The sequence below is a fragment of the Rhizobium sp. NZLR8 genome (genome assembly GCF_019685025.1).
Lineage (GTDB): Bacteria > Pseudomonadota > Alphaproteobacteria > Rhizobiales > Rhizobiaceae > Rhizobium.
On the sequence record NZ_JABDVY010000005.1, the window covers coordinates 1 to 57458 of the forward strand.

53 protein-coding genes are annotated in these 57458 nt (G+C 61.2%); 28 read left to right on the forward strand and 25 right to left on the reverse strand.

Annotated elements, in window-relative coordinates:
* The first annotated feature begins 379 nt into the window (after positions 1 to 379).
* The 4 genes from HJB89_RS13080 to HJB89_RS13095 all read left to right on the forward strand — a co-directional run bounded on the left by HJB89_RS13080 (position 380) and on the right by HJB89_RS13095 (position 5788).
* Positions 380 to 1327, forward strand: coding sequence for an ornithine cyclodeaminase family protein (locus HJB89_RS13080; RefSeq protein WP_207582363.1), 948 nt, complete (start codon positions 380 to 382; stop codon positions 1325 to 1327).
* A complete protein-coding gene (hrpB, locus tag HJB89_RS13085; protein ID WP_221150023.1) occupies positions 1324 to 3789 on the forward strand; it encodes an ATP-dependent helicase HrpB in 2466 nt (821 codons plus the stop codon). Before HJB89_RS13080 ends, hrpB begins: the two co-directional genes overlap by 4 nt.
* A 23-nt stretch (positions 3790 to 3812) precedes the next feature.
* The gene (locus HJB89_RS13090; RefSeq protein ID WP_221150025.1) at positions 3813 to 5141 is read left to right on the forward strand and encodes an ActS/PrrB/RegB family redox-sensitive histidine kinase; all 1329 of its coding nucleotides are present in this window, start codon (positions 3813 to 3815) and stop codon (positions 5139 to 5141) included.
* Positions 5142 to 5209: 68 nt separating this feature from the next.
* Positions 5210 to 5788: an ActR/PrrA/RegA family redox response regulator transcription factor gene (locus HJB89_RS13095; protein ID WP_207582360.1), complete on the forward strand. Its 579-nt coding sequence runs from the start codon at positions 5210 to 5212 to the stop codon at positions 5786 to 5788.
* A gap of 12 nt (positions 5789 to 5800) precedes the next feature.
* Here HJB89_RS13095 and HJB89_RS13100 read toward each other — a convergent pair whose 3' ends face one another.
* The gene (locus HJB89_RS13100; protein WP_207582359.1) at positions 5801 to 6295 is read right to left on the reverse strand and encodes an MmcB family DNA repair protein; all 495 of its coding nucleotides are present in this window, start codon (positions 6293 to 6295) and stop codon (positions 5801 to 5803) included.
* Between the two features lie 179 nt (positions 6296 to 6474).
* Between HJB89_RS13100 and HJB89_RS13105 the strand changes: the two genes are divergently transcribed.
* Complete coding sequence (locus HJB89_RS13105) at positions 6475 to 7158, forward strand: L,D-transpeptidase (protein ID WP_207582358.1); 684 nt, start codon at positions 6475 to 6477, stop codon at positions 7156 to 7158.
* A 77-nt stretch (positions 7159 to 7235) separates the two neighbouring features.
* On the opposite strand, the gene HJB89_RS13110 is transcribed toward HJB89_RS13105, so the two are convergent.
* From HJB89_RS13110 to hslV, 5 genes are all read right to left on the reverse strand, one after another.
* On the reverse strand, positions 7236 to 9407 hold the full coding sequence (locus HJB89_RS13110) for a malate synthase G (protein WP_221131571.1): 2172 nt from the start codon (positions 9405 to 9407) through the stop codon (positions 7236 to 7238).
* An 84-nt stretch (positions 9408 to 9491) separates the two neighbouring features.
* On the reverse strand, positions 9492 to 10904 hold the full coding sequence (locus HJB89_RS13115) for a cytochrome P450 (protein ID WP_221115373.1): 1413 nt from the start codon (positions 10902 to 10904) through the stop codon (positions 9492 to 9494).
* A 47-nt stretch (positions 10905 to 10951) separates the two neighbouring features.
* Entirely contained in the window at positions 10952 to 11899 is a 948-nt protein-coding gene (locus HJB89_RS13120; protein WP_221150027.1) for a DUF1402 family protein, read from the reverse strand.
* A 189-nt stretch (positions 11900 to 12088) separates the two neighbouring features.
* Positions 12089 to 13396, reverse strand: coding sequence for an ATP-dependent protease ATPase subunit HslU (hslU, locus tag HJB89_RS13125; protein WP_007632042.1), 1308 nt, complete (start codon positions 13394 to 13396; stop codon positions 12089 to 12091).
* A 90-nt stretch (positions 13397 to 13486) separates the two neighbouring features.
* A complete protein-coding gene (gene hslV / locus HJB89_RS13130; RefSeq protein WP_164015464.1) occupies positions 13487 to 14014 on the reverse strand; it encodes an ATP-dependent protease subunit HslV in 528 nt (175 codons plus the stop codon).
* A gap of 176 nt (positions 14015 to 14190) precedes the next feature.
* On the opposite strand from hslV, the gene hisB reads away from it, so the two are divergent.
* From hisB to coaA, 9 genes are read left to right on the forward strand one after another with little or no spacing between them, the layout of a single operon-like run.
* Positions 14191 to 14799, forward strand: a complete 609-nt coding sequence (gene hisB / locus HJB89_RS13135) for an imidazoleglycerol-phosphate dehydratase HisB (protein WP_003583306.1) — start codon at positions 14191 to 14193, stop codon at positions 14797 to 14799.
* Positions 14800 to 14821: 22 nt separating this feature from the next.
* A complete protein-coding gene (locus tag HJB89_RS13140; protein WP_221150030.1) occupies positions 14822 to 15307 on the forward strand; it encodes a DUF2628 domain-containing protein in 486 nt (161 codons plus the stop codon).
* A gap of 2 nt (positions 15308 to 15309) precedes the next feature.
* Positions 15310 to 15960 carry an imidazole glycerol phosphate synthase subunit HisH gene (hisH, locus tag HJB89_RS13145; RefSeq protein ID WP_221141341.1) on the forward strand — a complete coding sequence of 217 codons (651 nt, stop codon included), beginning with the start codon at positions 15310 to 15312 and terminating at the stop codon, positions 15958 to 15960.
* Between the two features lie 52 nt (positions 15961 to 16012).
* The gene (locus HJB89_RS13150; protein WP_221131574.1) at positions 16013 to 16195 is read left to right on the forward strand and encodes a hypothetical protein; all 183 of its coding nucleotides are present in this window, start codon (positions 16013 to 16015) and stop codon (positions 16193 to 16195) included.
* Positions 16192 to 16749, forward strand: a complete 558-nt coding sequence (locus tag HJB89_RS13155; protein WP_221131575.1) for a hypothetical protein — start codon at positions 16192 to 16194, stop codon at positions 16747 to 16749. Before HJB89_RS13150 ends, HJB89_RS13155 begins: the two co-directional genes overlap by 4 nt.
* Positions 16750 to 16755: 6 nt before the next feature.
* Positions 16756 to 17502 carry a 1-(5-phosphoribosyl)-5-[(5-phosphoribosylamino)methylideneamino]imidazole-4-carboxamide isomerase gene (hisA, locus tag HJB89_RS13160; RefSeq protein WP_221131576.1) on the forward strand — a complete coding sequence of 249 codons (747 nt, stop codon included), beginning with the start codon at positions 16756 to 16758 and terminating at the stop codon, positions 17500 to 17502.
* Positions 17503 to 18291: an imidazole glycerol phosphate synthase subunit HisF gene (gene hisF / locus HJB89_RS13165; protein ID WP_207582350.1), complete on the forward strand. Its 789-nt coding sequence runs from the start codon at positions 17503 to 17505 to the stop codon at positions 18289 to 18291.
* A gap of 17 nt (positions 18292 to 18308) precedes the next feature.
* Positions 18309 to 18632, forward strand: a complete 324-nt coding sequence (locus HJB89_RS13170) for a phosphoribosyl-ATP diphosphatase (protein ID WP_003571373.1) — start codon at positions 18309 to 18311, stop codon at positions 18630 to 18632.
* Positions 18629 to 19624 carry a type I pantothenate kinase gene (gene coaA / locus HJB89_RS13175; RefSeq protein WP_207582349.1) on the forward strand — a complete coding sequence of 332 codons (996 nt, stop codon included), beginning with the start codon at positions 18629 to 18631 and terminating at the stop codon, positions 19622 to 19624. The genes HJB89_RS13170 and coaA overlap by 4 nt, the downstream gene beginning before the upstream one ends.
* 21 nt (positions 19625 to 19645) lie before the next feature.
* On the opposite strand, the gene HJB89_RS13180 is transcribed toward coaA, so the two are convergent.
* The 4 genes from HJB89_RS13180 to HJB89_RS13195 form a co-directional block, all read right to left on the reverse strand.
* Positions 19646 to 20263 (reverse strand): alpha-ketoglutarate-dependent dioxygenase AlkB, encoded by a 618-nt coding sequence (locus tag HJB89_RS13180; protein WP_221141345.1) that lies wholly within the window; start codon positions 20261 to 20263, stop codon positions 19646 to 19648.
* Between the two features lies 1 nt (position 20264).
* Entirely contained in the window at positions 20265 to 20708 is a 444-nt protein-coding gene (arfB, locus tag HJB89_RS13185) for an alternative ribosome rescue aminoacyl-tRNA hydrolase ArfB (protein WP_207582347.1), read from the reverse strand.
* Between the two features lie 111 nt (positions 20709 to 20819).
* The gene (locus HJB89_RS13190) at positions 20820 to 22430 is read right to left on the reverse strand and encodes a phosphoenolpyruvate carboxykinase (protein WP_221131578.1); all 1611 of its coding nucleotides are present in this window, start codon (positions 22428 to 22430) and stop codon (positions 20820 to 20822) included.
* 103 nt (positions 22431 to 22533) lie between these two features.
* Complete coding sequence (locus HJB89_RS13195; RefSeq protein ID WP_207582345.1) at positions 22534 to 22689, reverse strand: hypothetical protein; 156 nt, start codon at positions 22687 to 22689, stop codon at positions 22534 to 22536.
* Positions 22690 to 22765: 76 nt separating this feature from the next.
* Between HJB89_RS13195 and HJB89_RS13200 the strand changes: the two genes are divergently transcribed.
* The 12 genes from HJB89_RS13200 (at position 22766) to trxA (ending at position 40591) form a co-directional block, all read left to right on the forward strand.
* Entirely contained in the window at positions 22766 to 23500 is a 735-nt protein-coding gene (locus tag HJB89_RS13200) for a response regulator transcription factor (RefSeq protein ID WP_007632058.1), read from the forward strand.
* A gap of 164 nt (positions 23501 to 23664) precedes the next feature.
* The gene (locus HJB89_RS13205) at positions 23665 to 25455 is read left to right on the forward strand and encodes a sensor histidine kinase (protein WP_221150033.1); all 1791 of its coding nucleotides are present in this window, start codon (positions 23665 to 23667) and stop codon (positions 25453 to 25455) included.
* Entirely contained in the window at positions 25452 to 25901 is a 450-nt protein-coding gene (locus tag HJB89_RS13210) for an HPr kinase/phosphorylase (RefSeq protein ID WP_207582343.1), read from the forward strand. Before HJB89_RS13205 ends, HJB89_RS13210 begins: the two co-directional genes overlap by 4 nt.
* A gap of 150 nt (positions 25902 to 26051) precedes the next feature.
* Positions 26052 to 26453 carry a PTS sugar transporter subunit IIA gene (locus tag HJB89_RS13215; RefSeq protein ID WP_003544139.1) on the forward strand — a complete coding sequence of 134 codons (402 nt, stop codon included), beginning with the start codon at positions 26052 to 26054 and terminating at the stop codon, positions 26451 to 26453.
* A 9-nt stretch (positions 26454 to 26462) separates the two neighbouring features.
* The gene (locus HJB89_RS13220; RefSeq protein ID WP_164015495.1) at positions 26463 to 26738 is read left to right on the forward strand and encodes an HPr family phosphocarrier protein; all 276 of its coding nucleotides are present in this window, start codon (positions 26463 to 26465) and stop codon (positions 26736 to 26738) included.
* Positions 26739 to 27015: 277 nt separating this feature from the next.
* Positions 27016 to 28416, forward strand: coding sequence for an adenosylhomocysteinase (ahcY, locus tag HJB89_RS13225; protein WP_207582342.1), 1401 nt, complete (start codon positions 27016 to 27018; stop codon positions 28414 to 28416).
* A 203-nt stretch (positions 28417 to 28619) separates the two neighbouring features.
* Complete coding sequence (locus tag HJB89_RS13230) at positions 28620 to 31205, forward strand: PAS domain-containing sensor histidine kinase (protein ID WP_207582341.1); 2586 nt, start codon at positions 28620 to 28622, stop codon at positions 31203 to 31205.
* Positions 31202 to 32713 (forward strand): tRNA (adenosine(37)-N6)-threonylcarbamoyltransferase complex ATPase subunit type 1 TsaE, encoded by a 1512-nt coding sequence (gene tsaE / locus HJB89_RS13235; RefSeq protein WP_221150035.1) that lies wholly within the window; start codon positions 31202 to 31204, stop codon positions 32711 to 32713. Before HJB89_RS13230 ends, tsaE begins: the two co-directional genes overlap by 4 nt.
* Before the next feature lie 13 nt (positions 32714 to 32726).
* Positions 32727 to 33458, forward strand: a complete 732-nt coding sequence (locus HJB89_RS13240) for a nucleotidyltransferase family protein (RefSeq protein WP_221150037.1) — start codon at positions 32727 to 32729, stop codon at positions 33456 to 33458.
* 3 nt (positions 33459 to 33461) lie between these two features.
* Entirely contained in the window at positions 33462 to 36656 is a 3195-nt protein-coding gene (gene addB, locus HJB89_RS13245; RefSeq protein WP_221150039.1) for a double-strand break repair protein AddB, read from the forward strand.
* Complete coding sequence (gene addA / locus HJB89_RS13250; RefSeq protein WP_221150041.1) at positions 36649 to 40200, forward strand: double-strand break repair helicase AddA; 3552 nt, start codon at positions 36649 to 36651, stop codon at positions 40198 to 40200. Before addB ends, addA begins: the two co-directional genes overlap by 8 nt.
* A 70-nt stretch (positions 40201 to 40270) precedes the next feature.
* Positions 40271 to 40591: a thioredoxin gene (gene trxA / locus HJB89_RS13255; RefSeq protein ID WP_003544118.1), complete on the forward strand. Its 321-nt coding sequence runs from the start codon at positions 40271 to 40273 to the stop codon at positions 40589 to 40591.
* 69 nt (positions 40592 to 40660) lie between these two features.
* Here trxA and HJB89_RS13260 read toward each other — a convergent pair whose 3' ends face one another.
* The 10 genes from HJB89_RS13260 to HJB89_RS13305 form a co-directional block, all read right to left on the reverse strand.
* Positions 40661 to 42013: a folylpolyglutamate synthase/dihydrofolate synthase family protein gene (locus HJB89_RS13260; protein WP_221150042.1), complete on the reverse strand. Its 1353-nt coding sequence runs from the start codon at positions 42011 to 42013 to the stop codon at positions 40661 to 40663.
* A gap of 27 nt (positions 42014 to 42040) precedes the next feature.
* Positions 42041 to 42946, reverse strand: coding sequence for an acetyl-CoA carboxylase, carboxyltransferase subunit beta (gene accD, locus HJB89_RS13265; RefSeq protein ID WP_164015509.1), 906 nt, complete (start codon positions 42944 to 42946; stop codon positions 42041 to 42043).
* Positions 42947 to 43088: 142 nt separating this feature from the next.
* Positions 43089 to 43928, reverse strand: a complete 840-nt coding sequence (gene trpA / locus HJB89_RS13270) for a tryptophan synthase subunit alpha (RefSeq protein ID WP_207582335.1) — start codon at positions 43926 to 43928, stop codon at positions 43089 to 43091.
* A 3-nt stretch (positions 43929 to 43931) separates the two neighbouring features.
* The gene (trpB, locus tag HJB89_RS13275; RefSeq protein WP_207582334.1) at positions 43932 to 45152 is read right to left on the reverse strand and encodes a tryptophan synthase subunit beta; all 1221 of its coding nucleotides are present in this window, start codon (positions 45150 to 45152) and stop codon (positions 43932 to 43934) included.
* A 2-nt stretch (positions 45153 to 45154) separates the two neighbouring features.
* Positions 45155 to 45823 carry a phosphoribosylanthranilate isomerase gene (locus tag HJB89_RS13280; RefSeq protein ID WP_207582333.1) on the reverse strand — a complete coding sequence of 223 codons (669 nt, stop codon included), beginning with the start codon at positions 45821 to 45823 and terminating at the stop codon, positions 45155 to 45157.
* A 178-nt stretch (positions 45824 to 46001) separates the two neighbouring features.
* A complete protein-coding gene (locus tag HJB89_RS13285) occupies positions 46002 to 46760 on the reverse strand; it encodes a M48 family metallopeptidase (RefSeq protein ID WP_207582332.1) in 759 nt (252 codons plus the stop codon).
* An 87-nt stretch (positions 46761 to 46847) separates the two neighbouring features.
* A complete protein-coding gene (locus HJB89_RS13290; RefSeq protein WP_207582331.1) occupies positions 46848 to 47282 on the reverse strand; it encodes a DUF2852 domain-containing protein in 435 nt (144 codons plus the stop codon).
* Positions 47283 to 47427: 145 nt separating this feature from the next.
* Positions 47428 to 48705 carry a polyhydroxyalkanoate depolymerase gene (locus tag HJB89_RS13295; RefSeq protein ID WP_207582330.1) on the reverse strand — a complete coding sequence of 426 codons (1278 nt, stop codon included), beginning with the start codon at positions 48703 to 48705 and terminating at the stop codon, positions 47428 to 47430.
* A gap of 205 nt (positions 48706 to 48910) precedes the next feature.
* A complete protein-coding gene (locus HJB89_RS13300) occupies positions 48911 to 49753 on the reverse strand; it encodes a fumarylacetoacetate hydrolase family protein (protein ID WP_207582329.1) in 843 nt (280 codons plus the stop codon).
* 141 nt (positions 49754 to 49894) lie between these two features.
* A complete protein-coding gene (locus HJB89_RS13305) occupies positions 49895 to 50854 on the reverse strand; it encodes a glutathione S-transferase family protein (protein ID WP_221150044.1) in 960 nt (319 codons plus the stop codon).
* Between the two features lie 172 nt (positions 50855 to 51026).
* On the opposite strand from HJB89_RS13305, the gene HJB89_RS13310 reads away from it, so the two are divergent.
* Both HJB89_RS13310 and HJB89_RS13315 read left to right on the forward strand, forming a co-directional pair.
* Complete coding sequence (locus tag HJB89_RS13310; protein ID WP_207582328.1) at positions 51027 to 51311, forward strand: DUF2218 domain-containing protein; 285 nt, start codon at positions 51027 to 51029, stop codon at positions 51309 to 51311.
* Positions 51312 to 51355: 44 nt separating this feature from the next.
* Positions 51356 to 51955 carry a nitroreductase family protein gene (locus HJB89_RS13315; RefSeq protein ID WP_221115382.1) on the forward strand — a complete coding sequence of 200 codons (600 nt, stop codon included), beginning with the start codon at positions 51356 to 51358 and terminating at the stop codon, positions 51953 to 51955.
* 69 nt (positions 51956 to 52024) lie between these two features.
* On the opposite strand, the gene gyrB is transcribed toward HJB89_RS13315, so the two are convergent.
* The 5 genes from gyrB to HJB89_RS13340 form a co-directional block, all read right to left on the reverse strand.
* Positions 52025 to 54460, reverse strand: a complete 2436-nt coding sequence (gyrB, locus tag HJB89_RS13320) for a DNA topoisomerase (ATP-hydrolyzing) subunit B (protein WP_207582326.1) — start codon at positions 54458 to 54460, stop codon at positions 52025 to 52027.
* A gap of 135 nt (positions 54461 to 54595) precedes the next feature.
* Positions 54596 to 54973 carry a helix-turn-helix domain-containing protein gene (locus tag HJB89_RS13325; RefSeq protein ID WP_207582325.1) on the reverse strand — a complete coding sequence of 126 codons (378 nt, stop codon included), beginning with the start codon at positions 54971 to 54973 and terminating at the stop codon, positions 54596 to 54598.
* A complete protein-coding gene (locus HJB89_RS13330) occupies positions 54970 to 55536 on the reverse strand; it encodes a Smr/MutS family protein (protein ID WP_207582324.1) in 567 nt (188 codons plus the stop codon). Before HJB89_RS13330 ends, HJB89_RS13325 begins: the two co-directional genes overlap by 4 nt.
* Positions 55536 to 56687, reverse strand: coding sequence for a murein transglycosylase A (locus HJB89_RS13335; RefSeq protein ID WP_221150045.1), 1152 nt, complete (start codon positions 56685 to 56687; stop codon positions 55536 to 55538). Before HJB89_RS13335 ends, HJB89_RS13330 begins: the two co-directional genes overlap by 1 nt.
* Positions 56680 to 57384 carry a Tim44/TimA family putative adaptor protein gene (locus tag HJB89_RS13340; protein WP_207582322.1) on the reverse strand — a complete coding sequence of 235 codons (705 nt, stop codon included), beginning with the start codon at positions 57382 to 57384 and terminating at the stop codon, positions 56680 to 56682. The genes HJB89_RS13335 and HJB89_RS13340 overlap by 8 nt, the downstream gene beginning before the upstream one ends.
* Positions 57385 to 57458: the final 74 nt, after the last annotated feature.

Here is a 57458-nt window from a genome sequence, read left to right on the forward strand (position 1 = left end):
GAACACAAACCAGCAATCGCCAATCCGCTTGAGTTTCTTTAGAACGAAAGACTTCGTCGCCAGCAGCGCCGCCGCCCTCGTTCAGTGAGTGGGCTTATAGAACTAACCCTCCCAAACAGTCAACAGCCATGCCGAAAGTTTTTTGACAATTTTGTAACAGGCTGAAAATGAAGGGCTTTTAGCGACAGTCGCAAAAATAGACGAAATCCGCCGCCCCAATGGGTGGTTTTTGAGATTCGTTTTCGCCAAATCCTGAAGAACGGCTTCGGCGAGGGAGACAAGGTTGATATGGGAAGCCTGATGTTGAATTCCAGGTGCTTGCCTATAACGCGCCTCAGTCGCTAATTTGGCGGCGATAGACTATCCGGCGGAGTGAAGAATGCTTGTCCTCGATGAAGAACAGACGCGCGCGGCCCTGCCCTGGCCGGAACTGATCGAGGCGATTGCCCGCATGTTCCAGAGCGAATGCGTGATGCCGGTGCGCCACCACCATGAGATGGAGGTGCCGGGTGAAGAGAGCGCTACACTGCTTCTGATGCCGGCCTGGCTTCCCGGACATTATGCCGGGGTGAAGACCGTCTCGGTCTTTCCTGGCAACATGCGGCGCGGCCTGCCGGCGATCTTCGGAACCTATCTTCTTTCCTCCGGCGCTACCGGCGAGATGCTGTCTGCGATCGACGGTGGCGAACTGACTGCGCGGCGGACGGCGGCAGCATCGGCGCTGGCGGCCCGTTATCTCGCCCGTGCCGATGCGGAGGAGATGCTCGTCTGCGGGACCGGTCGACTGTCGCTCAACCTGATACTTGCTCACGGCACGACCCGGCCGATCAAGAAGTACCGCGTCTGGGGTCGCAACCGGCATGCCGCGGAAACGATCGCCGCCGAAGGGCGGGCGCTGGGGCTGGATGTCGAGGCGGTTGCAGATGTTGAAGCCGCGGCGCGAACCGCCGATATCATTTCCTGCGCCACGCTTTCCAGCGAGCCGTTGATATCGGGCGAATGGTTGAAGCCCGGCGCCCATCTCGATCTCGTCGGTGCCTTCAAGCCAAATATGCGCGAAAGCGACGACGAGGCCATCCGCCGTGCTTCGGTCTATGTCGATACCCGCGCCGGCGCCGTCAGCGAGGCAGGCGATATCGTCCAGCCGCTGAAAAGCGGCGTGCTTAGGGAAAGCGACATCAGAGCAGAGCTTGCGGAACTGGTCAGCGGTGCCCATGGCGGGCGAAGCCATGGTGAGGAAATCACGTTGTTCAAATCGGTCGGCGCCGCTTTGGAAGATCTCGCCGGAGCGATTCTTGCCTATGAGACAGTGACGGGCCGAAAGTGACGATCAGTGCATCATTGCCGGAACTTCCGGTTTCACATGTTCTGCCGGCCGTCGGCGCGGCGTTGGCCAATGAGGGACGCGCCGTCCTTTCCGCGCCGCCCGGCGCCGGCAAGACGACGCTGGTGCCGCTTTACCTGCTTGACCAGGCCTGGCGCGGCGACGGCAAGATCATCCTGCTGGAGCCCCGGCGGCTGGCGGCGCGGGCGGCGGCAAGCCGGATGGCGTCATTGCTCGGCGAGCAGGTTGGCAGCACGGTCGGCTACCGCATGCGCCTCGACAACAGGATATCGGCAGCGACACGGATCGAGGTCGTGACCGAGGGGGTTTTTGCCCGGATGATCCTCGACGATCCGGAATTGGCCGGTGTCTCTGTCGTCATCTTCGACGAATTCCACGAGCGTTCGCTGGATGCCGATTTCGGACTGGCGCTGGCGCTCGACGTCCAATCGGCCCTGCGCGAGGATTTGCGTATCTTGGTGATGTCGGCGACCCTTGACGTCGAACGTGTGGCGGCCCTGCTCGACCATCCGCCTGTCATCGAAAGCCTGGGGCGCAGCTTTCCGATCGATATCCGCTACCAGGATCGGCCGGGCGGCGAGCGCATCGAGGATGCGGTCACGCGGGCGATACTCGATGCCCATGCCGATCAGACCGGCTCGATCCTCGCTTTCCTGCCCGGCCAGGCGGAAATCACCCGAACGGTGGAACGGCTGCAGGGACGATTCGGAGCCGAGACACTGATTGCGCCGCTCTATGGCAATCTCAGCCAGAAGGAGCAGGATGCGGCAATCCGACCGGCATCCACGGGAACACGCAAGATCGTGCTTGCGACGTCGATCGCCGAAACCTCCATCACCATCGATGGCGTCAGGATCGTGATCGACAGCGGGCTGCAGCGTCTGCCAGTGTTCGAAGCACCGACCGGGATCACCCGGTTGGAGACGGTGCGCGTGTCGCGGGCTTCCGCCGATCAGCGGGCGGGCCGCGCCGGCCGAACGGAACCGGGTATCGCCGTCAGGCTGTGGCACCAGGGACAGACCGCGGCCCTGCCGGCCTTCACGCCGCCGCAGATCCTTTCCAGCGACCTTTCCGGACTGGTGCTCGATCTCGCCCATTGGGGCGTTCAGGATCCGGCGTCGCTTGCCTTTGTCGACCAGCCGCCGGAGACGACGCTCAGGGAAGCGCGGGTGCTGCTTGGCCAGCTCGGCGCGCTCGACAAGGGTGGGGCGCTGACAGTACGCGGCAAGGTGATGCGTGATCTCGCTTTGCCGCCGCGGCTTGCCGCCATGGTCATTTCTGCAGGCGAATCAGGGCACGCCCGCGATGCGGCAATGATCGCCGTGCTTCTCACCGAACAGGGGCTCGGCGGAACGAACATCGATATCGAGGAGCGGCTGCGACGCTTCAAGGCCGAGCGTGGCGAAAGAGTGGAGGCCTCGCGGCGGCTGGCGGCGCGGCTGGCGAGCGGCCTCGACACCGTTACCGCAACGGCGCCGGCACTTGCGGGCCAGCTCTTGCTGCATGCGTTCTCGGATCGGATCGCGCTTCAGCGCGGCGGGCGCGGCCGATTCGTGATGGCGAACGGGCGCGGCGCGGAGCTGCCGGAAACCGAGAGGCTGGCCGGCAGCCAGATGCTGGTTATCGCCGATCTCGCCGGGCGGGCGGCGCGGGCGCGAGTATTGGCGGCAGCCGAGGTAACGCGCGGCGATATCGACGCCGAGCTGCCCGGCGAAATCAAAACCGGCGATCAGATCTTTTTCGACCGGCAAAGCCGGCAGATACGAGCGCGGCGGGCAACCCGGCTCGGTGCGATCGTCTTCGAAGAGACGCCCTTGCCGCGGCCTTCCGGGGCCGCGGTCACCCAGGCACTGGTGGAGGGCGTGCGCGAGCTGGGGCTCGATCATCTCGCCTTCTCGAAGGAGGCCGTGCAACTTCGCGAGCGGATCGGATTCCTTCACAGGACGATCGGCGAGCCCTGGCCCGACGTCAGCGACGATGCCCTGCTTTCGCGGCTGGATGATTGGTTCGGCCCCTTTCAGACAGAGGCCCGCGGCCTTTCCGAGATTTCCGCCGCCGGGCTGTCGAACGGGCTGCTGTCGTTGGTGCCGCACGAGGTGCAACGCGACCTTAACCGACTTGCGCCGACGCATTTCGAAGCGCCGACCGGCCAAAGACATCCGATCCAATATGAGGGCGAGGAGCCGGTGTTGACGATCCGCGTGCAGGAGCTGTTCGGGCTGAAGCAGCACCCGGCCATTGCCGGCGGCCGTCTGCCGCTGCTGCTCGAACTGACCTCGCCGGCGCATCGGCCGATCCAGACGACCCGCGACCTGCCGGGCTTCTGGGCCGGCACGTGGAGAGACGTGCGTGCCGATATGCGCGGACGTTATCCCCGGCATTCCTGGCCAGAGCGGCCGGAAGACGCGTTGCCGACGACACGGGCAAAACCGCGTGGTACATGAGGGCCATCCAAGGAGCCCCCGGCATGATCGACACGCCTGGCATGATTGACAACACACAAAGCCTTACACTGGAGGACCGGTACAGCAGCCGCAGGCTGCGCCTGCAGACGCTGGTGCGGCTGCGCTGGCTTGCCGTTTGCGGCCAGGCGCTGACGGTGTTCATCGTGGCCTTCTGGTTGAAATTTTCCTTACCGCTGATTGCCAGCTCTTCGCTGATCGCTGCCCTTGCCTGGGTGAATTTCTACCTGACGATCCGCTATCCGCCGACCCACCGGCTGGGACCGCCGGCCGCCTTTGCGCTGCTCGGCTTCGATCTTCTGCAGCTCTGCGCGCTGCTCTTCATCACCGGCGGCCTTGCCAACCCTTTCGCAGCCCTCGTCTGCGTGCCCGTCATCATTTCGTTTGCCTCGCAGCCGATCCGTTACAGCACGGCGCTGATCGGCTTCGCGATGGTGTGCATCACGATGCTTGCCTTTTCGCCTTTTCCGCTGCCCTGGTTCGACGGTGTCGAGATCAACGTCCATAACGTCATGCAGTTCGGGGTCTGGTGCTCGATCGCCTCGACGATGGCCTTCGCCGCCTTCTATGCCTACCGTGTCTCGCTGGAAGCGAGCCAGCTTGCCGATGCGCTGGCTGCAACCGAACTGGTGCTGCAGCGGGAAAAACACCTTTCACAGCTCGATGGATTGGCGGCCGCCGCTGCCCACGAGCTCGGCACGCCGCTTGCGACGATCAGCGTCGTCGCCAAGGAAATGGAGCGGGAGCTCAAGGACGACGATCGTTTCCGCGAGGACGTGATGCTGCTGCGCAGCCAGAGCGAACGCTGCCGTGACATCCTGCGGCGGCTGACGACGCTTTCCTCCGAAGGCGAAGCGCATATGCGCCGCCTGCCGCTTTCCTCGATGATCGAGGAGGTCGTCGCGCCACACCGGGAATTCGGCATCATCTTGGAGCTGATCGAAAAGAGCCCGCGCAAGGACGAACCGGTGACCGACCGCAATGCCGGCATCATGTACGGGCTCGGCAACCTGATCGAAAACGCCGTCGATTATGCGCGGGAGAAAGTGATCGTCACCGTCGAGCATGATCACGACAAAGTGCTGATCGTCATCGAGGATGACGGCAACGGCTACGCTCCCGATATTCTGACGCGGATCGGCGAGCCTTACATGACCAAGCGGCAGAAAGAGGATACGGCGGGAGGGCTCGGCCTTGGGCTTTTCATCGCCAAGACGCTGCTGGAGCGCTCGGGGGCATCGCTGATTTTCGAGAATCGCGACCCGGAAAGTGCGGGCGCGCGTATCCGAATCGAATGGCCGCGCATGCTGATCGACGCAAATTCGACAAAATGACTTTGTCGGCATAAGTAGGATATAAACGGTTGACGCAGATCGGGCGTTCAAGCGCCAGGACCAAGACGATGACAGAACAAAATCACGAAAATTTCGCCGCGGCAGATGAAGACCATATCGGTCCTGACGCTAGCCTGCTGATCGTCGACGACGACGGGCCGTTCCTGCGCCGGCTGGCCCGGGCGATGGAGACGCGCGGTTTTCAGGTGGAGACGGCCGAATCAGTGGCGGAGGGCGTTGCGAAATCGAGAGGCAGGCCGCCGAAATATGCGGTGGTCGACCTTCGGCTCGGCGACGGCAATGGGCTCGACGTCATCGAAGCTATCCGCCAGCGGCGCGACGACACCAGGATCATCGTGCTGACCGGCTATGGCAATATCGCAACCGCGGTCACCGCCGTAAAACTCGGCGCCGTCGATTACCTGGCAAAGCCAGCGGATGCCGACGACGTCTTTTCAGCGTTGACGCAGCGGCCGGGCGAAAAGGCCGACCTTCCCGAGAACCCGATGTCGGCCGACCGGGTGCGCTGGGAGCACATCCAGCGGGTCTATGAAATGTGCGAGCGCAACGTGTCGGAAACCGCGCGCCGACTCAACATGCACCGGCGCACACTGCAGCGTATCCTTGCCAAACGGGCGCCGAAATAGACGAGACATCCGTCAAACATCATCGACGGTATACGGCTTTCCGTTGGCCCATTCGGCCATCATCAGCCTCTGCGCGGCGGCACGTGAGAAATTGAGCGTGACGGATTTTCGCGTGGCCGGGGCCAAACGATGTTCCGGCGCCTCGCGAATCATATGAGCGCCATAACCGTCCGACAGGAAAAGCCCGCACTCCTCGGGAAAGATGTCGAGCGGCACACCTTCGTGAGTCGCGAAGAACAACCGGTCGCAATGCAGCCTGTATTCCGGCCATTTGCGATCCACCCTGAAATCCTCGATCGACGTCTTGATTTCTATAATCCAGACCTCGCCCTTTTCCGAAACAGTGATCAAATCGGCACGGCGGCCGCTGGCGAGCGGCAGTTCGGGCAGCACGGCATGGCGCATTTCATGCAGCAAAATCTGCGTTCCGCGCCGCACCATCATGGCTCTGTCCGATTGCCGGCCATCGATTAACGGATTGTTATTGTAAACGCTCAAAATCGTCATGGATAACCCTAGCAGGGGCTGGCGTGTTGTTGCAAAAAAACCATGCGCTTCTAATTTGCGCCGCAGATGGATTTGTCGCGCAGCAGTAGCCTTGCAAAGCGCAAGTTAATCGAAAATAAACCATAATCAACGATGGTCGAAAGACTGTTCTCCTTGCCCCAAAACTTCAAGAGTCATCTATGCGCATCCGCAATGCATTCCCGGTATTTGGCCTGCTGACGACGCTGGCACTGGCCGGTTGCTCCTCGACATCAGACAGCGCATCCGTCGACGACAAGGGCGCAGGCCCGACGGTACAGACAGCCCAGATCTTCAATGACGCCTATGGCGTGACGAAGGATTCCGGATACTCTCTGCCGGCGATCCCGATCGACCGGGTCAAGCCGCAGTTCCGCCGCCAGGTCGTCAGCTACCAGACCACCGAGCGCCCCGGTACGATCATCGTCAACACTCGCGAGCGCTTCCTCTATTACATCCTGGCCAACGGCAAGGCGATGCGCTACGGCATCGGCGTCGGCAAGCAGGGCTTCGCATGGGCCGGCACCGCCTACGTCGCCTGGAAGCAGGAATGGCCGACCTGGCACCCGCCGAAGGAAATGGCCGTTCGCCGTCCTGACGTCGCCAAGTATGTCGAAGACGGCATGGGCCCGGGTCTCAGCAATCCGCTCGGCGCACGCGCCATGTATCTCTTCAACGATGACGGCAAGGACACGCTGTTCCGCCTGCACGGCACACCGGAATGGGCTTCGATCGGCACTGCCGCTTCCTCGGGCTGCATTCGCCTGATGAACCAGGACGTCATTGACCTCTATAGCCGCGTCCGTCCCGGCAAGGGCACGTCCAAGGTCGTCGTTATCCAGTAAGCTAGATACTGAATTCGGTATAAAAAAGGCCGCCGGGCTGTCGTTCCGGCGGCCTTTTCATATTCTCACCTATGCTCTCACCCTTCTTGCTTCGCCTTGAGTTCAAGGCGGCGGCGGTGAAGCACCGGCTCGGTATAGCCGTTCGGCTGCTCCCTGCCCTTCAGGACGAGATCGAGGGCGGCCTGAAAGGCGATCGAGCCGTCGAAATTGCCGGCCATCGGCCGATAAGCGGGGTCTTGCTCGTTCTGCCGGTCGACGACAGCGGCCATGCGCTGCATCGTTTCGGCGATCTGAGCCTCGGTGACGACCTTGTGGTGCAGCCAGTTCGCCATGTGCTGGGCCGAGATGCGCAATGTCGCACGATCCTCCATCAGGCCGACATTGTTGATGTCTGGCACCTTCGAGCAACCAACGCCCTGATCGACCCAGCGCACGACGTAGCCGAGGATGCCCTGGGCATTGTTGTCGAGTTCGCGCTGGATTTCCTCCGGCGTCCAGTTCGGCCGCACCGCAACCGGCACGGAGAGAATGTCGGAGAGCTTGGCGCGCGCACGGTCCTTCAGCCCCTGCTGAACCCTGGCGACATTCACCCGGTGATAATGGGTGGCATGCAGGGTGGCGGCCGTCGGCGACGGGACCCAGGCGGTGTTGGCGCCGGCCTTCGGATGGGCGATCTTCTGCTCCAGCATCGCCGCCATCAGATCCGGCATCGCCCACATGCCCTTGCCGATCTGCGCATGGCCGGCAAGACCGCATTCGAGCCCGATGTCGACGTTCCAGTTTTCATAGGCGGCGATCCAGGCCGCCTGGCGCATGTCGCCCTTGCGAATCATCGGGCCGGCTTCCATCGAGGTGTGGATCTCGTCGCCGGTGCGATCGAGGAAGCCGGTATTGATGAAGACGACGCGCTCGCGGGCAGCACGGATGCATTCCTTGAGATTGATCGTCGTGCGGCGCTCCTCATCCATGATGCCCATCTTGATGGTGTAGCGCGGCAGGCCAAGCGCGTCTTCGACCCGCGAGAAGATCTCGTCGGCGAAGGCCACCTCTTCCGGCCCATGCATTTTCGGCTTGACCACATACATCGAGCCGGTGCGGGAATTCTTCCTGCGGCCGGCCGGGCCGATGTCGTAAAGCGAGATCAGCCCGGTGATGACGGCATCCATGATGCCTTCCGGTACTTCGAGGCCGTCGCGGTCGAGGATCGCCGGATTGGTCATCAGGTGGCCGACATTGCGCACCAGCATCAGCGAGCGGCGATGCACCTCGAACGAAGCGCCGTCCGGGCCGGTATATTGCACATCCGGATTGAGCTTGCGGATGAAGCTCGTTCCGCCCTTTACCACCTCTTCCTGGAGATCGCCCCTCATCAGGCCGAGCCAGTTGCTGTAGACGACGACCTTGTCCTCGGCGTCGACGGCAGCGATCGAATCCTCGCAGTCCATAATTGTCGTAATCGCCGATTCCAGCCAGACATCGGAGATATGAGCCGGATCGGTCTTGCCGATCGCCGTCGTCACATCGATGACGATCTCGATATGGATGCCGTTGTTCTTCAGGAGAATATGCGTCGGTGCGGCGGCATCGCCGCGATAGCCGGCAAAATGCCCGTCATCCCTCAGCATTGCCTGCTCGCCATCGATCGATCTGATCGCGAGCGCTCCGTCCTTGACGGCGAAACTGCCGACATCCTTCCAGCTGCTATCCTGCAGCGGCACAGACATATCGAGAAAATCTCGCACCCAGGCGATGACCTTCTCGCCGCGCTTCGGATTGTAACCCTTGCCCTTTTCAGCGCCGTCGGTCTCGGGAATGGCGTCCGTGCCATAGAGCGCATCATAGAGCGAGCCCCAGCGGGCATTGGCGGCGTTGAGCGCATAACGGGCGTTCATGACGGGAACGACCAGCTGCGGGCCTGCAATCGAGGCGATCTCAGGATCGACGTTATCGGTCGACACTTGGAAGTCCGATCCCTCAGGCAAGAGATAGCCGATTTCGCGGAGGAAGGACTGGTATTCGTCCATATCCGCAGGCGAGCCATGCCGGCGATACCAGTCGTCGATCTTAACCTGCAGGTCGTCGCGTTTTGCCAGCAGCGCACGATTCCTAGGGGCGAGATCATGGACGATCGCCGAAAAATCGGCAAAGAACTTGTCCGCGTCGACCGCTAGCCCTGGCAGCACCTCCTTGACGAGGAAATCATGAAGGACGGCTTCGACGGCAAGACCGTTCTTATCAATGCGGTTCATGCGGCATTCTCCTTGGCACGACTTTGAATGCTGCCACTTTGCCCGGCTTTCATTCACAGTCAATTCGGCAATAATTCGAAAGATTTATGCTTTTGTGGAAATTATGCGCGGCGTTACGCACATCGGAAGCCCATTCTGCGGCTGCGTCGTTAATTTCTGCACCGGCCAGGGATTGGTCTGAGCGGTGGAATCGAAGCGATAGCGATGCATCAGAACAGCAAGGGCAATCACCGCCTCCTGAAGCGCAAAGGTTGCGCCGATACAGACACGCGGACCGGCGCCGAAAGGCAGGAACTGGAAGCGGCCGATGGAGCCGCGATTTTCCGGCAGGAAGCGTTCCGGCATATAGGCGCGCGGCCTGTCCCAATAGAGTTCGTGGCGATGCAACGTCCAGGGCATGATCAGCAACGTGACATCGGCATCGATCTCGACCCGCTCGCCCTTAGGGCTTGTCCAGGAATCAGCCGCTATGGCGGCGCGATTGATGGATGGTGCCGGCGGATAGAGGCGTAAAGCCTCCTCGAAGGCGGCGCGCGTCAGCGGCATTAGATCCAGCCATTCCACCGGTTCGGCGCCAGTGGCGAGCACTGCGTCGATTTCTACTTCCATCGCCTCACGGATGTGCGGGCTGTTCGATACGCAATACAGCGTCCAGGCCAATGCCCGCGCTGTGGTCTCATGCCCCGCGCCGATAAACGTCAGAATATTGTCTTCGATTTCTTCTTTCGTCAGCCCGTCAGGGCCGGCCTGCTCCAAGAGCAGGGTCAGGAAATCTTCGGGCGCGGTGGCGCGATTGGCCTTCATCTTTGCCAGTCGCGTATCCATCGTGTTGCGCACAATGGCGCGGAATTTCTCCAGCACTTTCTGACCGCCGATGCGTGTCACACGTGGAACCCAGGACGGGGCGCGCATCAGATCCATCGGATCGACGCGGCCCATGCGATTCAGGAGATCATTGACATCATCGGCGAAATTGCCGCTTGAGGTGACGATTTCACCGGAGAATAACGTGTCAGCGAGAATCGCGAAGGTCAGCTCGGTCATGTCGGTGCTGATATCGAAAATCGCTCCCGCCTCGCCTGCGCTCTCATATTTGCCGGCATAGTCTTCAGACTGGCGCAACATCTGCCCGGCGAAGCCTTGGGCATGGCGGGGCGTGAAAACCGGCGCCACCGCCTTGCGTGATCTTTTCCAGACGGGACCTTCGGCGGTCAGAAGACCGTCGCGTAGGATCGGACGCAGGACGAGCTGGCGCACATCCGACATGCGGTAATTATTGGCATTGTCGACCAGCACATGCTTGATCAGGCCGGGATCATTGACGATCAGCGTCCTCTGGCCAAAGAAATTGGTGTGGATCCAGGGCAGCGTGTAAGACGGCTCGCCCCAGAGTTCGAGCGGGTTGCGCAGGATGACGCGGATGATTTCCAGCCGGCTCGGCGGTACGGTGCGCGGCAGCGGTGCCGGCGGAACGAAGGGGTCCGGACGCATGTCCATCGGAAAAGCCTTTCGGGGAAAATCTACGCTTCCCGTCAGGCGTGAAGCTAGAGCAGGCCCTTGAGTTCGTCCAGCTTGTCGTTGATCAGCCAGCCGTAATAATTCTCCTCCGGCCAGACGGTCGCGCCGGCGGAGCGGTTTTTCGCGGCAAGGGCTGCGGCGCGCTGGCGCGAGTTGCCGACATTATAAAGCGTCGCGGTCAGGCCGGGATTGCCCGAGATGTCCATGCCGGCGATCTCCTTGTAATCGTCGATCGACCGGCGGATCGAGGCGGCGACAAAGGCGAGCGAGATATCGGGATCCATGATGGACTTGTAGACGGCGCCGGCATTCTTCTCCTTCAGCTTCGGATAACCGGAGACACGGGCCACGAGATCGGAGAGCATCAGCGCCGTCAACGGATTGACCTGGCCGAGGCCGAAGGTCTGACCGGCGTAGAAGGGCTGGAAGAAGACCGCGCTGAAGCGGTTGTCGGGAAAGCTCTTGCCACCCACGGTCTTGCCGCGAAAATCACTTTCCCAGACATCTTCGCGGCAGGACCACAGCGTGTAGGAATCGCTCTTGCCTTTGCACTCGGCAAATTGCGGCCGCACCACGAAGTCGTCGATGTTTTCGCCGTCATAAGCGAAGCGGAAGCTTTCTCCAGCGTAAGAAGCAGCCTTGACATAATAGGACTGCAGCCGGTCGTAGGCGTCGACATTATAAGTGTGTTCGCCAACGATCGCGCCGACGACATGGATGGGATTGATGCCGTAAGCGCTGGAGACCTTGCGGATCTTGCCCATCAGCTCGCGATCGGTGGCCAGGAGCTCGTGGACCTTTTCATACTTCAGATCGAAGCTGCTCTTGGTTCCCTTGGTGCGCCTGACGGACGCGCCCGGAATATCCGGCTGCTCGGCATGGCGGTTGCCGGCCGGCACCGTCTGCATTGCGAAGGCGGGCGCCGAATTCACCAGGGCAACGGCAATCAAAAGGCTTGTCAAAAGGCGTCGCACGATCCGCTATCCCGTCCGGTTCCATCGTCCTGTTTGCGATGCGGCTGACTGGACCAGAATCTTGGCCGAATAAAGCCGCAGCGGAAAACAAACGGGCCTTCACTAAAAAGTAAAAGGCCCGCTGTCGAGAGTGGAGTTCGTCACAATCCGGCATTCACATCGGGAAAGACATGGACCGGTGCGCCGATATCACAGAATGAAGCGCGAGAGATCGGTATTCTGCGCGAGATCGCCGACATGTTCGCGCACATAGGCGGCATCGATCGTCACGGCCGTTCCGCCCCGGTCCGGCGCGTTGTAGGAGATCTCGTCCAGCACCCGCTCCATCACCGTCTGCAGACGGCGGGCGCCGATGTTTTCGACGGAGGAGTTCAGATGCACGGCGACATCGGCAAGCGCATCGATCGCGTCATCAGTGAATTCGAGGCTCAGGCTTTCGGTTTCCATCAGCGCACGATACTGGCGGATGAGGCTTGCTTCCGTCTCGGTCAAGATTCGGCGGAAATCCTCCTTGTTCAAAGGACGCAATTCGACACGGATCGGCAAGCGACCCTGCAGTTCCGGCAAAAGATCCGAGGGTTTGGAGACATGGAAGGCGCCGGAGGCGATGAAGAGGATATGATCCGTCTTCACCGGCCCATATTTGGTCGAGACCGTCGTGCCTTCGACGAGCGGCAAGAGGTCGCGCTGAACGCCTTCGCGCGAAACGCCGGCGCCCATGCCGCCGTCACGGGCGGCGATCTTGTCGATTTCGTCGAGGAAGACGATACCGTCATTCTCGGTGGAGCGAACGGCCTCGCGCTGGATCACCTCATTGTCGATCAGCTTGTCGGATTCGTCGCGGATCAGGTCGCTGTAGGAGGCCTTGACCGTGGTGCGGACCTTCTTGGTGCGTCCGCCCATGGCTTTGCCGAACATTTCCGACAGGTTGAGCACGCCGATATTGGCGCCCGGCATGCCGGGTATTTCGAAGCCACCCATGCCGGAACCGGCATCGGCCACCTCGATATCGATTTCCTTGTCGTCGAGTTCGCCATCCCTCAGCTTCTTGCGGAAGTTTTCGCGGGTGGCGGGCGAGGCGGTGGTGCCGACCAGCGCATCGAGAACACGCTCCTCGGCGCTGACGTGGGCCTTGGCCTGGACCTCGGTCCGCTTCTTCTCGCGCACCAGGCCGATACCGACCTCGACAAGATCGCGGATGATCTGCTCGACATCGCGGCCGACATAACCGACTTCGGTGAATTTGGTGGCTTCCACCTTGATGAAGGGCGCGCCGGCGAGTTTTGCCAGGCGGCGGGAGATCTCGGTCTTGCCGACACCGGTCGGGCCGATCATCAGGATGTTCTTCGGCATGACTTCGTCGCGAAGGCTGGGGTCCAACTGCTGGCGACGCCAGCGGTTGCGAAGCGCAATCGCGACGGCGCGTTTGGCGTCATGCTGGCCGATAATGTAGCGGTCGAGTTCGGAAACGATCTCGCGGGGGGAAAAAGTCGTCATTGCGTGTCATTCTCCTGGCGGTCCGGGGCCATCAGCACCCGGCCGTAATTCGTCTTTGCTCGCCGCCGCAGCGGCCGCAAGGCCCGAGGTTCAGCCTTCGACATCCAGCGATTCGACCACGATATTGTGGTTGGTGTAGACGCAGATGTCGGCGGCGATTTCGAGAGCGCGGCGCGCGATCTCTTCGGCCGATTTGTCGGTATCCATCAGCGCGCGGGCGGCGGCTAAGGCAAAATTGCCGCCCGAGCCGATCGCCGTCGTGCCATGCTCGGGCTCGAGCACGTCGCCATTGCCGGTGATCGCCAGCGTGATCGACTTGTCGGCGACGAGCATCATGGCTTCGAGATTACGCAGGTATTTGTCGGTGCGCCAGTCTTTGGCAAGCTCGACGGCGGCACGCATCAGCTGACCGGGATATTGCTCCAGCTTCTTTTCAAGCCTTTCGAGCAGGGTAAAGGCATCGGCAGTGGCGCCGGCGAAACCGGCGACGACTTCACCCTTGCCGATGCGGCGCACCTTGCGGGCATTGCCCTTCATGACGGTCTGGCCGAGGCTCACCTGGCCGTCGCCGGCCATCACCACCTTGCCGCCTTTTCGAACTGTAATGATCGTTGTCATCAAACACCTGTCTGCCCACGACGCGGGCGTTTACGCGAGACCACACATTGGCCCTGTTGAGCCCTATGTAAGAGGGCCGGCGCCGTTTGCAAATGGGCCGGCTTTTCTCTTGCCCGGCTTCTGGATATTTGCCGATGCGCCTGATAAGGAACGGCCTTATTCCGATGGAGGGCCATATGGCCGAGACCGCAGCAAGCCGTACGGGCAGCGTTTCCCGCAAGACCAACGAAACCTCGATTTCCGTCTCCGTCAATCTCGACGGCACCGGCAAATCGAAGATTTCGACCGGCGTCGGCTTCTTCGACCATATGCTCGACCAGTTGTCGCGGCATTCCCTCATCGATATGGAGATCGAGGCCAAGGGCGACCTGCATATCGACGACCACCACACGGTCGAGGATACCGGCATCGCCATCGGCCAGGCGATCTCCAAGGCGCTCGGCGACAGGCGCGGCATCACGCGCTACGCTTCGATCGATCTCGCCATGGACGAGACGATGACCAAGGCCGCGGTCGATCTTTCCGGCCGGCCGTTCCTCGTCTGGAACGTTGCGTTCAGCGCGCCGAAGATCGGCACGTTCGACACCGAACTCGTTCGCGAATTCTTCCAGGCGCTTGCCCAGAATGCCGGCATCACCTTGCATATTCTCAATCATTATGGCGCCAACAACCACCATATTGCCGAGACATGCTTCAAGGCCGTTGCCCGCGCATTGCGCACGGCGACAGAGATCGATCCGAGACAGGCGGGCCGTGTTCCCTCGACCAAGGGCACGCTCGTCTGAGCCCTTCAAGGGAGCGGCGACAATGACATCAAGCTATATTTTCCTGACACCACCCGGCAGCACGAGCGCCGCGGTCAACGAGACGCGAACCATCCGCGACGGCTTCACGCTGCTCGGCTTTCTCTTTCCCTGGCTGTGGCTGCTGGCCCATCGGCTTTGGCTGCCTGCGGCCGCGGCCTTTCTGCTGCAGGGCCTCGGTGGTGCGCTGATGGAAGAGCCGGATCTCGGGCTGGCGGGAGCGGCCATCATGCTAGGTGTGAATGTGCTGGTCGGGCTCGAGGGCCAGAATTTGCGTATCCGCACCCTCGCCGCCAAAGGCTGGAACGAAGACGCACTCATAGCAGCCGATACGATCGGCATTGCCGAGCAGGTCTATTTTTCGGACAGGCCGGCCATCGCGAATAGCGATGACGCCGCGGCACCGGACTGGGACAACAAGACCCGGCCGAACCGCCCGCCTGGCCATGCCACATCGCTTGGCCTCTTTGGTTTTGATGGAGGACGCTGACGATGCGCGTCGCGATTATCGACTACGGCTCCGGTAACCTTCGCTCGGCGACCAAGGCTTTCGAGCGGGCCGCCCGCGAGGCAGGCATCGATGCGCATATCGATCTCACCGATAGGGCAGAGGATGTTGCCGCGGCCGATCGTATCGTGCTTCCCGGTGTCGGCGCTTATGCCGATTGCCGGCGCGGCCTCGATGCGGTGCCTGGAATGGCCGAGGTGTTGATCGAGGCTGTCGAGAAGAGGGCACGGCCGTTCCTCGGCATCTGCGTCGGCATGCAGCTGATGTCCTCGCGCGGCCTCGAGAAGACCGTGACGCATGGTTTTAACTGGATTGCCGGCGACGTCGTCGGGATGACGCCTGATGATCCTCAACTGAAGATCCCGCAGATCGGCTGGAACACGCTCGACCTGAAGCGCGACCATCCCCTCTTTGATGGTATCGCGACCGGCCCGGAGGGACTGCATGCCTATTTCGTGCACTCCTACCAGCTTGCCGCCGAAAACGACGACGACGTCATCGCGACCGTTGACTATGGTGGTGCAATGACCGCCGTCGTCGGGCGCGACAACATGGTGGGCGCCCAGTTTCACCCTGAAAAGAGCCAGAAGCTCGGGCTGGCGCTGATCACGAATTTCCTGCGCTGGAATCCGTGATACCTCCGCCTTATTTCCCCTTTAAGGAAACGGCGGGACAGGAGTGCGCTCGATGCCGGCGTCGCGGAAATCAGGCAAGGTAATCTACACGTTGCGGCCTTCCAGAGAGGGCCTGCCTGCCTTTTCTGATATCAAGCTTCCGGGCGGCACGATCATTCGCCGTGTCGATGAGGCCCTCCACAGGAAGGCGCTTTTCAATGCGACCAAGGCGCTGAAAGAAAGGCTGGACCGATGACCCACGAATTCCTTGCCGGCAACGAAAATTCGCAGCTGCGCGCCAACGGGATCAACGCCGGCGACGTCGCAGAGGCCGTGCTGGAATTCTATATCGAAGGCGAGGACGATCTGATCGGCTTGCTAGCCTACGCCCTCTACGAGCGACAGAAGCGTGATTTCGTTGTCAGCCATCGCAAGCGCAACGCCGGCCGTTCGCCCAATGAAGCCGAGCTTGCCGCCGTCACCAGCAATTATCTCTCGACCGACTTGCGCAATACGCTGCGCGACCGGGCCTCGCAGATCCTTTCGAGCTATGCCGAAACCTATGTGGAGGCGATGGAACCGGAGATCCGGCTGGCCGCCGTCAACAATGATGCGCTGCGAAAGATGCGTGACATCGAAAAATCGATGAAGCGGCGCCTCGGCTTCTGGCGCCAGGTCCGTGCCGGCTTTGTCGTCGCCCTGCTGCTGCTTCTGCTTTTCGGCGCGGCCACCTTTGCCGCTGTCTTTTTCCACTCGGATATCGTAGATGCGTGGAATGCGCTGATGGTACCGACCACTCTACGGACGTAAGACGACATGATCCTTTTTCCCGCGATCGACCTGAAGGGCGGCCAATGCGTCCGCCTGAAGCTCGGCGACATGCAGCAGGCGACGGTCTACAACACCGATCCGGCCGCCCAGGCGAGATCCTTCGAAGACCAGGGGTTCGAATGGTTGCACGTGGTCGATCTCGACGGCGCCTTTGCGGGGCATTCGGCCAATGGCGACGCCGTCGAGGCGATCCTGAAGGCGACGAAAAATCCGGTGCAGCTCGGCGGCGGCATCCGCACCCTCGATCATATCGAAGCGTGGCTGTCGCGCGGGCTGCGGCGCGTCATTCTCGGCACCGTCGCGGTCAGAAATCCTGATCTGGTCATCGAGGCCTGCCGGAAATTCCCGGGCCATGTCGCCGTCGGCATCGATGCCAAGGGCGGCAAGGTCGCCGTCGAGGGCTGGGCGGAGGCTTCCGAACTCGGGATCATCGAGCTCGCCAGGAAATTCGAGGGCGCCGGCGTCGCCGCGATCATCTACACCGATATCGACCGAGACGGCATCCTTGCCGGCATCAACTGGACCTCGACGCTGAAACTTGCCGACGCCGTCTCCATTCCCGTCATCGCCTCCGGCGGCCTTGCCTCTCTCGATGATGTCAGACGTATGTTGCAGCCCGATGCGCACAAGCTCGAGGGGGCGATTTCCGGCCGGGCGCTTTATGACGGCCGCATCGATCCCAAGGAAGCCCTGGCGCTGATCCGGGTGAACAGGGCAAAGGAGACCGCGTAAATGACCCTTAAAGCCCGTGTCATTCCCTGCCTCGACGTCAAGGACGGCCGCGTCGTCAAGGGCGTCAACTTTCTCAATCTCGTTGATGCCGGCGATCCGGTCGAAGCGGCGAAGGCCTATGATGCGGCCGGCGCCGATGAACTTTGCTTTCTCGACATCACTGCGTCCTCGGACAATCGCGAGACGATCTTCGATGTCGTGTCGCGCACAGCCGACCAATGCTTCATGCCGCTGACAGTCGGCGGCGGGGTGCGCACCATCGCTGATATCCGCAAGCTCTTGCTGTGCGGCGCCGACAAGGTCTCGATCAATTCGGCGGCGGTCAGCAATCCCGACTTCGTCGCTGAAGCGGCCGACAAGTTCGGCGACCAATGCATCGTCGTTTCGATCGACGCCAAGCGCAGGCGCACACGGGCGGTCGGCGGCGACAATCTCAGCGCCTGGGAGATCTATACGCATGGCGGCCGCAACGCGACGGGCCTCGACGCCGTCGAATTCGCCCAGAAGATGGTAGAGCGCGGCGCCGGCGAGCTGCTGGTCACCTCGATGGACCGCGACGGCACCAAGGTCGGCTACGATCTGGAACTGACGCGGGCGATCGCCGATGCGGTGCGTGTGCCGGTCATCGCGTCGGGCGGCGTCGGCGACCTCGACGATCTCGTCGCAGGGGTGAAGGAAGGCCATGCCAACGCGGTGCTCGCCGCCTCGATCTTCCACTTCGGTACCTATACCGTCGGCGAGGCGAAACACTATATGTCGAAGTGCGGCATCGACATGCGTCTGGACTGAACCTTGAAAGCGGACCTATGAGCGGATTTTCTCTTTCCGATCTCGAAAGCATCGTCGCAGAACGGTCGAAAGCCTCGCCAGAGCAATCCTGGACAGCGAAGCTCGTGGCCGCCGGTCAGCCGAAAGCGGCAAAGAAGCTCGGCGAGGAGGCGATCGAAGCCGTGATGGCGGCGGTGACCGGCGACCGCGATAATCTGACCTATGAAGCCGCCGATGTGCTCTATCACCTATTGGTCGTATTGAAGATTGCTGAAATACCGTTAGAGAATGTCATGGCCGAACTCGAGCGCCGAACCGCGCAGTCCGGCCTCAAGGAAAAGGCCGGCCGGCAGAGTTCATGAGTATCGCGACTGAGATCATCGGGGTGCCGGAAACGTTGGATCATTTCCAGTCGGACTCCTATTCGCCCTACCACTTCTTCTCTTCCGAACAATGGGCGAAATTCCGCGCCGATACGCCGCTGACGCTGACCAGCGACGAGGTCAAACGGCTGCGTTCGATGGGCGATCCGATCGATCTCGACGAGGTCCGGCGGATCTATCTGTCGCTGTCGCGGCTGCTGTCGGCGCATGTCGAATCTTCGCAGATGCTGTTCGAACAGCGCAACCGCTTCCTCAGCCTGTCCGATGTGACAAAGACGCCCTTTGTCATCGGCATCGCCGGCTCGGTCGCCGTGGGAAAATCGACCACGGCCCGTATCCTCAAGGAGCTCCTGGGGCGCTGGCCTTCCAGCCCCAAAGTCGATCTCGTTACTACCGACGGCTTCCTCCATCCGAACGCCGTGCTGCAGCGGAAAAAGCTGATGCAGCGCAAGGGTTTTCCGGAGAGTTACGACACGGCGGCGATCCTGCGCTTTCTCTCGGCGATCAAGGCCGGACAGCCGGATGTGAAGGCGCCTAGCTATTCGCACCTTGTCTACGACGTGCTGCCGGACGAATACAAAATTGTCGACCGGCCCGACATCCTGATCTTCGAGGGCATCAACGTGTTGCAATCGCGCGACCTGCCGGCCGGTGGCAAGATCGTGCCGATGGTCTCCGACTTCTTCGACTTCTCGATCTATATCGATGCCGCGGAAGACCAGATCCACAACTGGTACGTCGCACGTTTCATGCGGCTGCGCGAGACCGCCTTCCGCGATCCGAACTCCTATTTCCATCGCTACGCCTCGATCAGCGACGCGGAAGCGCTCGAAATCGCCGGGGATCTGTGGGCGAATATCAACCTGAAAAACCTGCGGCAGAACATCCTGCCGACGCGGCCGCGTGCCGATCTCATCCTGAAAAAGGGCAAGGATCATCTGATCGAGCAGGTCGCGCTGCGGAAACTATAGCAGGCGATCCTATGCTGATTGTCAGTTCGGGGGATTGACGCGGCGTAACGTCAGATTGATGCGCCCGCCATTCTTCAAGAGCGTCGAGGTCGCCGGATGAATGCGGTCGACGCCGTGGAAACAAAGTCTCCCCTCGCCGCCCAGAACGACCAGATCGCCGCTCGAAAGCTTGAAGGATAGCGTAGGATCGTTGCGGTTGAGGCCGCCGACGCGGAAGAGGCAGCTGTTGCCGAGCGAGATCGAGACAACCGGCGCCTGCAGATCCCTCTCGTCCTTATCCTGATGCAGGCCCATGCGCGCGTCGTCGGCGTAAAAATTCACCAGACAGGCTTCGGGCGGTTTGTCGTAGCCGGCAACATCATTCCAGATATCAAGCAATTCCCGCGGCATGTCAGGCCAGCGCCTGCCGGTTGCCGGATGCGTCGGCTGATAGCGATAGCCGCGCTCCTTGTCGGTCACCCAGCCGAGCGGCCCGCAATTGGTCATGCGCACCGACATCGGCTTGCCGGTGCCGGGCATGACGGGCACATAAAGCGGCGCCTCAGTGACAATAGTGCGGATTACCTCGACCAATGCCTCCTGACGCGCCCGGTTGAGGTAGCCGGGGAGATGGCGAATGCCGCTCAAGAGCTCCGGCATGTCATTCGCCTCCGCTGCCGCCAGGGCGGCCACGCATTTTCTTGACTTCAGAACGGCCGGATTTTTCCTTCAGGCGGCGCTCGACCGAACCCTTGGTCGGCCTGGTCTTCTTGCGTGGTGGCGGCGGCGGCTTGGCGGCCTCCAGTAACAATTCCTTCAGCCGGTCGCGCGCATCCTCGCGGTTGCGGTCCTGGCTGCGAAACCGGCTCGCCTCGATCATCAGCACGCCTTCCTTCGAAAGGCGGCGGCCGGCAAGCTTGACCGCATTGGTTTTGACACGATCATTGAGGGACGGCGAATTCGGGATATTGAAAAACAGCTGGACCGCGGTCGAGACCTTGTTGACATTTTGCCCGCCGGGACCGCCCGCCAGAACGAACTGTTCCGTCAGCTCCCATCCGGCGATGGTGATTCTGTCGTCGATATAAAGTGCGTCGCTGGCCATGCGGCGTTCTATCTCACATCGGCGGCGAATTGAAAATATCGGCTGCAATCAAAGAAAACCCGGCGATCCTGCGATACCGGGTTTCACGTGAGTCAGAGAATTTTGTTGTTCTTATTCGGCGGCGACCTTTACGCCGGGGGCCGCATCGCGGACGCCGCCGTCGACGTGACCCTCGAACTTGGCGAAGTTGGCGATGAACATCGAGACCAGCTTTTCGGCCTGCACGTCATAGGCCGATTTGTCGGTCCAGGTCGAGCGCGGATCGAGAATGCTGCCGTCGACGCCGTTGACGGAGACCGGCACAGCGAAGCCGAAGTTGGTATCCGCACGGAACTCCACCCGGCCGAGTTCGCCGGTGAGAGCCGCAGCGAGAAGGGCACGCGTCGCCTTGATCGGCATGCGCTTGCCAGTGCCGTAAGCGCCGCCGGTCCAGCCGGTATTGACCAGCCAGCACTGGACGCCATGGCGGCCGATCAGCTCCTTGAGCAGATTGCCATATTCGGCCGGATGCCGCGGCATGAACGGGGCGCCAAAGCAGGTGGAGAAGGTCGCTTCCGGCTCAACCACACCCTTTTCGGTGCCAGCCACCTTGGCGGTATAGCCGGAGAGGAAGTGATACATCGCCTGATCAGGCGTCAAGCGAGCGATCGGCGGCATGACGCCGAAGGCATCGGCGGTCAGCATGATGATCGTCTTCGGATGCCCGGCCCGGCCGGTTTCCGAGGCGTTCGGGATGAAATCCATCGGATAGGCGCAACGGGTGTTCTCGGTCAGCGAGCCGTCATTGAAATCCGGCTCGCGGCCTTCGTTCAGAACGACGTTTTCGAGCACGGTGCCGAAGCGCTGCGTCGTCGCATAGATTTCCGGCTCGGCCTCGGCCGACAGACGGATGGTTTTGGCGTAGCAGCCGCCTTCGAAGTTGAAGATGCCGTTTTCACTCCAGCCGTGTTCGTCATCACCGATCAATGTGCGGGCCGGATCGGCCGAAAGCGTCGTCTTGCCAGTGCCGGAAAGGCCGAAGAACACCGCGGCGTCACCGTTCGGACCGACATTGGCCGAGCAGTGCATCGGCATCACGCCCTTGGCCGGCAGCAGGTAGTTGAGCACGGTGAAGACCGATTTCTTCATTTCGCCGGCATAGGAGGTACCGCCGATCAGAACGAGACCGTTGGTCAGGTCGCAGGCAATCACCGTTTCCGAACGGCAGCCGTGGCGGGCCGGATCGGCCTTGAAGCTCGGCAGATCGATGATCGTCAGTTTCGGCGCGAAGCTGGGCAGCGCTGCGGCATCGGGGCGGATCAGCAGATTGCGGATGAACAGCGAATGCCAGGCAAACTCGGTGACGACCCTTGTCGGCAGAGCATGGCCTTCCTCGGCGCCGCCGACGAGATCCTGGACGAACAGGTCCCTACCCGCGGCGTGCGCCAGCATATCCTCGCGCAGCAGGGCGAAATGTTCCGGCGAGATCGGCTTATTGTTGTCCCACCAGATTTCGCTGTCGGTATTGCTGTCGCGAACGACGAACTTGTCGCGCGGCGAACGGCCGGTGTGCTGGCCGGTGATAGCCCGCAGCGCACCCTGAGCAGTCAGTTCGGCTTCGCCCCGGCGGATCGCTTCTTCATAGAGCGCGGCGGCAGAAAAGTTGTAGCGAACGCTGGCTGCGCCGCCCAATCCAACCGTTGCCAGCTCTGTTGCCGGGTTATGAACTCCGAACATTTCCATGGCTAATTCCCTTTGCTCAGGCTCGGTGCCGTTAAACTAAGCGCGAAAATACGGGCAGGATTTTTAAAACACAAGACGCTAAATTTGATAAAATGTAGTAATATCAGATATTTAATCGATTTAAATTTATTGCTTCTATTTTAAATCGTTTTAAAGACCGCGTTGAAACATTTTGCCGCACTACTCCAGATTGCTGGAGAATTTCACGACAATCTTTCCCTTTATCTTTGCCACAATTTGTTCCACCTTTATCCTCCATAAGCGCATCCGGTCACTGAGACCGCCTGGGGAGAGCAAATCCGGGAGATTGCGCACTGATGACGGAGACCAACACCATGCCGACAATCGCGCTCGTTGATGACGACCGCAACATCCTCACCTCGGTGTCGATCGCGCTGGAGGCCGAAGGATACAAGGTCGAGACTTATACGGATGGAGCTTCGGCGCTCGACGGCCTTCTGGCGCGGCCACCGCAGCTGGCGATCTTCGACATCAAGATGCCGCGCATGGACGGCATGGAATTGCTGCGCCGTCTGCGGCAGAAGTCGGATATTCCCGTCATCTTCCTCACCTCCAAGGATGAGGAGATCGATGAACTCTTCGGCCTGAAGATGGGCGCCGACGATTTCATCACCAAGCCTTTTTCGCAGCGCCTGCTGGTCGAGCGCGTCCGCGCCGTGTTGCGCCGCGCCTCAAGCCGTGAAGCCGCAGCCGCCGGCACCAGCCCCGCCGGCGCGCCGAAGAACGGCGCTGTGCAGCAGGCCCGATCGCTGGAGCGCGGGCAACTGGTCATGGACCAGGAACGCCATACCTGCACCTGGAAGGGTGAGGCCGTGACCCTGACGGTGACCGAATTTCTGATCCTGCATTCGCTGGCGCAGCGCCCCGGCGTCGTCAAAAGCCGCGACGCGCTGATGGACGCCGCCTATGACGAACAGGTCTATGTCGACGACCGGACCATCGACAGCCACATCAAGCGGCTGCGCAAGAAATTCAAGATGGTCGACAACGACTTTGATATGATTGAAACGCTCTACGGAGTGGGATACCGCTTCCGCGAAGCGGCCTGAGCCCACGCGGCGCAGGGCGACTGCATAATTCCCTAGACAGAGTTATGCAGCAGTTCAAAGTGTTACAGCCTCCTTTGCGCGTCTAAAAAGACGCGCGGCGCTGTCGGAATTGTTGAGGGCTGCGGGCCGATTTATCCGGCCCCGCCCTTCGAAAGGGCCTGTCGTTGGCACAGTTGGTGCAGGAAAGGGATCTCGACGATGCGGAGGGCGTGAGCGCCCTTCGCGTCAAGGGCCGCCGTTGGTCGCATCCCTTCACGCTGATCCGCCGTATCTTCGGCAATGCCGTGTTTTCGAGCCTGACGCGGCGCATCCTGTTCTTCAATCTCGTCGCGCTGGTAGTGCTTGTCTGCGGTATCCTCTACCTCAACCAATTTCGCGAGGGACTGATCGATGCCCGCGCCGAGAGCCTGTTGACGCAGGGCGAAATCATCGCCGGCGCTATTTCGGCTTCCGCATCGGTCGATACCAACTCGATCACCATCGATCCGCAAAAGCTGCTGGAGCTGCAGGCTGGACAGAGCATCACCCCGGTGCCGAACGACGAGGACCTCGAATTCCCGATCGATCCCGAGAAGGTCGCGCCGGTTCTGCGCCGGCTGATCTCTCCGACGCGCACACGCGCCCGCATCTTCGATGCCGATGCCAATCTGCTGCTCGATTCGCGCCATCTTTATTCGCGCGGCCAGGTGCTGCGTTTTGACCTGCCGCCGGTCGAAGAGGAGAAGCAGACCTGGAGCGAGTGGTTCGCGACCCTGTTCAACAAGGCGCTGCAGCCCGGCAACCTGCCGCTCTACAAGGAAGCGCCGGGCGGTGACGGCTCGATCTATCCAGAGGTGATGAATGCACTCACCGGCGTGCGCGGCGCCGTCGTGCGCACGACCGAAAAAGGCGAGCTCATCGTTTCCGTCGCCGTGCCGATCCAGCGTTTCCGCGCCGTGCTCGGGGTGCTGTTGCTGTCGACACAGGCTGGCGATATCGACAATATCGTGCATGCCGAGCGGCTTGCCATCATGCGCGTCTTCGGTGTCGCGACGCTCGTCAACGTGCTGCTTTCGCTGGTGCTCTCGTCGACGATCGCCAATCCGCTGCGCCGCCTTTCGGCCGCCGCCATCCGGGTGCGGCGCGGCGCCAAGGCGCGCGAGGAAATTCCTGACTTTTCTGCCCGTCAGGATGAAATCGGCAATCTTTCCATTGCATTGCGCCAGATGACGACAGCGCTCTACGACCGCATCGATGCGATCGAGAGTTTCGCGGCCGATGTCAGCCACGAGCTCAAGAATCCGCTGACTTCGCTACGCAGCGCCGTCGAAACGCTGCCGCTTGCCAAATCCGACGATTCCAAGAAGCGGTTGATGGACGTCATCCAGCACGATGTCCGCCGCCTCGACCGGCTGATCAGCGATATCTCCGACGCCTCCCGCCTCGATGCCGAACTCGCTCGTGTCGATGCCGGTTCCGTCGACATGGAAATGCTGTTGCGCGACCTCATCGAGGTTTCGCGCCAGGTCAGGAGCACCAAGAAGCAGGTAGAGATCGAATATGCGATCGAACGCAAGCCGAACGTCAAGACGCGCTTCGTCGTCAACGGCCACGATCTGCGCATCGGCCAGATCATCACCAACCTGATCGAGAACGCCCGCTCCTTCGTACCGGAAAAGGGTGGAAAGATTACCGTGCGGCTGGTGCGGACACGGTCGCGCTGCGTCACCACGATCGAAGACAACGGACCCGGCATCCAGGCCGAAAATATCGACCGCATCTTCGAGCGCTTCTATACGGATCGACCGGAATCGGAAGGTTTCGGCCAGAATTCGGGGCTCGGCCTGTCGATCAGCCGCCAGATCGCCGAAGCCCATGGCGGCTCGCTGAGAGCAGAGAACATCACCGATGCCGAAGGCGGACAGGTGCTCGGGGCCCGCTTTATCCTCGCTCTGCCTGTCGGCGCCGCCGCATGACGACGGCTCCGAACATCCATGCGACGGCGATCATCGTCGGCAGAACGGGGCTGCTGTTCAGCGGACCTTCCGGCTGGGGAAAATCAATGCTGGCCTTCACCTGCATGACCGAGGCACGCCGGCTCGGGCTGTTCACGGCGCTGGTCGCCGACGACCAAGTTCTTTTGTCTGAAGAGGCCGGCACGGTGATCGCGGCATGTCCGCCGTCGATCGCCGGGCTGATCGAACTTCGCGGCACCGGCATCGTCCGGCAAGATCATATTCCACGGGCGCCGATGCACTACGCCGTGCTTCCGGGCAGCGCCACTGGTGAGGAGCGCGTGCCCCCCGAAGGCGAAATCGTCAGCCTCGCAGCCGGTCTTTCGCTTCCCGCATTGCGGTTGCTCACTGGCGTTTCGTCACCCCTTGCAATCCTGATGGCGAAAGCACCCGATATCGGGCATTGAAGCCTTCCGGATTGATCAATCTGCCTTATATATTCGCATTTTTATCTTGCACTTCGGCTTTTCATGGCCAAGATGTGCCCCCACCGGTGGACGTAATTGCTGCATTGCGATATTGGGGCCACCGTTGGCGTATATGGGAGCAGTAATATCATGATCGGACTTGTGCTTGTCACTCATGGCAAGCTGGCTGAAGAGTTTCGTCATGCTGTCGAGCACGTCGTCGGTCCTCAGAAATTCATCGAGACGGTCTGTATTGGCCCCGAAGACGACATGGATCAAAGACGGCAGGACATTCTCGAAGCTGTTTCCGGTGCCGATGATGGCCATGGCGTCGTCATTCTGACCGACATGTTCGGCGGCACGCCGTCCAATCTTGCCATATCCGTCATGAGCAGCGGCCATACCGAGGTCATTGCCGGCGTCAACCTGCCGATGCTGATAAAGCTCGCCGGCGTGCGTGGCGAGAACAACATGGAGAAGGCGCTGGTGGAGGCTTCCGAAGCCGGGCGGAAATATATCAATGTCGCGAGCCGCGTGCTTAGCGGAAAATAACGGCCCTCCATGACATCGCTATCCCGAGAACTCCTGATTATCAACAAGCGCGGTCTCCACGCCCGCGCCTCGGCCAAATTCGTGCAAATGGTCGAGACCTTCGATGCCGCCATCACCGTTTCCAAGGACGGAATGACGGTCGGCGGCACCTCTATCATGGGCCTGATGATGCTTGCGGCCAGCCCCGGCTCGAGCGTCGTCGTCTCGGCAAGCGGCAGCCAGGCCGAGCAAGCGCTGGAGGCCCTGGACCAACTGATCCAGAACCGGTTCGGCGAAGAGATGTGATCGCCAACAGCGATCATATAAACATATAAAGACTTCTTTATATCCTTATTGCCTTCCCATTCGAAGCCTGCTAAACGGCGGATATGCCGTGCGCTAAAGTGCGATGCATCGAACTTGCTTCATGCGGACGCGCTTAGCTCTCTGTCCTTGTGCATGTCGTTATCCCGGAGCCACTGCACACGTCCGGGCGATATACATGAACACGCGGCCCATCCGTCGCGCGGCCATCTTCGCGCCTGCGCCAATTTTTGAGACGTTTTTCAGCCTGGAGACCCCTATGAGCACTGAAAAAGATTATGTCGTCGCCGATCTCGGGCTTGCGGATTTCGGCCGCAAGGAAATTACGATCGCCGAAACCGAAATGCCGGGGCTGATGTCCTGCCGCACCGAATTCGGCCAGGCAAAGCCGCTGAAGGGCGCGCGCATCACCGGCTCGCTGCACATGACCATCCAGACGGCCGTGCTCATCGAGACGCTGGTGGCGCTCGGTGCCGAAGTCCGCTGGGCCTCGTGCAACATCTTCTCGACGCAGGATCATGCCGCTGCCGCGATCGCCGCCGCCGGCGTGCCTGTCTTCGCCATCAAGGGCGAGTCACTTGAGGATTACTGGGTCTATACCGACAAGATCTTCCAGTGGGCCGATGGCGGCCTTTCCAACATGATCCTCGATGACGGCGGCGATGCAACCATGTACATCCTGCTCGGCGCCCGCGCCGAAGCCGGTGAAGATGTGCTGTCGCATCCGCATTCCGAGGAAGAGGAAATCCTCTTCGCACAGATCAAGAAGCGCCTTGCCGCCTCTCCGGGTTGGTTCACCAAGCAGCGCGACGCGATCAAGGGCGTCACCGAGGAAACGACGACAGGCGTCAACCGCCTCTATCAGCTCAGCCAGAAGGGCCTGCTGCCCTTCCCGGCGATCAACGTCAACGACTCGGTCACCAAGTCGAAGTTCGACAACAAGTACGGCTGCAAGGAATCGCTGGTCGACGGCATCCGCCGCGGCACCGACGTGATGATGGCCGGCAAGGTTGCCGTCGTCTGCGGCTACGGCGACGTCGGCAAGGGTTCTGCCGCTTCGCTTTCCGGCGCCGGCGCCCGCGTCAAGGTGACCGAAGCCGATCCGATCTGCGCATTGCAGGCTGCGATGGACGGCTATGAAGTCGTGCTGCTCGAGGACGTCGTTTCCTCTGCCGATCTCTTCATCACCACCACGGGCAACAAGGACGTCATCCGCATCGACCACATGCGTCAGATGAAGGACATGGCGATCGTCGGCAATATCGGCCACTTCGACAACGAAATCGAAGTCGCCGCGCTGCGCAATCTCAAGTGGACCAACGTCAAGCCGCAGGTCGACCTGATCGAATTCCCCAAGGGCAACCGCATCATCCTTCTTTCCGAAGGCCGTCTGCTCAACCTTGGCAACGCCACCGGCCACCCGTCCTTCGTGATGTCGGCTTCCTTCACCAACCAGACACTGGCGCAGATCGAGCTCTTCACCAAGCCCGACCAGTATTCCAACCAGGTCTATATCCTGCCGAAGCATCTCGATGAGAAGGTCGCACGCCTGCATCTCGACAAGCTCGGCGTGAAGCTGACTGAACTTTCCGAGGAGCAAGCTGCCTATATCGGCGTCTCGCCCAAGGGTCCGTTCAAGGCCGACCACTACAGATATTGATCTTACCGTTAATATCCACAAGATGTAGAAGCCGCGGCATTGACAACTGCCGCGGCTTATTTTTTGGGCGCTCCCTTCCCGCCGATTCCCATCCGAAGTATTGTTTTAAGACTTGATTCGTGGCGCCGGACCCTGTCCGACCGCTCCGAAAATGGGATGTCTTGTCGTAATGCGGCACATTGAAGGACGGAGACATACCGCGGATGTCGGAAATGAAAAGCAGCCTGCCCGGTCAGGCGGATGACGGCGTTCGCGCCGGCCGCCGCCCGCTGATGGCGGGCCAAGAGCACAAATCTGCAACGGCACACGAGGCCGCCAAGCAAGAGCATGGATCATTGGCGCGCTTTCTGAAAGCTTGTGCGGCCGGCACGGCGCTTGCGGCGCTGGCGCGGCCGGTTCTGGCACAGACAGAGCAACAGGCGGCAGCCTCGGCTCACCTCTTCACATCCTCGCAGGTCGTCGGCGTTTCCGTGGTCATCGGCGTCATATCGGCAGCACTGCTTTCGACGCTGTGGCTGGTGCGCCAGCGCGGCAATCTGGAAAGTGAGAGCCGGGAAATCCGCTCGGCGCTTTCCGATGCCCAGCAGCGCATTTCGCAATACCAGGCTTTGATCGCCGACAAGAACCGGCGGATCGTCATCTGGGACGGCAATGCGCGCCCCGAACTGCTCGGCCAGCTTCCGCCCGAAACCGGCGCACCGCAGGACGGCGAGTTCCTGGCCTTCGGCCTCTGGCTGAAGTCCCGCTCGGCCTCCGAGCTGGAAAAGGCGATCGACCGGCTGCGCGACGGAGCACAGAGTTTCGACATGGTGGTCGAAACCATCCGCGACGAAATCCTCGAGGCGCAGGGCCGGGTTTCCGGCGGGCGCGCCTTCGTCCGTTTCGTGGCGCTTAACAATCTGCGCGCCGAGCTGGCAGAGCTCAGGATCGAGCGCGACCGGCTGATGACGTCGATCTCGGCCTTCCAGACCATGCTTGACGCGATCGACATGCCGGCCTGGCAACGCGACCCGGCGGGTCTGCTGACCTGGGTCAACCAGGCTTATGGCGAGGCGGTCGAAGCGCGATCGCCGCAGCAGGCGATCAATGAAGGCCGCGAAATGCTGACGACCGTGGCGCGCGAACGTATTCGCGCGGCGACGACGCCGGAATCACCCTTCCACGACACGATCTCGACGGTCGTGCGCGGCAACCGCACATTCTTCGACGTCGTCGACGTCAGGCTGCCCAGCGGCTCGGCCGGTATTGCGATCGACGTGTCCGACATAGAGGCGGTGCGTGCCGAGCTGGAACGGACGCTCAAGAGCCACGCCGAAACCCTCGACCATCTCGCCACGCCCGTTGCCATCTTCGACGGCGACCGCCGCCTGCAATTCTATAACCAGGCTTTCGTCGCGCTCTGGGAGCTGGATATCGCCTTCCTCGAAGGCCGGCCGGACAATAGCGAGCTGCTCGAGCGGCTGCGGGCTGCCAAGAAGCTGCCGGACCAGCTCAACTGGAAAAGCTGGAAGGAAGCAGCCCTTTCCGTCTATCGCGCGCTCGACACGCAATCCGATCTCTGGCACCTGCCGAACGGGCAGACATTGCGCGTCTTCGCGACCGCCCATCCGCAGGGTGGGGCCACCTGGGTGTTCGAAAACCTGACCGAGCAGGTCGATCTCGAAACGCGCTACAACACACTGGTCAAGGTGCAGGGCGAAACGATCGACCATCTTTCCGAAGGTGTGGCGGTGTTCGGCCCGGATGGACGCATCCGCCTGTCGAACCCGGCCTTCCGCGCACTCTGGGGAATCACCGAAACCGAAGCCAAGCCCGGCACGCATATCCGCGGACTGGGCGAGGCCTGCGCGCCGTCCTATGACCGGCCGGACGGCTGGAAGGCGTTCGCGGAACTGATCACCAGCTTCGACGACGAACGCCGCTCGGGCCAGGGGACGCTGGAACTCTTCTCCGGCCTCGTGCTCGACTTTGCCGTCATCCCGCTGCCGAACGCGCAGACCATGCTGACCTTCGTCAATATGACGGACAGCGTGCGTGCCGAGCGGGCGCTAACCGAGAAGAACGAAGCGCTGCGCAAGGCCGACGAGCTGAAGAACGACTTCGTCCAGCATGTGTCTTACGAGCTGCGCTCGCCGCTGACCAATATCATCGGCTTCACCGATCTACTGCGGACGCAGGGCGTCGGGCCGCTGAACGAACGGCAGGCCGAATATATCGACCACATCTCGACCTCGTCCTCCGTTCTGCTGACGCTCGTCAACGATATCCTCGACCTTACGACCGTCGATGCCGGCATCATGCGCCTCAACTATGCGGATATCGATCTCAACGATCTGCTCGACGACGTCTCGATGCAGATCGCCGATCGCCTGCACGAAAGCGGCGTCGCGCTCGAAATCACCGCGCCGGCCTATCTCGGCTCGATCGTCGCCGATCCGCAGCGGCTGAAGCAGATCCTTCTGAAGCTGCTTTCCAACGCAGCGAATTTTTCGCCGGAAGGCACCTCGATCGCGCTGGAGTGCCATCGCGAAGGCACGGATTTCGTCTTCTCCGTCAGCGATCGCGGCCCCGGCATCTCGCCTGACATGATCGCTACCGTCTTCGACCGGTTTGCGACCGGTGCGAAAAGCGGCAAACGCGGCGGCGCCGGCCTCGGCCTTTCGATCGTCGACAGCTTCGTCACTCTGCATCATGGCGACGTGACGATCGACAGCGAGCCGGGCAAGGGCACCACCGTCGTCTGCCGTATCCCCTCGATCAATGTCCCGCATACCGCGGCTGCCGAATGACGACCAGCGATACGATCTCGCTTTTTCTGAAAGACGAGGCGGCTACATCTCGACTGGGTGAAGACCTGGCGCTGGCCTTGAAAGCCGGCGATTGCCTCGCCCTTTCCGGCGATCTCGGCGCGGGGAAATCCTCGCTGGCACGGGCGATCCTGCGCGCCATGGCCGATGACGAGGGGCTCGAGGTCCCGAGCCCGACCTTCACCCTGGTGCAATCCTACGATCTGCGCCTCCCGGTTTCGCACTTCGATCTCTACCGGCTCGGCAATCCCGCCGAATTGACCGAACTCGGCTTCGATGAAGCCCTGGAGAACGGGATCTGCCTCGTCGAATGGCCTGAGATGGCTGAGGGCGAACTACCGGCCGAGCACATCACGCTGAGGCTCGCACATGAAGGCAGCGGCCGCCGCGCAACAATCAAAGCCGCCGGCGCACACGCCTTCCGCATCCATCGTGTCCTGGCGATCCGCGATTTCCTCGACAAAGCCGGCTATCCCGAAGTCAAACGCCGCTTCCTGACCGGCGATGCGTCGTTGCGCGCCTATGAAGCGATCTATCCGAACGCTGCTCAACGAAAAATACTGATGGATTGGCGCCCGCATCCCGAGGGACCGCCCGTCTATGACGGCAAGCCGTATCCCAAGGTCGCGCATCTCGCACAGAATGCCTATCCTTTCGTCGCGATCGCCAATGTGTTGCGCGAGCGGGGATTTGCGACGCCGGAGATCTATCAGGTCGACTATGAACAGGGCATCCTGCTGATCGAGGATCTCGGCACCGAGGGCGTGCTCGATGACGACGGACGGCCGGTCACCGAACGTTACCGGCAAAGCGTCGCCTGCCTTGCCCATCTTCATTCCATGCAGATTCCGCAGGATATCCCGGTTTCCGCGATACATACGCATCACATTCCGGACTTCGATCGCACGGCAATGAAGATGGAAGTGCAGCTTGTGCTCGATTGGCATATTGCCTGGAAGCGCGGTACAGCACCCACGGATGCCGAACGTGCGGACTATCTGGCGATCTGGGACTCGCTGATCGACGAGCTCGCGGCGGCCGAGAAGAACCTGTTGCTGCGCGACTTCCATTCGCCTAATATCATCTGGCGCGAAGAGGAAAGCGGTATTGGCAAGGTGGGCCTTATCGATTTCCAGGACGCGATGATCGGCCCCACCGCCTATGATCTCGCCTCGATCGTTCAGGATGCGCGAGTGACAATCGAACCGGATCTCTTCCGGCAGCTGATGGACGATTATCTCGCCCTTCGCCGAGGCCAGGGCGGCTTCGACGAAGCCGGATTCATGAAGGCCTGGTCCATGATGTCGGCGCAACGTAATTGCAAGCTTGCCGGTCTCTGGGTGCGGCTGCTGCAGCGTGACGGCAAGCCCGGCTATCTCAAACATATGCCGCGAACGCTCACCTATCTGCAGGTCGCACTCGAGCATGAAGCGCTTGCCCCCTTGCGCGATTGGTGCGCAAGGGCTGGAATAGGCCAACGCGAATCATAAGTTCCGGATCAGCATGAGCATCAGACAAGCTATGGTACTGGCCGCGGGTCTCGGGACCCGCATGCGCCCGATCACCGAGACGATCCCGAAGCCGCTGGTGAAAATCGACGGCAAGCCGATGATCGACTACGCGCTGGATTCGCTGGTGGCGGCCGGCATCGAACGAGCCGCCGTCAACGTTCATCACCACGCCGACCAGATGCTCGATCATCTGAAGAATTATCCTGGCCTCGACATCGTGATTTCCGACGAGCGGGACGCGCTGATGAACTCCGGCGGCGGACTGGTGAAGGGGCTGAGGCTGCTGACCCGCGACGATATCTTCGTCATGAATGCCGACCTGTTCTGGATCGGCGAACAGCCGGGGCGGCCAACGAACCTGCAACGCTTAGCCGGATTCTTCGATGCCAGGCGCATGGACATGGCGCTGCTTTGTGTGATGATAGAGGATACGACGGGCCACAACGGCAAGAACGATTTCAGCCTCGCAGCCGATGGCCGGCTGACGCGTTATCGCGACGATCCGTCCAATCCCGTCGTTTACGCCGGAGCGATCGCCATGAACCCATCGCTGTTCGACAACGCGCCGCAGGATGCCTTCAACCTCAATATCTATTTCGACAAGGCAATCGCACGCGGCCGCCTTTTCGGCATGGTGCTCGACGGCCATTGGCTGACAGTGGGAACGCCGGAGGCGATCGGCGAGGCGGAGGAAACGATCCATCGGTTGCGGGCGTTTGCGTGAGCCATGGCGGAGCGGCATCAGCCACGCATTCTGACGATCCCGGCGGGCCTCTCCTTTCTGAAAACGCTGGCGACGACGCTTTGCGACGGCCGCCTGACGCCGCTCTTCCGGCATCAGGCCGATGATCCGCTGTCGCTCGCCAGGGTAACGATCTATCTGCCGACCCGGCGTGCCGTGCGTGTGCTGCGCTCGGAATTCGTCGACCTGCTCGGCGGCCGCTCGGCGATCCTGCCGGTCATCCGTCCTCTCGGCGAAACCGATGACGACAGCGGCTATTTCGACGAGGCGCTGCCGGCGACGATCGACCTCGCCCAACCGCTGTCGAATACCGCCCGTCTGTTGGAGCTTGCGCGGCTCATCCTCGCCTGGCGAAACAAACTGCCCGAAATCGTTCGCCACATTCATTCGGACTCACCGCTCGTTGCGCCGGCAAGCCCGGCAGATGCGATCTGGCTCGCCCGCAACCTTGCGGAACTGATCGATTCCATCGAAACCGAGGATCTCGACTGGTCTGAACTGTCGAAACTCGACACCGGCGACTATGCCGCCTGGTGGCAGCTGACGGCGGAGTTTCTGCAGATCGCCAGCGCCTTCTGGCCGGAGAGGCTTTCCGAACTCGGCAAATCCTCGCCGGCGCGGCACCGAAACGCCATCCTGCGGGCCGAAGCATCAAGGCTTTCCACGACGAAACCGACTGGGCCGATCATCATTGCCGGTTCGACGGGCTCGGTTCCCGCCACCGCCGATCTCATCGCCGCCGTCGCCAATCTGCCTGAGGGTGTGATCGTGCTTCCGGGGCTCGATCTCTCTATGCCCGAAAGGCACTGGCAGATGGTGGCGCCAGAACCGGCACCCGGCCAACATGCCAATCCTGCAAGCCGGAGCCATCCGCAATACGGCCTGTCGTTGCTGCTCAAGCGGCTGAAGCTCACGCGTGCCGACGTGACCCTTCTTGAACGGCCCGAGGCCGATCTTGAGCGGCGCGCCGAAATCCTGTCTCGGACGCTCGTCCCGGCGGAGGCGACCAGCGATTGGGGCGCTTGGAAGAGCGACCTGCCCGATGGCAGCCTGTCTTCCGCCTTTGCCGATGTTTCGCTGATCGAAGCCGCCAACGAACGCGAGGAAGCGACCGCGATTGCGATTGGGCTGCGGCTGGCGTTGGAAAAGCCGGGGCAGGACGGCGAAAGCCGGGCTGCCCTCATTACCCCGGACCGCAATCTCGCCCGACGGGTTATGGCGGAGCTTTCCCGCTTCGACATCCTCGCCGACGATTCGGCCGGCACACCGCTTGCAGCCATGCCGCAGGGCACGCTGCTGCAATTGCTGCTGGAAGCAGCGCTGCGCCCGGGCGATCCGGTGGCGATTATTTCGCTGCTCAAACATCCGCTGGCCCGTTTCGGCCTGGAACGCGACGCATTGATTTCCGCTACCGAGGCGCTCGAGCTGCTGGCCCTGCGCGGCGGCGTGGCGGAGGTGGATATCAGCAGGCTCGAGCCGCTGCTGACCCATCAGCTTGCCGAACAGGCCCAGGACAGGCACGCACCGCAATGGCGAAAGGCGCTTTCGGCTGACGCTGCCGATGCCGCGTACGATCTTGCCCGGCGGGTCACACAAGCGACCGAGCCGCTGGCTTCGACGCTGATCCGGCACCGGCCGGAAGATCGCGCAAGGACGGTAAGCTTGTCTTTGTCGGAATGGGCGGAGCGTAGCGGTCGTTCGCTCGAAGCAGTCGCGGCCGATCCGCACGGCAATCTCGCCGATCTCTGGTCTGGTGAAGCGGGAGATGCGCTCGCCGCCCTGCTCGGCGAGGTCATCGGCACGGACGGCCAGATGGAAGCCGACGGGCCGCAATGGATCGACATTATGGCAGCACTTGCTGCCGGCCATGTGGTGAAGCCACGGGCACTCAGTCATCCCCGCCTCTTCATTTTCGGCACGCTGGAAGCCCGCCTGCAGAGCGTCGATACGCTGATCCTCGGCGGCCTGAACGAGGGCACCTGGCCAGGGCAGACCGCCAACAATCCCTTCATTCCGCGCATGATGAAGACGGAGATCGGCCTCGAGCCGCCGGAACGGCGTATCGGCCAGCTGGCGCATGACTTCGAGATGGCGAATGGCACGCGCCATCTGATCTATTCGCGCGCGCTGCGCCAGGGCTCGACACCGACGGTCGCCTCCCGTTGGCTGCAGCGGCTGCTAGCGCTCGCCGGAGAGGCGTTCGAAGCGGAGTTGAAGGGACGCGGCAACCGGTTCCTCCAATGGGCCGGCCTGATCGACCGTGGAGAAGCCCAGGCACCGACGCAACGCCCCTCGCCTAAACCACCGTTGGCACTGCAGCCGAAATCCTACTCCTTCAGCGAAGTCGGCCGGCTGCGCCGGGACCCCTATGCCATCTATGCGCGCCGCATCCTGCGCCTCGATCCCGTCGATACATTCAACCGCGATCCAGGAGCGGCCGAACGCGGAACGCTCTATCATAAGATCATCGACCGGTTCATTCGCGAAGCCCATGTCGCCGGCACGCCGGATGCGGCAGCGGCGATGGAGCGCATCCTTTCCGAGCTTTTCGACATGGAGCAGCTGCCGGCGCATATCGATGCCGTGTGGCGGCCGCGCTTCCGCGCGGTTGCCCGCGCGTTTCTCGAATGGGAAACCGGACGGCGACCCGGCATCCGCAAAACACTGACGGAGGTGCGTGGCGGCTTCGAATTGGAGCCGATCAATATCCGGCTTAACGGAGTTGCGGACCGGATCGACATCACCGGACCGAACGCCGCCGATATCATCGATTACAAGACCGGCTACAATCCGTCGCCAGCGCAGGCCCGCGTGCTTCTCGATCCGCAGCTTGCGCTCGAAGCGGCGGCCTTGAGCGCCGGCGCCTTCCGTGATGCCGGTCGTCTTGTGCCGCAGGACCTGCTCTATGTGCGCCTGCGGCCGGGACGTCGTTTTCAGGTCGACACCGTCAACAACGAAAGCTCGGCACGCAGCGACAAGGCGAAATCGGCGATGGATCTCGCCGAGGAATCGATCGACCAGTTGGTCAAGTTCGTCGGATTGCTGCAGTCCGGCGAGAAGGGCTTCACCTCGCGGCTCATTCCGGCGCAGCAATTCGATTTCGGCGGCGACTATGATCACCTCGCCCGCGTCTCCGAATGGTCGACAGCCGAAACCGACGAAGGCGGCAGCGATGAGTGATGTAACGCCTCTTCCCAACGACGATGATCCTGGCGCCTGGATCGGCTGGACGACGATCCAGCAGGCGATTGCCTCCGATCCCTTGCGTTCGGCATGGGTCTCGGCCAATGCCGGCTCCGGCAAGACGCATGTGCTGACACAGCGCGTCATCCGTCTTCTGCTGGCCGGGGCGCGGCCTTCTGCCATTTTATGCCTCACCTATACCAAGGCTGCGGCCTCCGAAATGTCGAACCGCGTCTTCGAGCGGCTGGCGGACTGGGTGGTGCTTGACGATGAAGACCTGAGCCGGCGGATCACCCAGATCGAGGGGACGGCTCCCGATGGACTGAAGCTTGCCGAGGCCCGCCGGCTGTTCGCGAAGGCGCTGGAGACACCCGGCGGGCTGAAGATCCAGACGATCCATGCCTTTTGCGAGGCGCTGCTGCACCAGTTTCCACTGGAGGCCAACGTCGCCGGGCATTTCTCAGTTCTCGACGACCGCGCGGCGGTGGTGCTGCTTTCCGATGCGCGCCGGGCGCTGCTGACGGCAACCGCGCCGGAGGGAGACAGCGCGCTTGCCGAGGCGTTCGCCTATGTGCTCGATCTCGGCGACGAATCCGGACTGGAGAACCTGCTCGGCGACATCGTCGCCAATCGCAACGCAATCCGTCGTTTCACGGCAATCGCCGAACGGCAGGGCGGTGTGGAAAAGGTCCTGCGAGAAAGGCTTGGCCTTGCCGCCGGCGACACGGAAAGCCGGATCGCCGCGCAATATTGGCCTTTGCCGGAGCTTTCGGGCGGCATGCTGGAGCTTTATCTGTCGCTTGCCGACCAGAAGGGCGGCACGAAAGCGCAGGAGGTTGCCTACGGCCTCAGGCTTGCCGGGCGGGAACGCGATGACGCAAGGCGCGCTGAGTTTCTCGAGAAAATCTTTTTGACAGCCAAGGGCGAGCCGAAGGCGGACTCGCAATTCTCAGTCAAGGCGATGCTTGCCGACGCACCGCAGCTGGCGGGCGCCATTGCCGCTGCCCGCGCCCATGTCGCCGCAAGCCGCGACCGGCTGAAACTGATGCGGATGTACGGCGCCACACATGCAGCGCTCGTGCTCGCCGACCGGCTGAACCACGACTACGAAGAACTGAAGAAACAGCGCAGCCAGCTCGATTTCGAGGATCTGATCACCCGCACCGCCGACCTGCTGACGAAAAGCGGCGTCGGCCCCTGGATCCACTACAAGCTCGATCGCGGCATCGACCATATCCTCGTCGATGAAGCGCAGGATACCAGCCCGATCCAGTGGAGCGTCATCCAGTCGCTCGCCGAGGATTTCTTCTCCGGCGAAAGCGCCCGGCCGATCGTGCGCACGCTGTTTGCCGTCGGCGACGAGAAACAGTCGATCTATTCCTTTCAAGGAGCGCGGCCTGAGCGTTTTTCCGAGGAAAGCGACCGAACGCGGCGGCGGGTGTCCGACAGCGGGCAGAGCTTTTCCTCGGTCCGGCTGCCGCTTTCCTTCCGCTCGACCGCGGATGTGCTCGAGGCCGTCGACCATATTTTCAGGGAACCAAACAATGCGCGCGGCCTCAGCGCGCTCGGCGAACCGGTGGTGCATCGCTCCAGCCGCATCGGACATCCCGGCGCCGTCGATCTCTGGGAGATGGTCGCGCCGGAAGCGGTGATGAAGGAGGAGGATTGGACGGCGCCCTTCGACGCAACGCCGGAAAGCGCGCCAGCCGCAATCCTGGCGCGGCGGATCGCCCATTCGATCGGCACGCTGGTCGGGCGCGAGACGATCGTCGACAAGGGCAAGGAGCGTCTGATCGAAGCCGGCGACATCCTTGTGCTGGTGCGCAAACGCGACGCCTTCGTCAATGCGTTGACGCGCGCGTTGAAGCGCCGCGGCGACATTCCGGTCGCCGGCGCCGACAGACTGGTGCTGACCAGCCATATCGCCGTGCAGGATCTGCTGGCGCTCGGCCGTTTCCTGCTTCTGCCGGAAGACGACCTTTCGCTCGCCGCCGTGCTCAAGAGTCCGCTGTTTGATCTTTCCGAGGACGACATCTTTGCGATCGCCGCGCTACGCGGCGATAATGAGAGCGTCTGGCACCATCTCAAAAGTTTCGCCGCCGATGGCACCGAGCGTTTCCGCGCAGCCGTCGAGAGGCTTGAATTGTTCCTTCGCCAATCCAGGAGCCTGTCGGTCCACGATTTCTATGCGCGTGTGCTCGGCAGCCATGGCGGGCGGCGGCAATTCCTTGCCCGGCTCGGCACCGAGGTCAGCGATATCCTCGACGAATTCCTGACCTTCACGCTCGACCACGAGAGCTCCGGCCTCCCCGGGCTGCAGTCCTTCATCTCGACGCTGGAGCTCGAAGCGCCCGTGGTCAAGCGCGAGCAGGACAAGGGGCGCAATGAAGTGCGGATCATGACGGTGCATGCCTCCAAGGGTCTTGAGGCACCGATCGTTTTCCTCGTCGACGGCGGTTCGAAGGCTTTTACCCATACCCATCTGCCGAAGCTTCGCCTGATCGAGACCGACGCCGACGAGCCGCCGATGCCCGTCTGGGTTCCTGTCTCCGATCTCGCCAATTCGCTGACCCAGGACGATGCTGCGCGTATCCAGATGCTGGCGGAGGAAGAATATCGCCGATTGCTCTATGTCGCCATGACGCGAGCCGCCGACCGGCTGGTCGTCTGCGGCTATCGCGGCGTGCGTGTGAACAACGACACCTGGCATCTGATGATTTCGACGGCACTGCGCGACAATCATCCGCTGGTGGAGACGACCACATTCTCGAGTCCCGATGGGGAATGGCCGGGTATCAAATGGCGCGTGCCGCGGGTGGAACGACGCTTCGAACGCACCGACCGCAGCCAGGAGCGCGACAGCATGGACACCCTGCCGGACGGTCTGTTGCGGCCGTTGCCGCCGCAGGCCGGGCTGCCCCGGCCGCTCAGCCCCTCCGGCGCCGGGACGATCATCGATGAAGACGCGGGTGGCTTGCTCGTCGTTTCGCCGCTGTTTGGCGAGAAGCAGCGCAGCGATCGTTCGCTGGAGAAGGGCAGGCTGATCCACCGCATGCTGCAGGCGCTTCCCGAAATTCCGCTTGCCGAACGGCCTGATGCCGCAGGCCGCTATGCCGAACGAGCGGCTCGGTTCTGGCCGGAAGCCGAACGGCGCAAACTTGTTGATTCGGTTCTGAAACTATTGGACGAAGAGGGTCTGCAGTCCGTCCTCGGTGCGCAGGCCCAGCCCGAGGTCTCGATCATGGGAACGTTGACGCTCGAAGACAGGCGCTATGCCGTCTCCGGCCGCATCGACCGGCTTGCCGTCCTTGCCGATCGCGTCGTCATTCTCGACTACAAGACCAATCGGGTGCCGCCGGCGACAGAGGAGGCTATCCCCTTCGCGCACCGGGCGCAGCTGGCGATCTATCGCGAGATCCTGACGCCGCTCTATCCTGATAAGCGTATCGATTGCATGCTTGTCTATACCGAGAACGCCTCGCTCTACACGCTGAGCGAAAAGGCGCTCGGTTTGGCGCTTGCAGCAGTCAAGACAAAGTGAAATACCGGACATTGAAAATTCGGCACTGCAGCATCACATGTGGTTCAACACCGAGACAAAGGAGCAGCCCATGGCTACCGTGAAAGTCGATATCAACAACTTCCAGTCGGAAGTTCTGGAATCCGCAGAACCCGTCGTCGTCGATTTCTGGGCTGAATGGTGCGGCCCGTGCAAGATGATTGCGCCGAGCCTCGAAGAAATCGCCGTTGAGATGGAAGGCAAGGTCAAGGTGGCCAAGCTGAATATCGATGAGAACCCGGAACTCGCCGCACAGTTTGGTGTGCGCTCTATTCCGACCCTGGCGATTTTCAAGGGCGGCGAAGTCGCCGATATCTCCGTGGGCGCCAAGCCGAAGACCGCGCTTTCGAACTGGATTTCGAGCGCCGCCTGACTGATATCGCTTAAATTAAATCGCATTGGCGAAAAAGCCCGGCATCGACCGGGCTTTTTCAATTTGCCTTCATTTCGGCGGCGTGCCGTTGTCGGAAAGCACATCGCCGACGAGATAGAGAGAGCCGCCGATGAGGATGCGCGGGGGTAAACCCTCCGGATCGACGACGGCTTTTATGGCTTCCAGCGCATCGCCGACCGTCGACATCGGTTCGGCAACCAAGCCGGCATCATAAGCGGCATTCGACAATATCACCGGGTCGATTATCGCGTCGCTGCCACGGATCGGCACACAGAAAACCTTCTCGACCAAGCCGGCGAAGGTCTTGAAATAGCCGATTGGATCCTTGGTATTAATCATGCCGGTAATGAGGAAAAGCGGCCGAGACTGGCGTTCCTCGAAATTGGCCATGGCTTCGGCGATCACTTCGCCTGCCCCGGGATTATGCCCGCCGTCGATCCAGATCTCGGCGCCGGCGGGTGCATGCGGCAGCAACCGGCCTTCGTTCAGACGCTGCAGCCGGCCCGGCCATTCCACAGAACTCATCGCCTTTTCCATCATCGCCTCGGTGACGGTGAAACCCGCCGCCTTGACGGCGCGAATGGCGGCGGCGGCATTGGCATATTGGTGGCGGCCGGGAAGCCGCGGCAGCGGCAGGTCGGCAAGACCGAATTCATCCTGATAGACGAGCCGGCCATATTCCTCATGCGCCATGAAATCCTGGCCGAAGACGGCGCTGGGACAATGCAGCCGTTCGGCCGTCGCCATCAGCACGTGGAGCGCCGCGTCATATTCCTGATGACCGATGACAACCGGAAATCCCGGCTTCATGATGCCGGCCTTTTCGGCGGCGATCAGCTCGACCCTGTCCCCGAGATAGGGCTGGTGATCGAGTGAGATCGGCATGATCACCGAGACGGCCGGATCGGAAATGACATTGGTGGCGTCGAAGCGGCCGCCGAGACCGACTTCGATGATCGCGGCATCGGCCGGCTGTTCGGAAAACAGGATGAAGGTGACCGCCGTCAGGATTTCGAAGACGGTGATGTGCTGTCCGGCATTGGCATCGGCCACACGACGCAGGGCCTTGGCAAAGACGGCGTCATCGACAAGCTGCCCGCGCCCGCCCTTGACGCCGATGCGGTAACGCTCGTGCCAATTGACGAGATGCGGCGAGGTGTGAACATGAGCGCTGTAGCCGCCGGCTTCGAGCAGAGCGCGGCAGAAGGCGGTGACCGACCCCTTGCCGTTGGTGCCGGCGACATGGATCACCGGCGGCAGATTCCGGTGCGGATTGCCGAGCACATCGAGAAGACGGGTGATGCGATCGAGAGACAGATCAAAACCCTTGGGATGTAACCCCATGAGCTTGTCGATCTCCTGTGCTGCCTCGCTCACCGCGGTTTGGCCTCTGGGTATCAATTCGGCACCCCGCTTGCTTGTCGGTTTTCAGGCGCTCGCCGCCAGAGCGATCGCACCGCTATTCATGTCGTTCGCCGCCGAAACCGGCTTCTTCGTCAGGATCTTCAGGACGCGCGCCAGCGTTTCCGGGATATCGTGACGTTTGACGACCATATCGACCATACCATGCTCCAGCAGGTATTCGGAGGTCTGGAAGCCTTCGGGCAGTTTTTCGCGCAGCGTCTGCTCGATGACGCGCTTGCCGGCAAAGCCGATTTCGGCGCCGGGCTCGGCCAGATGAATATCGCCCAGCATGGCATAGGAGGCCGTGACGCCGCCGGTGGTCGGGTTGGTCAGCACGACGATATAGGGTTGGCCGGATTCCTTGAGCAGGTCGAGGGCAACGGTCGTGCGCGGCAGCTGCATCAGCGACAGGATGCCTTCCTGCATGCGCGCGCCGCCGGAAGCGGGGAACATCACCAGCGGGCACTTTTCAGACGTCGCACGTTCGAAAGCCTTAACGATCGCCTCGCCGGCAGCCATGCCGAGCGAACCGCCGATGAAGTTGAATTCGTGCACCACCGCCACGAGTTTCAATCCCTGCACCTTTCCGACGCCGGCGAGGATGGTATCCTCCTGCTCAGTCTTCAGGCGGCTGTCGCGCAGGCGATCGCTATATTTCTTAGAATCGCGGAACTTCAGAGGGTCCTGGGCGACCTTCGGCTGCGGCAGCGATTCGAACTCGCCGTTGTCGAACAGATCGATCAGGCGGGCCTTGGCCGGCATCTTCATGTGATAGCCGGAGGCTGGAATGACCCATTTGTTGCCTTCCAGATCCTTGTGGAAGACCATCTCGCCGGTTTCCGGGCACTTGATCCAGAGGTTCTCCGGCACTTCGCGACGGCCCAGCATGGAATTGATCCGCGGGCGAACGTAGTTGGTGATCCAGTTCAACTCGAATACTCCTGATTGACGAAAGCGCGTCGCGATCTTTCAGATCGTTTGCCACACTTTGAGGTCTTCGGTTTCCCGCATGTCGTTGCCGCAAGACCGCTGCACATTTTGCGCGACATTGCTTTGCTCCAATGTGGGCAAACTATTCGGCAGCAACAAGGCGCGCCGAACGTGTTCCCGTGGAAAGTCCGCGGACCAGTGTGGCAACGGCCTGAACGGTATCGGCCGTTGCCTTGCCGTCGCCCGTCAGACTGGTCGCGACCTGATTGACGATGGCGGTGCCGACCACGACGCCGTCGGCCGAACCGCCGATGACCTTTGCATGTTCCGCCGTCTTGACGCCGAAGCCGACGCAGACGGGTAGCTTGGTGTGCTGCTTGATGCGTTCGACCGCGCCCGACACCAGCGACGGATCCGGCAGCGCCGAACCGGTGATGCCGTTCATCGAGACGTAATAGACGAAGCCGGAGGTGTTCTTCAAAACCTTCGGCAGGCGCTTCTCATCCGTCGTCGGCGTCGCCAGGCGGATGAAATTGATGCCTTTGCGGATCGCCGGAATGCAGAGTTCGTCATCCATCTCAGGCGGCAGATCGACAACGATCAGACCGTCGATGCCGGCAGCAATCGCGTCGTCGAGGAATTTTTCGACGCCATAAATATAGATCGGGTTGTAGTAGCCCATCATCACGATCGGCGTCGCATCATCGGTTTTGCGGAAATCGGCCGCCAGCTGCAACGTCTTCTTCAGCGTCTGGCCGCCTTTCAGCGCACGCTGACCGGCGAGCTGGATTGCCGGGCCATCGGCCATCGGATCGGAAAAGGGCATGCCGAGCTCGATGATGTCGGAGCCCGCCTCCGGCAGCGCCTTCATGATGCCGAGCGAGGTATCGTAATCAGGATCGCCGCCCATGAAATAGGTCACAAGCGCCGGACGGCCCTCGGCCTTCAGCTCGGCAAAGCGTTTGTCCATGCGTGCGGTCATGTCTTACAGTCCCATTCCCAGAATCTTGCCGACGGTGAAGATATCTTTGTCGCCGCGGCCGGAGAGGTTCATCAGGATGATCTCGTCCTTGCCCATCTTCGGTGCGCGCTTGATCACCTCGGCAATCGCATGCGACGGCTCGAGCGCCGGGATGATGCCTTCGAGGCGGGTCAGGGTCTGGAAGGCCTCGAGCGCTTCGTGATCCATGATCGGCACATAGTCGACGCGGCCGGTATCGTTCAGCCAGGAATGTTCGGGGCCGATGCCGGGATAATCGAGACCGGCTGAAATCGAATGGCCTTCCTTGATCTGGCCGTCGCCATCCTGCAGCAGATAGGTGCGGTTGCCATGCAGCACGCCCGGCGAACCGGCGGTGATCGACGCGCAATGGTCATCGCCCTGCAGGCCCTTGCCGCCCGCTTCGACGCCGACCATCTTGACGGTGGGATCATCGAGGAAAGGATGGAAAATGCCGATCGCGTTCGAACCGCCGCCGACGGCAGCGACGACGAGATCCGGCAGGCGGCCTTCGGCTGCCAACATCTGCTCTTTCGCTTCGGTGCCAATCACCGACTGGAAATCGCGGACCATCTCCGGATAGGGATGCGGACCGGCCGCCGTTCCGATCAGGTAATAGGTATCCTCGACATTGGTGACCCAGTCGCGAAGCGCCTCGTTCATGGCGTCCTTCAGTGTGCCGCTGCCTGCCGTGACCGGTTTGACCTCGGCGCCGAGCAGTTTCATGCGGAAAACGTTCGGTGCCTGACGCTCGACGTCGGTGGCGCCCATATAGACGACGCAAGGAAGGCCAAAGCGGGCGGCAACGGTGGCGGAGGCAACGCCGTGCTGGCCGGCGCCGGTTTCGGCGATAATGCGGGTCTTGCCCATGCGCTTGGCGAGCAGGATCTGGCCGATGCAGTTGTTGATCTTGTGCGAACCGGTGTGGTTCAGCTCCTCACGTTTGAAATAGATCTTCGCGCCGCCGAGTTCGGCCGTTAGCCGCTCGGCGAAATAGAGCGGGCTCGGGCGACCGATATAATGGGCGCCGAGATGCTTCAATTCGGCCTGGAATGCCGGATCGTTCTTCGCCCTGTCCCACTCATCCTGCAGATCGAGGATCAGCGGCATCAACGTTTCGGCAACGAAACGACCGCCATAAATGCCGAAACGGCCATCTTCATCGGGGCCAGAGCGGAAGGAATTCGGTTTAGGCGTCTCGTTCACTCTCAACTCCCTGAGGCCATGACAGGCGCATCCGCCTCTTCGACCGCATCGAAAAATTCATCGATCATTGCGACGCTCTTCACGCCAGGTGCGGTTTCGACACCCGAGGAGACGTCGATACCACGTGCCTTGGTGTTCGCCAGCGCATCCGCGACATTGTTCTTGTTCAGCCCGCCGGACAGCATGTAGTCGATGCTGCCGTCGAGCCAGCTAAGAAGGCTCCAGTCGAAGGAAACGCCATTACCACCCGGCAATTCGGAACCCTTCGGCGCTTTTGCATCGAAGAGGAAACGATCGGCGATGCCGATATAGGCCTCGACGCGCTTCAGATCATCGGCCGTGCGCACCGAAAATACCTTCATGACAGGCAGACCATAGAGCGCCTTTATGGTCAGCACATGTTCGGGGCTCTCGTTGCCATGCAGCTGCAGAATATCCGGCTTCAACAGCGAGACAATCTCGTCCAGATCGTCATTGGTGGGATCGACGACGACGGCGACGATCTTCGCCTTGCCGCGCGCGGGTTCGGCAAGCTTTGCCGCCAGGTCCGGCTCGATATAACGTGGGCTCTTTTCGAAGAAAATAAAACCGATATGGGTCGCGCCGCGCTTCAGTGCGCGATCAACAGCATCAGGCGTCGTCAAGCCGCAAATTTTGATATCCGGTTTCATGGCAGCGAAGTGACACGAAATGCGTCAGGAGTCGAGCCAATTTGCATGGAAAGCTGCATTTAGAGCGGCTTTCGGCTAAAGCGCGTCGCGTTCTTTCAGATTCGCTCCTCGCGCTTTAGCCCTTTATTTTACGCATGTCGTTAGCGCCAAACCGCTGCACACTTTTGCGCGACATGCTCTAGTCGAAATCGATGGCATGCAACTGGCTGCCGTGCCGTTTCAGCCAGGATTTTGCCTCCTCCATGCCCGGGCAAAGCTTACGGCAGAGCGCCCAGAAGTGCGGGCCATGATTCATTTCCTTGAGGTGGGCGACCTCATGGGCGGCGAGATAATCGATCACCGAAGGCGGCGCCATGACGACGCGCCAGGAAAAGCTCAGATTTCCCTCCGACGAGCACGAGCCCCAGCGGCTGCGGGTATCCTTCATCGAGATTGAGCGGATCGGCGCCCGGATCGTTCCGGCATGCATCGTCGCCAGTCTTACGAGGTCGGCGCGCGCCTCTTTCTTGAGAAAGGCCGCGATGCGCCGTCCAACATGTTCCGCCATTCCGCTGACGCGCAACACCGGTCTGCCATCTATCAAAACCGCTTCCGTCAGGCCACGCAAGCTGCCGGTATGCTGGATGCGATGGGACACGCCGCGAAAGAGAATTTCGCCGCCGTCGCGCAGGCCGGCATCGGTCGAAAACTTGGCAAGTTTGGTGAGCAGCCACCCCTGGTGCCGATCGAGAAATGCATTGACCTCGCGCGCCGCAAGGCCTTTCGGCACCGTCATCTTCAAGGCCCGGCCGCCCGGCTCTATGCGCAAGGTGATGCGCGTCGCACGGTCGTGCTGCTTGATGGTCAGCGGCATGAGCCGGCCGGCCACATCAAGCGTCCGCGTTTCGGGCGGAGCCGGTTTCCGGACTTTCGGCCTTGTCTTCAGAAGCGAGAACATGGTTGTTTTCTATCCGATTCGCCGGGGGAGCGGACATAGAAAAACCGGCATCGCAAGATGCCGGTCATCAATTCAGCGTTCAGGCCTTCATGGCGTCTGGTATTCGGCAACCGGGCCGTTGTCGTCACGCTTGGCGTTCCTGCGGTCACGCATGAAGCGATCGAACTCTTCCTGGTCCTTGGCGCGGCGAAGTTCGCGCATGTAGGCGTCGAATTCCTCGCGCATTTCGTCGAGCTTGCGGCGCTCTTCTTCGATCCGGTCGATCTCGGCCTTGCGCCAGTCGTCGAAGGCGACATTGCCGGTCGAGAAGTGCGGGCGGTGACGGCCGTTCGGACGGCGGCAGGAGGCAAAAAAGCCATCGGTCGCTTGGTTGACGTCACGCTTGAAGCCGCGCAGACGGTCGCCGAAGATGATGTAGGCAAGCATGGCAAGACCCAGAGGCCAGAAAACCATGAAGCCGAGAATCATCAGGGCAATGGTAGCCGGAGTCCAATCCGGTCGAAGCAATGCTGACTGGTTCATCGTGCGGGTATCCCTCGCTTTCCGCGCCCGGCAGGATGCCGAGTGCTGAAATCGATGTGGTTACCGCAACAATGGCCTTCAAGACGATTGCCCGCGAAATCGGACAAAGCCTTGAATCCATTTTACTAATTCAGCTGTCGCTGATTCAGGCGATGCGGCCGCCCTTGATCACCCGCGGGACCCGAGGCTTGACGACGGAACGGGAATGCTCTCGGACAAAATTGATGATGCGCGGCGCGATCTCGCGGCGGAACCGCGAGCCGTTGAAAACACCATAGTGGCCGACATCCGGCTGCAGATAATGCATGCGCATCTCTTCAGGAATGTTCACGCAGATCGTCTGCGCCGCCTTTGTCTGGCCGACCCCTGAGATATCGTCGTTCTCACCTTCGACGGTCAAAAGCGCAACGTTGCGAATTGCCGCCGGATCGACGCGTTTGCCGCGATGCATCAGTTCGCCCTTCGGCAGGGAATGCTTGATGAAGACCTGCTCGACCGTCTGCAGGTAGAATTCGGCGGTCAGATCCATGACGGCGAGATATTCGTCGTAGAATTCCCTATGTCTTTCCGGTTCGCCGTCGTTCTTCACGAGATGCATGAAGAATTCCTTGTGGGCGACGAGATGACGGTCGAGGTTCATCGACATAAAGCCCGAAAGCTGCAGAAATCCTGGATAGACCGGGCGCATGAAGCCTGGCTGCGGCCAGGGCACGTTCATGATGACATTGTCGGAGAACCACTGCAGCGACCGCTCCTGGGCGAGCTTGTTGACCGCCGTCGGGTTGATGCGCGTGTCGATCGGGCCGCCCATCAGCGTCATCGACGCTGGTGAAAGCGGATCGTTGGCTTCCTCCATCACCGCAGCGGCGGCCAGCACCGGAACTGAAGGCTGACAGACGGCGATGACATGCGTGTCGTCACCGAGGAAATGCAGCATCTCGATGACATAGTCGACATAATCGTCGAAATCGAACGTGCCTTCGGTCATCGGCACCATGCGAGCGTCGATCCAGTCGGTGATGTAGACATCGGCGCTCGGCAGCAGTGCCTCCACCGTGCCGCGCAGCAGCGTGGCATAGTGGCCGGACATCGGCGCGACGATCAGGATGCGCGGATCATTGCCGCGAGCACGCGGATCGTTGCGGGCGAAATGCAGGAGATTGCAGAAGGGCCGCGACCAGACGATCTCTTCGCGGACGGAAACCGTTCGTTCACCAATCGTCGTCTGCTTCAGTCCGAATTCCGGTTTGCCATAGCGGCGCGTCGTGCGTTCGAACATTTCGAGACTTGCCGCCATCGTGCGGCCAAACGGCGTGTGGGAAAACGGATTCAACGGATTGGCATAGGCAAACCGCATGATATCGGCCGCGGCGCGAAACGGCGCCATGGCGGCATGGTTCAATTCATAAAGCTGATAAAACATTGGAAGGCGCCACCTTTCTCTATCGAAAAGATGACGCCGATTGAGGGGCTTCGGATCTTTCCGTTACGCGGGCACGTAACGCAGACTAACAGTTTTTTGTTGCACAGCAACATGGACGAACCAGACCCGCACAAGAAATGCCGGAGAATTGATCCCCGGCATGATAATCGACCTGAAAACTTAAGTTTCTCAACACGAAGCGTCGTTAACGATCCGCTATAAAGGTCTGCTTCTGCGTGCCGAGACCTTCGATGCCGAGTTCGACCACGTCGCCCGCCTTGAGATAACGCGGCGGCTTGAGGCCCATGCCGACGCCGGGAGGCGTGCCGGTCGAGATCACGTCACCGGGATGCAACGACATGAACTGGCTGAGGTAGGAGACGAGGAAAGCAACGCCGTACACCATCGTCTTCGATGAGCCGTTCTGCATCTTCTGGCCGTTGACCGTCAGCCACATGCCGAGGTTCTGCGGCTGCGGAATTTCGTCCTTGGTGACGAGCCATGGGCCGATTGGGCCAAACGTGTCGCAGGATTTGCCCTTCGTCCATTGTCCGGATCGCTCGGTCTGGAAAGCGCGCTCGGACACGTCATTGGAGACGCAATAACCGGCGACGTAATCCAGCGCTTCGGCTTCCGTTACATATTTGGCAGTCTTGCCGATGACGACGCCCAGCTCGACTTCCCAATCGGTCTTTTCCGAACCGCGGGGAATGATGACATCCTCGTTCGGTCCGACGATTGCCGAGGTTGCTTTCATGAAGATGATCGGCTCGGGCGGAACGGTGGCGCCGGTTTCGGCAGCATGATCCGAATAATTCAAGCCGATGCAGATGAATTTGCCGGTGCCGGCGACGCAGGCGCCGATGCGGCCGGGGGCAAGTTCCGGAAGGCTCTTCGGATCGATCGCCGCTATCCTTGCCAGGCCTGCCGGCGTGATCACCTCGCCGCCGATATCGGCGACGTGACCGGACAGATCGCGGATCTTGCCATCGGCATCGAGAAGCGCGGGTTTTTCATTGCCAGCTTCGCCAACACGCATCAGCTTCATGGGAATTCCTCCTCATCGAAAAACGAATTGCAGCCACCTATGAACGAATTATTCACCGGTGTCATTACGGCTTTGCCGCGAAGCGGTACGGCTTTCCTTGAATTCGGATCGATTTCGGCCCAAACCGCATGAATCGCGGCCCTATGCTTTGAAAATTTCTGCAAGGTCGGGACCGACGGGAACGATCTTTGTCGGGTTAAGATTTTCGATCGAGTAGTAGCCGCGCTTGATGTGGTCGAGGTTGACTGTTTCCGCGATGCCCGGCCAATCCAGCATGAGGCGGCAAAAAACGCGCAGGTTGGCATAGTCGGAAAGCCGGCGCAGATTGCATTTGAAGATACCGTGATAAGCGACGTCGAAGCGCACAAGGGTGACGAAGAGCCGGATATCGCTTTCGGTCGGATGCCCGGCGAAAAGAAAAGACCGATCCTGGAACTGCGGCTCGACCCAGTCGAGGCAGGCAAAGACCTCGGCGAAGGCTTCTTCATAGGCAGGCTGCGTGGTGGCGAAACCAGCGCGATAGACGCCGTTGTTCAGGGCCGGATAGATGCGGTCGTTGAAAGCATCGATCGCGCTGCGTCTTTCGGCTGGATACAGATCGATCGGATTTTTCGCTAGGTCGCCGAAGCCGCTGTTCAGCATCCGCAGGATATCGGCGGATTCATTGTTGACGATGGTCTTTCTCTGCTTGTCCCAGAGAACCGGCACGGTGGCCCGCCCGGTGAAATCCGGCGCCGTCCGCGTATAGATTTCGTGCATATAGGTCGCGCCGTTGACATGATCCTCCGTCGCACCGGGATAATCGCCGAAGCGCCAGCCCTGTTTTGTCAGCATCGGCTCGACGACGGAAACGGAAATGGCGTCTTCCAGCCCCTTGAGCGTACGGCCGATCAGGGTGCGCGAGGCCCAGGGACAGATATAGGCGACATAGAGATGGTAACGGCCGGCACCTGCTTTGAAGCCGCTCTTGCCCGTCGGCCCGGCGGCGCCATCCGGCGTCACCCAGTTGCGGAAACTCGAGGTCTGCCTGACGAAACCGCCCTTCTCGTCCTTTGCCTGAACGGGCTGCCAGTCCTCCGTCCATTTTCCCTTTACCAGCATGCGCAACTCTCCGATCGATTGACTGAAGGGTTCCTTATCCTGCTTCGCCGACGGCGTGAGGCCGCTTTTATGAAGACAGTCTGTACACCCCGACTGCGACGACGATGCGCTTGCCAAGCCTGTGATGCAGGAAATATGACTGGCTGCAGTCCAAGATGAGATGGAGTTCGACATGCACCTCTCCCAGGCCGTCGTGCGCACCGAACATGCAAGCCGCTATCTGCAGCAGCTCTGCAAACACTGGAGCCATAAATTCAGCGTCGATTTCGACCCGCACAGGGGCCGGGTGCCGTTCAGCGAGACGGCCGAGGTAACGTTCACCGCCGACGATGCGGCGCTGACCATAATACTTTCCGTCGCCGATCCCGCACAGCAGGCAAGGATGCAGGGCGTCATCGACGATCATCTGAAGCGCTTCGCCTTCCGAGAGGAACTCGACATCGTCTGGACGGACTGATCCAAGCCCCGATCCGAATTCTGCCTGCAACTCCCGGAACCAGCATGACAAAAAGCAACAGCCGCGAATCCCAATATCCAATCGATCCGATGTTTCTCGACCGCTGGTCGCCCCGCGCCTTCACCGGCGAAATCATCGAGGAGGCGCAGCTGCTGAACCTGCTCGACGCCGCCCATTGGGCGCCCTCCTCGTCCAATCACCAACCCTGGCGCTTCATCTATGCGCTTAAGGGTTCTGAGCATTGGGAGAAATTCGTGGCATTGCTCGTCGATGCCAATCAGGAATGGGCGAAGAATGCGTCGGTGCTGATCTTCGTCGTGTCGCGCAGCTTCACCGGCGCGGCCGGCTCTGCTGAGGAAAAGCCGAGCTATACCCATTCCTTCGACGCCGGTACTGCCTGGGGATATTTGGCGCTTCAGGCTCGTCTCTCCGGATTCTATGCCCATGGCATGGGCGGCATCAAACACGAGGAAATCAGCAAGACGTTTGGCATTCCCGAGGGCTACCGGGTCGAGGCCGGCGTTGCCGTCGGCCGCCTGGCCGACAAGAGCGTTCTTTCTGAGCGCAATCAAGCGCGCGAATTCCCCAGCCAGCGTAAACCGCTGTCCGAAGTTGCCTTCAACGGCCATTTCATCGCAAGCTGAGCTAAGCACCAACAAGCAAAAACCCCGCCATCTCGGGACGGCGGGGTTTTTGCTTGTAAAAAATAACAATCAGATATCGAGGTTTGCGACGCTTAGCGCGTTTTCCTGGATGAATTCGCGCCGCGGCTCGACTTCGTCACCCATCAAACGGGCGAAGAGGCCGTCGGCATCAGTTGCGTCGGGGACCTTGACCTGCAGAAGGGAACGGACGTTCGGGTCGAGCGTCGTTTCCCAGAGCTGTTCGGCATTCATCTCGCCCAGACCCTTGTATCGCTGCATGGTGAGGCCCTTGCGGCCGGTGGCGAAGATTGCGTCGAGCAGGGCCCGCGGGCCCGAGATCTCAATGTCGCCTTCGCGGCGGTGCAGCGACGGCGGCGTCTGATAGATTTCCTTGAGACGTGACGTCAACTGGTCGATGTGTCGGGCATCCGAGGAACCGATCAGCGCCATATCGAGCACGACGATTTCCCTGACGCCGCGGACCATGCGTTCGAGCCGCAGACCGCCATCGCTGGCCAGATCGCCATGCCAGCCGCGTTCGGTTTCCTCGGCGATAATGTCGAGACGGCTTGCGACCTCGCTCGTCAATGCCTGTGCTCTTGCGCGGTCGCTGACGAGTTCCGCATTGAGGGCACCGGCGATTGCCGCCTGTTCGACGACGGCGCGATTGTAACGCGAGTGGAGATTGTCGAGCAAAGCGCGCATGCGTAACGCGTCGAGGATGACCTCGCGCAGGTCCTGGCCGGTGCGGACCTCACCGCTGCCAAGTTTCAGCGCGGCGTCTTCCAGGCCCTGGCTGATGAGATATTCCTCCAGCGCCTTTTCGTCCTTCAGATACTGCACCGACTTGCCGCGCGAGACCTTATAGAGCGGCGGCTGGGCAATATAGAGATGGCCGCGCTCGATCAGTTCCGGCATCTGGCGGAAAAAGAAGGTCAGCAGCAGGGTGCGGATGTGGGCGCCGTCGACGTCAGCATCCGTCATGATGATGATCTTGTGATAGCGCAGCTTTTCGACGTTGAATTCGTCCTTGCCGATGCCGGTGCCGAGCGCGGTGATCAGCGTGCCGATTTCCTGGCTCGACAGCATCTTGTCGAAACGCGCACGCTCGACATTCAGGATCTTGCCGCGAAGCGGCAGGATCGCCTGGTTTTCACGCGAGCGGCCCTGCTTGGCTGAGCCGCCAGCGGAATCGCCCTCGACGAGGAAGACTTCGGATTTTGTCGGATCACGCTCTGAGCAGTCGGCGAGCTTGCCGGGCAGCGAAGCGATGTCGAGGGCGCCCTTTCGGCGGGTCAATTCGCGGGCCTTGCGGGCCGCTTCGCGTGCGGCGGCCGCCTCGACGACCTTGCCGACGAGAATCTTGGCTTCGCTCGGATGCTCCTCGAACCAGGTGTTCAGCGCTTCGTTGACGAGACTTTCGACAACAGGGCGGACTTCCGAGGAAACCAGCTTATCCTTGGTCTGCGACGAGAATTTCGGATCAGGCACCTTGACCGACAGGACCGCCGTCAGCCCTTCGCGGCAATCCTCGCCCTGCAGCGTCACCTTTTCCCTTTTGGTGATGCCGGAACTGTCGGCATAGGATACGACTTGGCGCGTCAACGCCGCGCGGAAACCGGCCATATGCGTGCCGCCGTCGCGCTGCGGAATGTTGTTGGTGAAGCAGAGCACGTTCTCGTGATAGCTGTCGTTCCACCACATCGCCACTTCGACGGTGATGCCGTCCTTTTCGCCATGGATGGCAACCGGTTTATCGACCAGCGACTTCTTGGCGCGGTCGAGATAGGCAACAAAAGCCTCGAGGCCGCCGTCATAACGCAGTTCTTCCTGCTTGATATCGGAATGGCGCTTGTCGGTCAGCAGGATACGCACGCCTGAGTTCAGGAAGGCGAGCTCGCGAAGACGATGTTCCAGCGTGCCGTAGTCGAACTCCGTCATCGTGAAGGTGCCGGTGCTCGGCATGAAGCTCACTTCCGTGCCGGTCTCATTGGGGGCTTCGCCCGTGACCTTCAGCGGAGCATCGGCCACGCCGTGGGTGAAGCTCATTTCATGGATCTTGTCGTGGCGGCGGATCTTCAGCTTCAGCCAGACGGACAGCGCGTTGACGACCGAGACGCCGACGCCGTGCAGGCCGCCGGAGACCTTGTAGGAATTCTGGTCGAACTTGCCGCCGGCATGGAGCTGCGTCATGATGACTTCGGCCGCCGACACGCCTTCGCCGGTATGAATGTCCGTCGGGATGCCGCGTCCGTTATCGGTGACCGTCACTGAACCATCCGGATTGAGGGTGACGGTGACAATGTCGGCATGACCGGCAAGCGCTTCGTCGATCGCGTTGTCGACGACTTCATAGACCATGTGATGAAGGCCCGAGCCATCGTCGGTGTCGCCGATATACATGCCGGGACGTTTGCGCACGGCATCGAGGCCCTTCAGAACCTTGATGGAATCTGCGCCATATTCGGTGCTTACGCCGTTTTCCGTCGCGGATGTATCGCTCATTCTGTCGAGATTTTCCCTGTTGTCGTAAAGCTGCGGCGCGCCTTGCGAATCACCGGCTTTCTTCACTCTCGTATATAGGTTTTTTGAACCAACTTCCCAATGGCAGGCCCCCGAAACATGGCATAAAGCAGGGGATTATGACGCTTTTCCGTCGCCTTTGCCGTCATTTTCGAGAAGAGCCGATAACCGGCCTATCTTTGCACTGTCAAGGTTGCGAATCCGCCGCGCCAGCCGGTTGGCAAATTCGGTATATTCCGGAGGCAGGCCGGAGGTGTCGATCACGACGCGCGGGTCGGACGAGCGGGCGAGCAGAAACAGTTCCTCGGCTTCATCCCAGATGATGTTGAAATAGCCGGCGATGCGCTGCAGCAGATCGAATGTCGGCAAACCGCGCTTTCCATGTTCGAGCGCCGAGAGATAGGCGGGAGAGACATTCAACGCTTCCGCCATTTCCTTCTGCGAGACACCCTTGCGCGCTCTCAGCCGGCGAACCGCCTCTCCAAAGGGAGTCATGGTCTTTCCCCGTGCCGCCGCGACAGGCGAATGTAGAGCGCGCCCTCCCCGCCATGATGCTGTGCGGCCGACTCATAGGACGAGATCAGGTAGCGGAATTCCGGCTTCGAGAACCAGAGGGGAACGGCCCGCTTGAGCGCGCCGGCGCTGCCCATGGAGCTGCCTTTACCGGTGATGACCAAGACATGACGCATGCCGCGCTCGTGGGCGCGGATCAGGAAATCGAGAAGGATGACATGAGCTTCGCTCTGCACCAGCCCATGCAGGTCAATCCGCGCTTCGAGCGCCAGCCGGCCCTTGGCGATCTTGCGCTTGACCGGCTTTTCCAGCGGATGATGTACCCCGGCCGGCGGTTTCGATGTCGATGGTACGGTCGGCTGCGGCGGCATGGCCGGGGTGAGTGTCTGTTTTTGCTGTTCCCGTTCGGACGCCGCTTCGGCTTCGGCAAGAAACGCATCGAGCTCGGTCAAATCACCCGCCTTGCCGGGCATCGGTCGCGTGCTGCGGGCAACCTTGCCCCAGAGGATCCTCTCATCCGCACTGAGTTTGCGATCCTTGGCCATCAGGCGAATCTTCCGGCGGCGGCTTTGGGAATAAGGATGGTGAAATCGGCGTCGTTGCGGACGGTGCCGGCCCTTTCTCCCGCCATATCCCCCGAGCCGGTGAAGATATCGCCGCGTACCGGCCCGACGATTGCCGAGCCGGTATCGAGCGCCAGCATCAGCCGGCGGAAGGGCCGACCCTGGTCGAGATGGGTGTCGAGATGGGTCAGGCTTTCGGCGCGGATGAAAAAGGGAAAACCGAACGTATGGATCATCCGATCGACGGCAAGCGACCGCCCGGCGAGAAGCGGCACCTTGGCGGCTGCGATCGGACCTGCCTCAGGATCGGCGGTTCGCAGGCTGATGACCCGCGAGGGCGTCTCGCGAAAGAAGATATAAGAGCGATTATGCCACAGCACTTCGTCGACCTGCTCGGGATTGCGCGCCAGCCAGGCACGGATCGTCTGCATCGAGATGTCGGCGCGAGCAATCTCGCCTCGGTCGATCAGCAGCTTGCCGACCGCCGAGAACGGATGGCCAGCCTTCGCCGCATAGGTGATGCGGCCAATACGGCCATCGCTGTAACGCAAACGGGCCGCACCCTGCACATGCACGAAGAAGAGATCGACCTTCGACTTCGCCCAGGCGATTTCGAGACCGTGGCCTTCGAGGAAACCCTGATCGATGGCGCAGCGGTCCGGATAGGCGGTGATGCGGCCGTCATGCAGACGGCCGAAAGCATAGGACCTGTCGAGCCCGGCGGGGCGATTGGTGTCGTCGAGATCGACCAGATCGTCCGGGCGCCTGTAGAAAGGGAAACGGAAAACCTCGTCCGGCCGCTCAGACACCTCGATATCAGGTTCGTAGAACGCGGTGACGAAGCCGGAATTGCCATCGCTGCGGCGGATCAGGAAGGGCCGACAGTGGGTCTCGAAAAAGGCGCGCGCCGACGATGGCGACGACGGCGTGAAATCTTCGGCGGCCACCAGCAGCGGAAGCAGGTCTTCCGAGCTCAGGCCAAGAGAACCGGTGCGGTAGGGTTTGACATCGGTGATCTGCCGACGGCAGCTTCGCATGCCTTCAAAAAGGCCGGAGGGATCATCATCCTTCCAGCCTTCCAAAGTGTCGAAGCTTATGGCCTGCAGGACGAAGTCCGATGCGTGGTCACTCATGTTCCGATTCGGTCGCCACGAGTTTCCAGTTCGGATCGCGCGAGCGGGTGTCGCGGGCGAAGGTCCAGAGGTCGTTGACCTCGGCGACGTTTTCGGCGTCGCCTTCGATCAGCACATCCGCCTTGTCGTAGGTGGCCGATATCAGCTGGCTGATGATACGAACGGTGATCTGTGCTTCGCTGCCCTTCGTCTCCGCATGGGTGATTTCGGCCTTGTCTATGCCGACGAAGGTGGACTTGACCTTCTCGCCCCGCGCTTCACGCTCGCCGATCGCAGCATCGAACCCGTCATAGACTTCGCGGGACAATAAATTCTTCAGCGTTTTCCGGTCGCCATCCGCATAGGCCATGACGATCATCTCGTAAGCCATGCGGGCGCCGTTGAGAAACTCCTTCGGGCTGAAGGCGGAATCGGCCTTGTTCAGCGCGCGCAGCGATTCGTTGAGTGGCGTTCCGGGTGCGGCGAAGGCATCGATGGCGGCGAAGCGATCCTCATCCTCCGTCGTCGTGTCGCGGCGCGGCAGCGTCACGACCTTGCCGGCATCGGCGGCTTCTGCCGGAGCCGCATCCCGCGGCGTATAGAGATCGCGCGGCGGCTTCTCATTTCCTGTGCGGCGCCCGAGCACGGCGCGGAGCTGAAAGAAAATCAGCACCGCCGCCACCAGGAAGAATAATGTGATGAAGTCGTTCGAACTCATATCGTATCGCAGCCACCGTTAACATCTCTGATTTGTACTCCCATATAGTCTGCCTATACAGATGATTCAAATGA

Coding starts and splice junctions, on each gene's coding strand:
- HJB89_RS13240 (WP_221150037.1), top strand. CDS start 32,727: ATGAGCATCAGACAAGCTATGGTACTGGCCGCGGGTCTCGGGACCCGC.
- trxA (WP_003544118.1), top strand. CDS start 40,271: ATGGCTACCGTGAAAGTCGATATCAACAACTTCCAGTCGGAAGTTCTG.
- HJB89_RS13285 (WP_207582332.1), bottom strand. CDS start 46,760: ATGTTCTCGCTTCTGAAGACAAGGCCGAAAGTCCGGAAACCGGCTCCG.
- HJB89_RS13220 (WP_164015495.1), top strand. CDS start 26,463: ATGACATCGCTATCCCGAGAACTCCTGATTATCAACAAGCGCGGTCTC.
- HJB89_RS13290 (WP_207582331.1), bottom strand. CDS start 47,282: ATGAACCAGTCAGCATTGCTTCGACCGGATTGGACTCCGGCTACCATT.
- hslU (WP_007632042.1), bottom strand. CDS start 13,396: ATGACGACTTTTTCCCCCCGCGAGATCGTTTCCGAACTCGACCGCTAC.
- ahcY (WP_207582342.1), top strand. CDS start 27,016: ATGAGCACTGAAAAAGATTATGTCGTCGCCGATCTCGGGCTTGCGGAT.
- HJB89_RS13180 (WP_221141345.1), bottom strand. CDS start 20,263: ATGCCGGAGCTCTTGAGCGGCATTCGCCATCTCCCCGGCTACCTCAAC.
- HJB89_RS13110 (WP_221131571.1), bottom strand. CDS start 9,407: ATGAACCGCATTGATAAGAACGGTCTTGCCGTCGAAGCCGTCCTTCAT.
- HJB89_RS13095 (WP_207582360.1), top strand. CDS start 5,210: ATGACAGAACAAAATCACGAAAATTTCGCCGCGGCAGATGAAGACCAT.
- gyrB (WP_207582326.1), bottom strand. CDS start 54,460: ATGAGCGATACATCCGCGACGGAAAACGGCGTAAGCACCGAATATGGC.
- trpA (WP_207582335.1), bottom strand. CDS start 43,928: ATGACCGCACGCATGGACAAACGCTTTGCCGAGCTGAAGGCCGAGGGC.
- HJB89_RS13115 (WP_221115373.1), bottom strand. CDS start 10,904: ATGGACATGCGTCCGGACCCCTTCGTTCCGCCGGCACCGCTGCCGCGC.
- HJB89_RS13190 (WP_221131578.1), bottom strand. CDS start 22,430: ATGGAAATGTTCGGAGTTCATAACCCGGCAACAGAGCTGGCAACGGTT.
- tsaE (WP_221150035.1), top strand. CDS start 31,202: ATGACGACCAGCGATACGATCTCGCTTTTTCTGAAAGACGAGGCGGCT.
- HJB89_RS13200 (WP_007632058.1), top strand. CDS start 22,766: ATGCCGACAATCGCGCTCGTTGATGACGACCGCAACATCCTCACCTCG.
- addA (WP_221150041.1), top strand. CDS start 36,649: ATGAGTGATGTAACGCCTCTTCCCAACGACGATGATCCTGGCGCCTGG.
- hslV (WP_164015464.1), bottom strand. CDS start 14,014: ATGACAACGATCATTACAGTTCGAAAAGGCGGCAAGGTGGTGATGGCC.
- HJB89_RS13305 (WP_221150044.1), bottom strand. CDS start 50,854: ATGCTGGTAAAGGGAAAATGGACGGAGGACTGGCAGCCCGTTCAGGCA.
- hisA (WP_221131576.1), top strand. CDS start 16,756: ATGATCCTTTTTCCCGCGATCGACCTGAAGGGCGGCCAATGCGTCCGC.
- HJB89_RS13150 (WP_221131574.1), top strand. CDS start 16,013: ATGCCGGCGTCGCGGAAATCAGGCAAGGTAATCTACACGTTGCGGCCT.
- addB (WP_221150039.1), top strand. CDS start 33,462: ATGGCGGAGCGGCATCAGCCACGCATTCTGACGATCCCGGCGGGCCTC.
- HJB89_RS13170 (WP_003571373.1), top strand. CDS start 18,309: ATGAGCGGATTTTCTCTTTCCGATCTCGAAAGCATCGTCGCAGAACGG.
- HJB89_RS13105 (WP_207582358.1), top strand. CDS start 6,475: ATGCGCATCCGCAATGCATTCCCGGTATTTGGCCTGCTGACGACGCTG.
- HJB89_RS13340 (WP_207582322.1), bottom strand. CDS start 57,384: ATGAGTTCGAACGACTTCATCACATTATTCTTCCTGGTGGCGGCGGTG.
- HJB89_RS13330 (WP_207582324.1), bottom strand. CDS start 55,536: ATGGCCAAGGATCGCAAACTCAGTGCGGATGAGAGGATCCTCTGGGGC.
- HJB89_RS13195 (WP_207582345.1), bottom strand. CDS start 22,689: ATGGAGGATAAAGGTGGAACAAATTGTGGCAAAGATAAAGGGAAAGAT.
- hisB (WP_003583306.1), top strand. CDS start 14,191: ATGGCCGAGACCGCAGCAAGCCGTACGGGCAGCGTTTCCCGCAAGACC.
- HJB89_RS13210 (WP_207582343.1), top strand. CDS start 25,452: ATGACGACGGCTCCGAACATCCATGCGACGGCGATCATCGTCGGCAGA.
- hisF (WP_207582350.1), top strand. CDS start 17,503: ATGACCCTTAAAGCCCGTGTCATTCCCTGCCTCGACGTCAAGGACGGC.
- HJB89_RS13325 (WP_207582325.1), bottom strand. CDS start 54,973: ATGACTCCCTTTGGAGAGGCGGTTCGCCGGCTGAGAGCGCGCAAGGGT.
- HJB89_RS13140 (WP_221150030.1), top strand. CDS start 14,822: ATGACATCAAGCTATATTTTCCTGACACCACCCGGCAGCACGAGCGCC.
- HJB89_RS13280 (WP_207582333.1), bottom strand. CDS start 45,823: ATGAAACCGGATATCAAAATTTGCGGCTTGACGACGCCTGATGCTGTT.
- HJB89_RS13295 (WP_207582330.1), bottom strand. CDS start 48,705: ATGTTTTATCAGCTTTATGAATTGAACCATGCCGCCATGGCGCCGTTT.
- HJB89_RS13300 (WP_207582329.1), bottom strand. CDS start 49,753: ATGAAGCTGATGCGTGTTGGCGAAGCTGGCAATGAAAAACCCGCGCTT.
- arfB (WP_207582347.1), bottom strand. CDS start 20,708: ATGGCCAGCGACGCACTTTATATCGACGACAGAATCACCATCGCCGGA.
- HJB89_RS13215 (WP_003544139.1), top strand. CDS start 26,052: ATGATCGGACTTGTGCTTGTCACTCATGGCAAGCTGGCTGAAGAGTTT.
- HJB89_RS13230 (WP_207582341.1), top strand. CDS start 28,620: ATGTCGGAAATGAAAAGCAGCCTGCCCGGTCAGGCGGATGACGGCGTT.
- HJB89_RS13315 (WP_221115382.1), top strand. CDS start 51,356: ATGACAAAAAGCAACAGCCGCGAATCCCAATATCCAATCGATCCGATG.
- hisH (WP_221141341.1), top strand. CDS start 15,310: ATGCGCGTCGCGATTATCGACTACGGCTCCGGTAACCTTCGCTCGGCG.
- HJB89_RS13155 (WP_221131575.1), top strand. CDS start 16,192: ATGACCCACGAATTCCTTGCCGGCAACGAAAATTCGCAGCTGCGCGCC.
- HJB89_RS13080 (WP_207582363.1), top strand. CDS start 380: ATGCTTGTCCTCGATGAAGAACAGACGCGCGCGGCCCTGCCCTGGCCG.
- HJB89_RS13090 (WP_221150025.1), top strand. CDS start 3,813: ATGATCGACACGCCTGGCATGATTGACAACACACAAAGCCTTACACTG.
- HJB89_RS13100 (WP_207582359.1), bottom strand. CDS start 6,295: ATGACGATTTTGAGCGTTTACAATAACAATCCGTTAATCGATGGCCGG.
- coaA (WP_207582349.1), top strand. CDS start 18,629: ATGAGTATCGCGACTGAGATCATCGGGGTGCCGGAAACGTTGGATCAT.
- HJB89_RS13335 (WP_221150045.1), bottom strand. CDS start 56,687: ATGAGTGACCACGCATCGGACTTCGTCCTGCAGGCCATAAGCTTCGAC.
- HJB89_RS13310 (WP_207582328.1), top strand. CDS start 51,027: ATGCACCTCTCCCAGGCCGTCGTGCGCACCGAACATGCAAGCCGCTAT.